Origin of the sequence: Arthrobacter sp. 2MCAF14 (assembly GCF_052115645.1) — a bacterium.
Lineage (GTDB): Bacteria > Actinomycetota > Actinomycetes > Actinomycetales > Micrococcaceae > Arthrobacter.
In genome coordinates this window covers 57151-114821 of sequence record NZ_JBFRHB010000003.1, presented here as the reverse complement: position 1 = coordinate 114821, position 57671 = coordinate 57151, and the positions used below count along the sequence as shown (strand labels likewise).

Below are 57671 nucleotides of genomic sequence, written 5' to 3'. Positions count from 1 at the left end.
AGATGCTCGAGACGCATCAGGCGGTCTCACCCCTCGCCAAAGTCACGCCGGTGGTCACTTCCGCGGACGTCGCCGCGATGATCGCCACGGTGCAGCAGGTTTACGTTTCGCAGTCCGTCAAGGAATATACGGTTGCCCTGGGCCGGGCCACCCGGGACAGCGCCCGCCTGCGCCTCGGAGCCAGCCCGCGATCCCTCCTGCAACTGCTGCGGGCGGCCAAAGCGACCGCTGCCCTCGACGGAAGGGATTTCGTCCTTCCCGACGACGTCATTTCCGTCGCCGAGTCCGTGCTGGCACACCGCATCATCCTTGACCGCAAGGCCGCGAGTTCCGGTGATACACCACAGAGCATCATCCGGGCCATCCTGGCCTCCCTCCCGGTAAGCCAAGACGCTGGCGCGGAACGCCGCGGCAGCTAGGGAGAGCGAAGGAGGGGGCAGGCATGGCGCTGATCGATCTACTTCCGAAGCATCTGTTCACTACCCGTGGCTGGGGCTTGCTGGCCAGTGGTGTGGGTTTCTTGCTGCTTGCCCAGATCATGGGCAGGCGGGATCTGTTGGCCCTTGGGATCCTGCTGCTGGTGCTGCCGCTGGTATCGCTTGCCGGCGTCCGCATCCTCAAGCCGCGTTTCCAGGTGTTCCGCGAATTCCATCCCTCCTCCGTGGAGACTTCCTCCACGGCCACGGTGCGCTTGGCAGTTGCGCGGACCGGCGCAGCGGCCGGGCCGGTGATCATGGAAGAGCAGTTGCCGCCGCGCTTCGGCGAACCTCCGGCCTTTCGCTTTCCCGCCCGTGCCGCTTCCGGCGGCACCAGCCGCTATGAGTACCACTTGCGCTCCGGCAAGCGCGGCCAGTTCAGGATCGGTCCGGTCACGGCCGAGTTCTGCGATCCCTTCGGATTGTCGCTGCACCGGCACGAGATCGATGACGGCGACATCCTCACCGTGACGCCCGCCGCCGTCGAACTACCCGCCACTGGCCTGGCCGGCGCACGCGGAAACGACGGCGTGACGGCCACGCGGATCCGCGCAAATCCCAGCGACGACGATGTGATGACCCGCGAATACCGGCATGGCGACCCCATGCGGCGCGTCCATTGGGCCGCGACGGCGCGGCACGGCGAACTCATGGTGCGGCAGGAGGAATCCGTCACCACGCCCGAGGCGACCATCATCCTGGACCAGCGCTATTCCGCTTTCGTGTCGGGCTCGGCCGCGGTCTTCGGCCCCGCGCACGAAGACGCTTTTGAACTGGTGAGCAGTGAGAACTTCGAATGGGTCGTGACGGCAGCGATGTCGATCAGCGCCCACCTTGCCGATCGCAGCTATTCGCTGCGTTTCCTCGATGCCGCCGGACACCCCGCATTTCGCACATCCCGCTCCGCGCCGTATCCCGAAACCGAGGAATTCAGCGGTGTGGGAGGCCTGCAATCCATTGCCGAAAGCCTCGCCGCCATCCAGCTCAGCGGCCCACGGCATGTCCACGGCGAGCGCAGGCGCAAAGAAGCCGCCGTCGTCGAGGGTGCCGAGGCGCCCTTCGACGACCATCTCATGGACAAACTGGCCGCACACCGCCTGCGTGGCCCCGTCCTCGCGTTGCTCGGCAACATGCCGCTCTCCGAGGCCCGCGCGTTGGCGCCGGCCGCCGGCTACGGGGCCAACGCTTTTGCCCTGGTGGTCACCGACCACCCGCACCATGTCCAACCCGTCATCGAAGCCCTGAAGCTGGGTGGCTGGCGTGCCGTCGCCGTGAGTTCGAGAACGGACCTTACTGCTGCATGGGCGGGTTTCGATCAAGGAGAGATCCTCGCGGCCGCTGCCGCAGCGATGGACGTCCGGCGTGGCGCGGCGGTGCCACGATGACCACTACCTCCAGGAACGGCCCTCCGGGACGGTCCGCGGGCCCGGAGCCGGCAGGGACAAGTGACCCTGCCTCCAGCGGTCAGGGAAGTGCCCATGGTCCGGGAAGGGCGCCCCGCGCCCGGCGGAAGCCAGGGCCCGGGACCTACCCTTGGGCAATGTCGGCGGCCATCGCCGTCGCAGTGCTCGGAGCCTCGCTCTCGCTCAACGGGGTTTTCAGGGGTTGGGCCTGGCTGGTTCCCGCCATCACCACGGTGTTTGTCGTCGGATTGACCTTGGCGATCCTGCGCGCCGTGAGGGTCCACCCTGTGCTCACCACTTTGGGCGGCCTGCTCGCCTTGGTGTTTATCCTCGACTTCACGTTCTTCCGGCCCGAAAGCATCGCGGGCTTCATTCCCTCCGGCGCGACCCTTGACACGCTGGGTCAGTTCCTCAAACGGGCAGGCGAAACCGTGGTCTCGGAGACGGCACCCGTCTCACCGAACGCAGGAATCGTGTTCGTCGCCTGCGCGGCCCTGGGCTTGGTTGCTGTCCTCGTCGACGCCCTGGCGGTCCCGCTCGGCATGCCTGCGACGAGCGGCTTGGGCCTGCTGGTTGTCCTCGTGTTCCCGGCGACCATCAAGCCGCAAGGCGGCGGGCTGCCCGGATTCCTCGCTGCCGCCGTCGGCTTCATCCTGATCCTGGGTTGCAGCCAGTGGTTCGCGCCGGACTCCCGGTTGCAGACGGACAACGCCCATGGCACGGGGCAGCTCAAACGATCCATGGTGATCGGTGGCGTGGCCCTGGCGCTGGGGCTCCTGTTGCCGTTGGCGGTTCCGGGCTTCGAGCGCGGGACGTTTCCGGTCGGTTCGCGGTTGAATCCCTGGGGCGTCTCCAACGGCCTGAACCCCATGATCACGCTCGGCAACAGCCTGCGGAATCCCACCGGCGACGGCAGCATTACCTATGCCACGAGTTCCACGGCCCCGGTCTACTTGCGCTCCGTCACCATCGACAAGTTCGACGGCGATACGTGGGCACCGGACGACCGCGAAGCCTCACGGCGCATTGGGCCGGGCCGGATGGGGCCGGACTACCCGCTCCCGTCCGAGCTGGTGCGCCAAGTGACGGTGGTCGACACCGGGCAGTTCACCAGTCCGTACCTGCCGGTCCCCTATGCCCCGACAGCCGTCAACGGTCTGAGCGGACGCTGGTCGTGGGATCCGGCGACGCTCAGCATCCGCGGCGAGGACGGAACCACGAGGAACCAGCAGTACACGGTGTATTCGGCGCTGCCGGCCCTGACCTCCGCAACGTTGAGCCAGGACAACGCCAAGCCCACGTCCATCTCGCAGGATTTCATCCAGTTGCCAAGCAATGTTCCGGACATTGTGAAGAACACCGCCAAGACAGTGACTGCCGGCGCCAACGGCAACTATGCCAAGGCGATGGCGATCCAGGACTATCTGCGCTCGTCCCAGTTCAGCTACTCCCTGCAGGCTCCGGTGCAGGGCGGATATGACGGCAACGGCATGTCGGTGCTGGCCGATTTCCTGCAGCAGAAGAGCGGCTATTGCGTGCACTTTGCCTCTGCGATGGCAGTCATGGCGCGGCTGGAGGGAATCCCGAGCCGCATCGCCGTCGGCTACGCGCCGGGCCATGCCACAGGGGCGACAGTTGCCGTGGCGGGACAGGAACCGCTGCCGGAGTACCAGGTGGATGCCCGTGACGCCCACGCCTGGCCCGAGCTCTATTTCGAGGGCGTCGGTTGGGTCGCATTCGAACCAACCCCTTCCCGCGGCGTCGTTCCGCCCTACGCGAGCGAGGCTGCCGCAGCGGGCGGCCCGAGCACGAACCTGCATGACGAAAACCTGACCCCGGGTTCCTCGACTCCCGCGCCGAGCACCGCTGCTGTACCGCCCGTTGCGGGTCCGGGAGTCGGATCAGGCACGGCCAGCGGCTCCGCAACCATTCTGTACGTCACCGCGGCCGCGCTTCTTCTGGCGGTATTGGCAGCCTCCCCGCGGCTGGTCCGCTCCGGCATCCGGGCTCGGCGCCTGAGGCCGGCACGGGCCAAGCATCCCGGTTCGGGAGGCACAGCCGGCCAGGCCGAGCCCCGGGATGGCCCGGTCCTGGCATGGGCTGAGCTCCAGGACCTCGCCACGGATTACGGCGTACCGCCCGTGCCCAGCGAAACGCCGCGGCATTTCGCGGCCCGATTGAGCAGCTCGGTTGCGCTCGGAGGGCCGGCGGCGGCAGCGTCGCCGTCGGGAGCCGCCGACGACGCCGGCCAGCACGCGCTTGCATCGCTCACCGGAGACTTCGAACGTCAGCGTTATGGTCCCCCTGCAGGCATCCCGGCGAATACTACGGCGGAGGAAGCGAACCCGGCCGGGGACCGGATCACGGCTGTCCGGGCCGCGTTCCGGCGCAACGCCTCCTGGTTCGCTGTCTTCCGCGCGGACTGGTTCCCGCCGTCCTTGATGTCCCGTTGGTTCCAGCTCCTATGGTCACCTTTCCGCTGGCTGGGTGGCATTTCCGCGGCCGTAGCCCGCCGCTCGGCAGCATCCGTGCAGAGACTGTTCGGCTCCATCCGCTGGCGGCGCTGACCCAACTGAGTCGCAGTAGATGTCGTTATGGGCCCCGAAAACGACAACAACTGCCAGCTACTTGGGCTTGGAACGGCAAAGGCAGGGCACCGGAACCCGAAGGTTCAGTGCCCTGCCTTCATTCAACGGCAGTTCCCCGTTGCGAGAGGTCTGCCGAAGGCTTTGCTAGTCGGCGTAAGGATCCGCGATGCCGACGTACTGCGTGGTGAGGTATTCCTCGATGCCTTCGAAACCGCCTTCACGGCCCAGGCCGGACTGCTTCACGCCACCGAAAGGTGCTGCGGCGTTCGAGATGACGCCCGCGTTGAGGCCGAGCATGCCGGTCTCGATCCTTTCGCTGACGCGCAGTCCGCGGTTCAGGTCCTTGGTGTAGACGTACGCAACCAGGCCGTATTCGGTGTTGTTGGCCAGCTTGATGGCTTCGTCTTCGCTCTTGAACGTGATGATCGGGGCCACCGGTCCGAAGATTTCTTCCTTCAGGATGCGGGCGTCCGCGGACACGTTCTTGAGCACGGTGGGCTGGTAGAAGTACCCCGGGCCATCCACCGGCGCACCACCGGTAACGGCGACCGCGCCGTTGGCAACGGACTCGGACACGAGGGCATGCACGCCGTTGCGGGCCTTGCCATCGATCAGCGGGCCGACCGTGGAATCCGGCTCGGTGCCGCGGGCCGTGTGGAGTGCGGCGATCTTCGCAGCGAACTTATCGGCAAAGGAATCAGCGATCGAGTCGTGCACAATGAAGCGGTTCGCTGCCGTGCAAGCCTCACCCATGTTGCGCATCTTGGCCGCGACGGCGCCTTCAACGGCCTTGTCCAGGTCCGCGTCCTCAAAGACCACAAACGGTGCGTTGCCGCCGAGTTCCATGGAACTGCGCAGGACCTTGTCCGCGGCTTCACGCATGAGGGACTGCCCCACGGCGGTGGAACCCGTGAAGGAGATCTTGCGCAGCCGGTCGTCCTTGATGAGGGGTCCGGTGACTGCGCCCGCCGTGGACGTCTGGATGACGTTGAGCACGCCCGCGGGGAGGCCGGCTTCCTGCATGACCTGGGCGAAGAGGAGGCTGGTCAACGGGGTCAGGTTGGCGGGCTTGAGCACCATGGTGCAGCCGGCGGCAACCGCGGGGGCGATCTTGCGGGTAGCCATGGCCAGCGGGAAGTTCCACGGGGTGATCAGCAGGCACGGGCCAACCGGCTTCTTCTGGACCAGGATGCGGTTCTTGCCGTCCGGAGCTGCGGAATAGCGGCCGCTGACGCGGACGGCTTCCTCGGAGAACCAGCGCAGGAACTCGGCTCCATAGGCTACTTCGCCGCGGGCTTCGGCCAAGGGCTTGCCCATTTCCAGGGTCATGAGCAGCGCGAAGTCTTCGGCACGCGCAGTGACCAGCTCGAACGCGCGGCGCAGGATTTCGCCACGCTCACGGGGAGCGGTACGGGCCCAGGACGCCTGTGCGGCGGCAGCGGCGTCCAGTGCGGCGGCGCCGTCTTCTGCTCCGGCGTCGGAGATGCTCACGAGCACCTTGCCCGTGGCGGGGTCCTCGACGTCGAACGTCTTGCCGGACGCCGCAGGCAGCCACTGGCCGTTGATGAGCAGCCCCGTGGGAACGGAGGCGAGAAGTTCGCTTTCGCGATCGGCGGTAACAGTCACAGTGACTCCTTCGTCAGTCGGTGCACGTTGTAGAGATGCACCAACACTTGATTTTTGTGGAATTACTGTCACGGTACTGCCCGCCGCGAAGCAGTGTCTACGCCTTCGCGCACTGCCGCGGGAGCAAGTGTTTGTGCAGTTGCACAGCCTCAGCTTGGGCGGAAGCTACCGCGCCGCGAGCACGGCACCCATGCGCCGCGAGCACAGCCTTAACGCGCCGCGAGCACTGCAGAGTACAGCTCGCGCTTGCTGATACGGGCCTCCTCGGCCACCGCGGCTACCGCTTCCTTGAGCCTGATGCCCTTGGCAATAAGGTCATTGACCGCGGCAACATGGTCTTCGGGCTTGCCCGGCGCCTGTTCTGGGGCGCCGGCCACGACGACGGCAATTTCGCCGCGGACTTCGTTGTTTTCAGCCCACTCGAGCAGTTCGCGGACGGTTCCCCGGATGACTTCCTCGTAGGTCTTCGTCAACTCGCGGCACACGGCGATGCGGCGGTCCGAACCGAACCGCTCGTGAAGGGCACGGAGCATTGGCTCGAGCCGGTGCGGTGCCTCGAAAAACACCATGGTCCGGCGTTCGTTGCCGAGGTCCGCAAGCCGGGAGCTGCGTTCGCCGGCTTTGCGGGGAAGGAATCCCTCGAAACAGAACCGGTCCGTGGGCAGCCCCGATAGCGCGAGGGCCGTCAAGACGGCGGACGGACCGGGGAAAGCTGTGACGAAGAGCCCTGCTGCCACGGCTCCCTCCACGAGGCGGAAGCCGGGGTCGGACACTGCGGGCATTCCGGCGTCGCTCACCATGATGATGGTCTTGCCCGCCCGTACGTGATCCAGCAGTTCCTCGGTCTTGGCAGCCTCGTTGTGCTCGTGGTAGCTGATGACCCGGCCGGACACGGTGATGCCGAGTGACTGGACCAAACGATGCAGGCGCCGGGTGTCCTCTGCGGCGACGATGTCTGCCGTCTGCAACAACTCGATAAGCCGGCTGGAGGCATCGCCCACGTTGCCGATGGGAGTGGCGGCCAGCACTATCCGGCCCACGCCGTCGGGCAGGGCGGGCAGCGCCTCCGTCTCGAGGGACTCCGCCTCGAGGGACTCCGCCGAGTCGGGAACGGTGGTTTCATCGCGGGAGCTCAGCTGTTCAGTCACCCAACAAGCCTAATGCCCCGGCTGCCGCTTTCAGGGAGCTACCGGCGGCAAAAGGTAGCATGGGCTGAGTGACCGATACCTCCGTGCGCCCCGCCCCGCAAACCTGGTTGATACGGCCCCGGGAGGCTTTCACAGCCGAGGCCCTGCGGACGCGGCTCATTGGCAGCATCCAAAGCTGGCGGGATTATCCGCCGTCCTTGAGGCTGTGGTTCTGGCTGATCCCCACTATCACTGCCGTGATCGGCGGGATCCTACGTTTTGTCCGCCTCGACGCACCGCACAGCCTCGTCTTCGACGAGACCTACTACGTCAAGGATGCCTACTCGCTCCTGGTCAGCGGATACGAGCGGAGCTGGCCGGACAAGGCCAACGATGCCTTCAATGCAGGCAACCCCAACGTCCTCCTCAACTCCCCCGAGTACGTGGTGCATCCCCCCGTAGGGAAGTGGATGATCGCGTTCGGGATGTGGCTCTTTGGCTCGGACAATTCCTTCGGCTGGAGGTTTTCCGCGGCCCTGACGGGCACCCTCTCCATCGCCCTGATCGCCCTGATCGCCCTGAAGCTGTTCCGTTCCCACATCCTGGGCGCGGCTGCTGGGCTGTTGCTCGCCGTCGACGGCCACCACTTGGTCATGTCGCGGACGTCGCTGCTGGACATCTTCCTGATGTTTTGGCTGCTCGCAGCCTTTGGCGCCCTGCTGATGGATCGCGACGACGGACGGCGACGGCTGGCGGCACGGCTTGCCGCGCTGGCAGGCGCCTCCAAGGACGGCCGGCCGACGGCGTTGCACCTCGCCTCGGGGCCGTGGCTCGGATTCCGCTGGTGGCGGCTGGCGGCCGGTGTGTGCCTCGGCTTGGCGGTCGGAACCAAGTGGTCGGCGCTGTTCTTCGTCGTCGCTTTCGGCCTGTTGACCGTGTTCTGGGACATGAGCGCGCGGCGTATTGCGGGCATCCGGAGTTGGCCCAGCGCCGGAATCATCAAGGACGGCATTCCGGCGTTCTTCACCATGATCCCGGTGGCCGGAGCCGTGTACCTGTCTACGTGGACCGGCTGGTTCCTTTCCAAGGACGCCTACTACCGGCACTGGGCGGACACGAATCCCTCCGACACGTGGGGATGGATTCCCGGGCCGCTGCGCTCCCTGGCGTACTACCACATGGAGGCTTACAACTTCCATCAGGGCCTCAGCTCACCGCACCCGTATTCGGCGAGTCCGTGGACCTGGCTCGTCATGGGGCGGCCCACGTCGTTCTACTATGAGTCCCCCAAGCAGGGAACCCCTGGCTGCGATCTGCCCAACTGTACTTCGGCGATCCTGTCCGTCGGCAACCCGGTGATCTGGTGGGGTGCCACGATTGCGCTCTTCGTGGTGCTGTTCTGGTGGGCGGGTCGGCGCGACTGGAGGGCGGGGGCCATCCTGGCCGGCGTCGCCGCCGGTTATTTGCCGTGGTTCATGTATCCCGAGCGCACCATGTTCTACTTCTACGCGCTTTCCTTCGAGCCCTTCCTCGTGTTGGCTCTCGTCTATGGATTGGGACTGGTGCTAGGCAGGAGCGGGGCTCCTCCGTGGCGTCGCCGCTCCGGCCTGTACGTGGTCGGCCTTGTGGTGGTCCTTGCAGTGCTGTTGTCGGCGTTCTTCTATCCGGTGTGGACGGCAGAAGTGATCAGCTACCAGGACTGGCGCATGCGTATGTGGATGCCGTCCTGGATCTAAGGGGCCCGCCGGGACGGTCGGGACACCCACATGGTCAGGACGGCACGCGCACAAAGAAGCGGCCCGCCCGGGATATTCCGGGCGGGCCGCTTCTTCGTTCTTGCGGCGGTGCTACTTCTCCGGCGTGCCTGCCTCCGCGCGGATCTCCGGGTCGGTATCCACACTGTCGTCCGCAGCGGCTTCGTTCTTGGCAGAGAGTCCGCGACGACGGCGGGTAGGCCAAGTGAAGATGAGGGTCAGCAGGGCCGTGATGAAGACCAAGGCGCCGATCGCAATTCCGGAGTCCATCCAGTACTGTCCCGGGAACAAGCGGATCAACGTGTCGTCGAGTGCAAAGGTCCAGGTGCCGTTGGCGAAGAAGATGTGGTGGAAGTCCGTGAAGAACTGCTGCCAGCCCAGTGCCGCAAGCGTGCCCAGTCCCAGGATGAGGACCAAGGTGACGATCGAACCGGCAAAGAGTCCGCGGCGGATGCCGCCCGTGCTTCGTTTGCGCAGATAGATCATCGCGATGATGCCAATGATGATCATGAGGGCGCCGGCGCCGAATGCGGAGAGCATCACGGTCTTGACATCGGCCATGTGGGAAACTTCGCCCTCCTTGAACAGCTTCTCGCCGTTATGGTTGACAAGCTCGCCCAAGTAGCGCGGCCCGGACCAGTTACTGAGATAGTCCAGGGCATAGGAACCATACGTCATCCGGTCATCGGCATTGAAGCCATAGCCGTCTCCGGGGAAGCCCGGCCGGTAATACTCCACCCACAGGAACAACGGGCTCGCGACAGCGCGGATTGCCAGCACCAGGAGGACCACCGGGTAGAAGGCGGCGAGCAGGACCTGGAAAATGCGGGGCGCCAGAGGCTTGGTTTTGGCGGCCTGCTCCCGCTCGTGGTTGCGGCGTTCCACCTCGGCTTCCGGCGGGCGGACCTGAAGGGCCGACGTCGGCAGAGGCTCTGCGAAGAGGGCCGGTTCCGGCCCGGCCTCCGCAGCCTCAGCGGCTTTGCGGTCTGCCCGGCTCTCCGGCCGTTGTGCTGCGACGGGCCGCTCAGCGAGAGGCCGTGCAGCTTCGCCTGCAACTGCGCCTGACGCGGACCCAGCTCCCTGTTTGCCTTCTTCTGGCACGCGCTTCGCCGAAGAGTCCCGGGCTCCGTCAGCGGCCCCTGCCGGGCGTACATCAGCGGCCGCGGACTTGGGGGCGGGCTTCATCCATTCGAAGGCCGGCTCGTCGCCGTCGTCGTGGATATCCGCGTCCGGGTCTTTGGGGATCGGGCTCTTCTCGGTCACTTGGATTCACTTCCGTAGGATTCACATGCCGGAGCAGGAACGGTCCGCTGGCAATCTTCTCTGCGTTCGAGCCTACCGTCAGCCCTCGCGGAGAGACGATGAGCCACCCCGGCGAACGTCGGATTGCGGCCGGACCCGGGTGCCGTCAGGCGGCTATCTCCCGGTAACCGGCGTCGTTTGCGTCAAGGTCGCCAGTGCCGCCGGCACGGAATGCCCGCCCGCCCAGCACCAAGGCATAGACCCAGTATGCCGCGAGAACGAGCGAACCGATCAGGATCTTGGCCCACACGGGAAGCGGGCTCGGCGTCACAAACGCCTCGACGAGTCCGGAAACGAACAGGACAAGCACCAGGCCGAGGGCCACCGTGATCAGGGAACGCCCTTCTTCCGCGACTGCCTGCATTCTGCGCCGCGGGCCCGGGGAAACCATGGCCCAGAAAATGCGGAGGCCGCCCGCGGAGGCAATGAAGACGGCCGTCAACTCCATGAGGCCGTGCGGGAGGATGTAGCTGAAAAATACGTCCATCTTGCCGGTGGCGGCAAACACGCCCGCTGCGACTCCCAGGCCCTGTGCATTCGCGAACAGCGTGTAGGGCACCCAGAAACCGGTGATGCCCAAGGCCACGGCTTGCGCCCCTATCCAGGCATTGTTGGTCCAGACGGCGCCGGCAAAGGACGCAGCGGGGTTCTCGGAGTAGTAGCCGACGAAGTCATGGTCGACGTATTGCTTCACGGCAGTGCTGCTTCCGAGGGCCCTCAAGGCGTCCGCAGACGTTCCGATCCAGAGGGCGTAGGCGCCGGCCACAAGGCAGAAGAAAACCCCGCACCAGACCGTGAGCCAGCGCAAGCGGTAGAACGCGGCGGGCAGGGACACCACGAAAAAGCGGGCGAGGTCTTCCATGAAATTCGACCGCGCCCCGGTGAAGCGGGTACGGGCCTGGGCGAGGGCCGCCGACAAAGAGGCGGAGAGTGCGCTCTCCGGGGCCACGGACCTGATGAGGGACAGGTGTGATGACACCACTTGATACAAACGCAGAAGCTCGTCGGCTTCACCACCGTCAAGGCGCCGTTTGTGCGCGAGCTCGTGCAAGCGGGACCATTTTGTCCCGTTCACGACGGAGAAGGCATCCATGTCCACGGCTCTACCCTAATCCCAACCCTCCCCAAACAGTCCCACATCCAAGCAAACCCCTCCTCCGCATCCATGGCCGCGGTTAGACTCGACCCAGCGGGAGCCGTCCGGTCCTGCAGACGTCGTGGCAATGCTTGGGGGCGGGCTTGAGTTCGATCATTACCGGCGAGGCCGTGGTCCTTGAACTGCGGCCGGCATCGTTCGGGGCGAGGGCACTTGGGCTCATGCTCGACGTCGTGGCTCACGTTGTATTGCTGTTGGGCCTGTTGTTCCTGCTCGGTATGGCGGCACCCCATGTGGACGTGGCCGCGGGCCGCGCGATGGCCTTGTCCAGCGTGGTGCTGTGCCTCGTGGTGGTCCCCGTGGCGGTGGAAACGCTGAGCCGCGGCCGCTCGCTGGGCAGGCTGGCTACCGGGCTCCGGATTGTGCGCGACGACGGCGGATCCATCCGTTTCCGGCACGCGGTGATCCGCGGGTTGATCGGCTTCCTGGAGATCTACGCGACGTTCGGCGGATTGGCCATTGCCGTGGCACTGTTCAACGACAAGTCGAAGAGGCTCGGAGACGTTGTGGCCGGAACCTATTCGCTCAGGCAGCGCGTTCCCGCTGAACCCAAAATCCTCCCCTATGCCCCTCCGTACCTGCAGGCGTGGGTGGGACTCGCGGATATCGGCAGGGTTCCGGACGGGATGGCGCGGCGGGCATCACAGTTCGTCCAGCAGGCCTGGCGGATGGCGCCGGACTCGCGCGCCCGCATGGCCGCGGCCCTCGCGAGCGAATTGGCGGCTTACGTCGCCCCATCGCCGCCGCCCGGAACGACGCCGGAAGACTACCTGCACGCGGTTTTGGGCGAGCGGCGAAACCGGGACCTGGAACGGCTGCGCCGCGCAGAACAACGCAGCGCCGTTGTCGGCGATCGACTCAACAGGCTTCCGTTCACGCGCTAGCCAAGCGCGCGGCACGCAGGGTGAGCAACGCCGTCGGGCATAACTGCGGCTAGTCCCGGCAGCGCTCAGCGCTTCGCGTAGCCGGCCCAGGCGATGTTCCAGTCGCCGAAGCCTTCTAGCGGTTCCACGACGGGGGCGCCGGTGTTCAGCACCTGCACCACGTCCCCCGTCCGCATGTTGTTGAAGAACCACGCGGCGTCGGCCGGGAGCAAGCCAACACAGCCATGCGAGACGTTGTACGCGCCGACGGCTCCGTAAGCCGATGGAAGCGCCTGGTGAACGTAGACCCCTGAGTTCGTGAGCCGGTTGGCGTACTCGACGACGAGCGGTGCGTAGTAGCCTTTGTCACCCGGTTTGAGGCCGATGCTGCCCGCGTTGAACTTGGAGTGGCGCTCCCGCTCCATGATCACGGCGTAGCCGGTGGGCGAGAGCCAATCCGGGCTGCCGAGGGTCACGGGAGCGGTCTTGACGAGCGCGCCGTCGAAATACACGTTCATGGTCTTGGTAGCGTCGTCCACCACCGCTATCCGCTGCGGGCCGGTCGTGAACGTGGCCTTGACGTCTGAGTTGCCGATCATTCCGTTGCCGAAATCCCGGCCGAACAGAGGCATGTCCACTGTGACGCTCGTGTTGGCTGCCCAGAAGGTCTCCGGGCGGATACGAACTTTCCGGTCCGAGTACCAGCGCCAGGCCACCTTCTGGGCCGAGGAAACACTGATCTTCACGGCGTGTTCCATGGCGGCTTTGTCCGCCACGGGCTCGCTGAAGTTGATTTCGATGGGCTGGCCCGAACCCATGCTGGCACCGTCGTTGGGAAACACCATGGCGTTGGCCTCGTTGGGCGTGGAAACCGTGGTGAAGGATTGGGTCTTCCGGGTTTCCCGGCCCGCGCCGTCAACAACGGTGAAGCCAAAACGGTACTCAGTGTTGAACCCCAAAGGATCCAGCGTGGACCAGGCGCTGCCGTCGGCACTGATGGCTCCCTTGACGGCCTTGCCGCCCGTGGCCGGGACAAGTTCAATGTCCTTCAGCGTGCCGTGCACGGCCTTCACGGATGGCCCGACGGCGGGATTCACTTCGCGGGCACCGTCAAGGGGCGTAATTCCCAGTTCCACTGCCTTGACGATGGCGGACCCCAGTCCGACATCCGTGCGTTGCGGCGATCCCGCTTCTGATTCGACCGCCGTTTGCAGCCAATTCGGGGCGGTCGCAACGCCGATTCCTCCGGCCGCAACAGCGGCACACATCCCCATGATTCCGAGAATCTTCCCGGCTTTGCGCTTCCTTTGCGACGCCACAGCAACTCCACATCCCCCGGCAGAAAGCCAGCCCCCAAGACTGACCCGCCAAGTCTACCGGTGGTACTGATGCGTCCCGGACAGTGCCGAAAGACGCGCCCTGCCAGCTGGCGTGTTGCTCAATTGGCGTATTGGGCCCAGGGGATGTTCCAGTCGCCAAAGCCGTCGTCGAAATTGGCGTAGTCACCCTGGGTATTGACCACCTGGACGACGTCTCCGGTTGTCATGTTGTCGAACACCCATTTCGCACCGTCGGGTCCTAGTCCGATGCAGCCGTGGGAGAGGTTCGTGACACCGATGTACGGCAGGGCAGAGTCGGTGGCCTGGTGGATGAATTCGCCGCTGGGTGTCAGCCGCGTGGCGTAGTTGACGTCAAGCTGTCCGTAGTAGGCCGGATCCCCCGGCTTGAGGCCGATGGTCGAGGCGTCCATGTGCTCTACCCGGTACTTTTCCATGAGCACCAAGTAGCCGCGCGCGGAAGGGAACCTGGTGTCGCCCATGGTGTCCGGCCACTCGCCCACTTGCTGATCGTTGACACTTACCGTGAACGTGTGGGCAACCGCGTCGGCCACCGCCACCTTCTTATCGCCGATCTTGAAGGTGTTCGTCTTGTTGAAGTTGCCGATCTGTCCGTTGCCGAAGTCCACTCCGAACAGCTTGAGGTCCACGGTGACGGTGCTGTTCGCCGCCCAGAAGTTCTCCGGACGGTAACGCACCATGGTGTCGCTGAACCAGTGGAAGGCCCCGACCTGGCCCGACGTGGAGGTCACCTTGATGGCCTTCTCGACGGCGGCTTTGTTGACCACGGGTTCACTGAACGTGAGCTGCAGCGGCTGCGCCACGCCTACCTTCGCCCCGTCCAGGGGGTACATGGCGGCGTCGGCCTCGTTCTGCGTGGAAACCGTCGTGAAGGATCCAGTCTTCGACGTTAGGCGTCCGGCCGCATCCGCAACGGTGTAATTGAAGGTGTAGGAGGAGTTGAACTCGAGGGGCGTGGATGCGGTCCAGCTCAGTCCATCCGGGGTCAACGCACCGTCAACGGTCTTCCCTTGGGCACTCGTCAGGGAGACCCTGTCCAGGGTTCCGTCCTTGACGCTGATCGTGACGGGCGCAGCCGGGTTCACCTGTTTGGCCCCGCTCGCAGGCAAGGCAACAACCGTGGCAGGCTTCACGACGGGCAGCACTGCTGCCGCCTCGCTGCGTTCACCTGATGATCCCTCGGACTCGATTGCTGCGCTGGCCGCATGCGGGGCCACTGCGGCGAACGTGCCGCTGAACGCGGCAATGAGGCAGACAACCACGATCCAGGCGACCTTGCGGAACCGGCTTCGCTTCGTCGGCGTCGTGTCCAAGTGCCCAGCGTCCAAATGCCCAGTGTCCAAGTGTCGGGCACTGCCGCTGTCCTGCTCAACGTCGAAGAGCCGCGCAGCGTCCACATGCTCGAAAGTGTCCGCTTGCTCGCCGTCGGGATTAAGACCCATTCCTGTTTTCTCCAAAACTCACGCCCCCAAAAGACTCACGCCCCACAGCCGCATCCTAAAGGGTGCGGCTTGATATTGGCTGGGAGCCCGCCTCGGCGCGCCCCAGCCGGTGTACTCAGTACCGGTAGTGTTCCGGCTTGTACGGCCCGGCAACGTCAAGGTCCAGGTATTCCGCCTGTTCCTTGCTGAGCTCGGTTAGTTCCACGCCCAAAGCATCCAGGTGCAGGCGGGCGACCTTCTCATCGAGGATCTTGGGCAGCACGTAGACCTGGTTCGAGTATTCGCGCCTGGCCCCTGGGCCAGAACCAGTCTGGTCCTTCTTGGTCCACAGCTCGATCTGGGCGATCGTCTGGTTCGCGAAGGAGTTGCTCATGACGAACGAGGGGTGGCCGGTCGCGTTGCCCAGGTTCAGGAGGCGGCCCTCGGACAGCACGATGATCGATCGCTCTTCGCGGCCGTCGGCCGCGGGGAACACCCACTCGTGCACCTGCGGCTTGATTTCCACCTTCTGGACGCCGGGGACCTTTGCCAGTCCGGCCATGTCGATCTCGTTGTCGAAGTGGCCGATGTTGCCCACGATCGCCTTGTTCTTCATGCGGAGCATGTCGGAGGCCATGATGACGTCCTTGTTGCCGGTGGTCGTGATGAAGATGTCGCCCTGCTCCAAGACCGAATCCAGCTTGGCCACCTGATAGCCGTCCATGGCTGCCTGGAGTGCGCAGATGGGGTCGATCTCCGTCACGATCACGCGCGAACCCTGGCCGCGGAGCGCCTCAGCGGCGCCCTTGCCGACGTCGCCATAACCGCAGACGACGGCGACCTTGCCGCCCATGAGGACATCGGTGGCGCGGTTGAGGCCGTCCGGCAGGGAGTGGCGGATGCCGTACTTGTTGTCGAATTTGCTCTTGGTCACCGAGTCGTTGACGTTGATGGCCGGGAACAGGAGCTTGCCCTGTTCGGCGAGCTGGTAGAGACGGTGCACGCCCGTGGTGGTTTCCTCGCTCACGCCACGGATGCCGGCCGCGATGCGGGTCCACTTCTTCGGGTCGGCGGCAAGGCTCTTCCTCAACACGTCCAGGACGAGTGCATACTCTTCGGGATCGCTTTCCGTGGCGGTCGGCACGGCGCCTGCGGCTTCGAATTCGACGCCCTGGTGGACCAGCAGCGTGGCGTCGCCGCCGTCGTCGAGGATCATGTTGGGGCCCAACTCAGGGTTGGCGTCCGCGCCCGGCCAGCTAAGGATCTGCTCCGCCGTCCACCAGTATTCGTCGAGGGTCTCCCCCTTCCAGGCGAACACGGGAACACCCTGGGGATCCTCGACGGTTCCCTTGCCGACCACGACGGCGGCGGCGGCCTCGTCCTGCGTGGAGAAGATGTTGCACGAGGCCCAGCGGACCTCGGCGCCGAGGGCTGTCAGCGTCTCGATGAGCACCGCGGTCTGCACCGTCATATGCAGGGATCCCGCAATGCGTGCGCCCTTGAGCGGCTGGCTCGGACCGAACTCGGCGCGCAACGACATGAGGCCAGGCATTTCGTGCTCGGCCAGGCGAATCTGGTGGCGCCCGGCTTCAGCCAGGGAGATGTCTGCAACCTTGTAGTCGAAAGTCATGGAAGTCCTTTGGAAGTACCGGATGGTCGAGTCAGGGGGGCTCAGGCGTTGCGGGGGCCGTCGTGTTGGCCTGCGTCGTGCTGGTCTGAGGCCGCGGCGTTGGCGGTTGCCAGCAGTTCCGGGGGCAGCAGCAAGGGGATTCCGTCCTGGATGGCATAGCGGAGCTTCTCACCCGAGGCGGCAGCGGCCGTCGTGACAAGTTCCTCGCCGTCCTGCTCCAGCGGGGACCCGGTGACAGGGCACCGCAGGATGGACAACAATTCAGGACTGACCTTTGGCATGGTTGAAGCTCCCTGGATGGCATCTCGCGGACGCCGCTGTGGACAGATATGGCAGCTTCCAGAGTACAACCCGGCGGCGCAGCGCACGGTGTCACAAAGCTTGTCATGCGGGGAGCGGCGACACATAAGGCGACACACAGGGCAGTACACAAGGGCAACGGACGCGCAGTGACTGTCGTCGAGGGGTCAGGAAGGATCGCGCAGGATGCGCAGGTGGCGCCTGGATCCCTCTGCAGGGGCCGGTCCGTCAAAGGGTGTGCGGACTGCGCGTTGTTCCGGCGCGGCCGGGGCCGACGCGGCTTCACGCACGGCGTTCGCCAGGGCAAGGAGATCGTCCGGCCCGGGCTGAGGCGGTGAGGACGGCATGGCGAGCCTCATGACTTCCCAGCCCCGCGGCACAGTCAGCGATTCGGCATGCTGCGCGCACAGATCGTAGGAATGCGGCTCGGCATATGTGGCCAGCGGACCCAGCACCGCCGTGGACTCGGCGTAAACGTACGTCAAAGTAGCCACCGCGGATTGGCGGCAGGCTGATCTGGAACACTGACGGATTGCACCCACAACATCCCAGAATAGCCGCACTTCCCCGCGGCGCGGTGCATTGCCCCTTTGCGCGCATTATGTCGCGTTGGTGGAATCACGGGTCTAAAGTCGATATATGCAGTCACAGCACCACGTTCCGGGCTTCACAGTCCATTTGTCCGACACCGGGGACAGCCAGGAAACGACAGCGGCGGCCACGTCCGCACGCGGCTTCAGGGAGCGCCGCAGGAACCGCCACGGGCGGGGGTTGCGCGGGGAAATCATCCTTCCCAACCTTCCCGGCTACCGGACGCGTGCCGAGAAGTTCGACGACCTTGTGCTCGATTCCGCGGAGCGGCTGCAGGATATGTGGGGCAAACGGCTCGACGGCGTGGCGTTCGCCGTCGACGAGATCCCGCCGAACCTTGAGCAACTGGTGGCCGAGGGAACCGCGGCGCCGCTGGGCTCATACACCCCGGCAGGCCACGGCGCAGGACCCGTCATCACCATCTATCGGCGCGTCGTCGAGCACACCACCGGCGGCCGCGAGGACCTTCAGGACCTGGTGCACGACGTGGTCGTCGAGTACACCGCCGAGATGCTCGGAGTGCCTCCGGAGACCCTGGACCCCGTTTACCGCCGTCGTTATCAGTAACCGAGCGTGACCTGTACTTTTTCGTGGCCCGCAGCGCCATCCTGGATGGTCAGGACCGATACGCCTGGTTGATCGCCCTGGCCGAGGACGAGCGCGCCGTAGGCGGCGTCCCCTGACGCCGACACGATGTAGCCCGAGACCGCGGCGCCGTCGGACTTATCCGGAACGCCGATGACCGATGTGGTCCCCCCTGCGATGTCGACCGTTTGGGTCTTGTGTACCTTGCCGTCAGAGGTGACCGGCGTGTAGCTGACCGTGGCCCGGCCCGCCGGCACGCCGAAGCTGAGGAAGCGGGTTCCGCCTTGGGGCACCGCCATCACATGCTGGCTACCCAAGCGGACTGCTGCCGGGGACCATGCGAAATCAACGGGGTCCTCGGCCTTGAGCCCCCGCGTTACGCGGGAGGACGCTGCGAAGGAAACATCCGATGTAGCGCTGACGGTATACATGCCGGCCGGGACACCCGTGAGGGGCACTTCGGTAACCGAACCTGCTTTGGCGGTCACCGCTCCCCCACCGGGCAAGGCGCGCTGGCCGTTCGGCCCGAACAAACGCACGTCCACCACGGCGTCCACCGGACCGGGAACGGTGATCTGCAAGGCCGGAACGACGTCGGCAAAACCGGGCTTGTCCGCGAGCGACTTCACGGCTGCCGGGTCCTGGACGTCCACTCCGGTCATGACCTGGGCATCGGCGGCGCCGGCACCGGGAGTAATGAGCTCGACACCACCGGCGGTGAGGCCGCGTAGGACGCTCTGCTGGATGGTTGCCGCGACAGGGCCGCCGCTGCTGCGCAGATGCACCGAGAGCTGACCCTCGTTCGGGGCCAGTCCGGCCAAGTTGATGGATCGGGTGGCTCCAGGCGAAACCAGCAAGCCACGGCTGTCCGGGGCTTGGATCTGCCCATGGGCACCGAACAGCTCGAGATTCACGGTAGCGGGTGTGCCCGAGGCATTGCTGATGTTCAAAACCGCAATTCTCCCCAGTGCGGTGTTTGCTCCCAGGAGCCATGCATCGTTGACCGGCTGCTGGCAGGGTGCCGCCGCCAGTCCGCGGAGGTCGCCGTCGCCCGCGGTGTAGCTCATCAAGCCCGCCACCGCGGCCTTCTGGCCACTGATGGGATCGGCGCCCACCACTGTGACGTCAGCCGCGGGCCTCTGGGCCACGACGCCGGCGTTCAGGACGGGAGGCCCCGACGCCGGGGCTTGGGCGGCAGCCGGAGGCTTGGCGATGTCGGCGATCGCGGATCCCCCGAGCGAGGCGAGGTTGCTCCCCGGAACGGATCCGGCGGCGTCGCTGAGCACCACGGCATCGAGGAAGCTCTTTGCCGAACGCGAAACGGGGCTGAACTGGCTGTCGGTGCCCGCGGCAGTTCCTTCTGCAAGACGGGGAGGTGCCGGACACACTGCGGTTGTCCTGCCCGCCGGGACATCCGCAAGGGACATGTCCAGCGTTTTGCTTCCTGACGGGGACGGCAGGATGGATGCTGCCGACACCATTCCGGCCCCTGCAGCGAGGAGCAACGTCGCGGAAAGCGCTCCCAACACAACGGCCTTGTTTTTGTTCCCGGCTTTGCGCTGGCCGCGCTTCCCAGACCCCGCTCTGAGCTCGGGTGCCGGGCCTTGGTTGTCAGACACTGCTGTACTCCTTACGGAGGGAGTTTTGTTCCTTCAGGAGGCCGGCTTTCGGCCTGCGGGCAGGCATGGGGATGGCCAGCAGGACGGTCAAGCCAATCACTACGGCCTGCATAATGCTGAGCCAAGGCTCCCAGACTGTGGTGTAGCGGATCTCGATCTGGCCGCCTGTAGACGGCAAGGTGAAAGCTTGGGCCCATCCGGACGTCGTCGGGCTCAGTGGGCGGCCATCCAACCAAGCGCTCCAACCGGCGTCTGCCCGCTCAGCGAGCACTACCAGGCGTCCGTCCCCGCCCGCCGGGATGTCGCCGGTGGCAGAGGTTCCGAGGGAGGGCAAGAGTGCAACTACGGCACCCTTGGCATCCACCACCCTGACGCGGTGTGCCGTCTCGGCGTCGGCTGCGGCGGCTTGGTTGAGCGGCGTGACCCTCCAGAGCCAGCCGGAATCGGTTTTTCCCACAGCCACCAGGCCGGGGACGGAATCGATCCTGTTGGCCGTCAGCTGGGCGGCGGTGTCGGCTGACTTGAGAACCACGAATCCGGCACCGAGCTGCTCAAGGCCTGGCCGGGGATCTACGCCTGTTCCCGCGACAATCGTCGCTACGGCGTTCCGGATGGACGCTGTAGCGTCGTCGTCGGCCGCGAGGCGTTCCTGTCCGGGTGAACCCACGATGGAACGGCCCGCGGCGACTGTGGAGAGCGAGTCCAATGTCGTCCCGGCGCCGCGCATGAGGGATGACGTGTAGCCACCGTTCTCACCGGCGGTGATGACCAGGGTACGGGTCTGTTCCGGCCCTTGGCCGTGGTCGACGGCGGTGGCCGGCAAGGTGCCTTGCCCTGAGGGCTGGACCAGGCGCGGCGTGCCAAGCGCACCGCTGGCAGAAGGGGAAGTGTCTGCGCTGGCCAGGACATTCTGGGTTGCCCACAGGCCCATGCTGGCCAGGGGGCCGGCCATGAGGAGAATCGTTGCTACAGCGGAAACAGTCCGCACTGCCGCGCGCTGGACCGTGCGGCCGTCTTCCGCCCTGGCTTTGAGCCGGAGGAGGTTATCGGCGCCGATCAGCGCCGCTCCCAGGAACGCGAACCCGGCAGCGGAAACTGCCGGCCCCGTGAAAGGTGCCACGAGCAGGTTGCCGTCGACACCCGTTGCCACATGTCCGGCGAGCCACGCCCAGGCAAGGAGCAAAAGGGCCCCTGCCCAGAGGAAACGCGCGACGCGGGACCGCCTTCCGGGCACAAAGAGCGCGGCAATGGACAAGAGCAGGACCGGGGCACCGAGCAGCAGGGCAAACGCCAGCGCCCACGGAATACCCGACGGGCCGAATAGTGCCAAGCCGGCCAATCCGCCGTTGACGTCGAATTTCAAGGGTTGGCCGAGCAATTGCTGCCACAAAGGTGCGGCTTCGAACCCCAGCGGGAGGCCTGGATCGGCCAGCAGGGTGCGGGGCCGTTCAAGGACCGAGAGGACGTACGGCGCAAAGAGGGCGGCGCTCGGAAGGAGTGACCACCAAATGGTCCGGCCGCGCCGCCCCAAGGCGATGCCGCAAAAAACAATGAGTACTGCAAAGGGGGGCAGCAGGGACGGCGCAGAAGCCGTCACGACAGCGAGCATCAGGCCCGCCGCGGCAGCAGCCGTCCACGACGGAGTGCCGTTGACGCCCGGCTTCCCCGTCACCGGCTTGGCTGCGGCGTAGCCGGATGGCTGGATCCGATCGTGATTCAGTTGTCGGTCCAACGCAGTGTCCCGCCCGAGCGCCGATCCAGTGGCCCGGAAGAGGGCCAGCACCAGCAGCGGCATCGCCACGTGGGCCAGGAGGGCGCCGACTCTTCCTTGGTTCAAGGCGACTTGAAGGGCCGGCGCTCCGGCCCAGATCAGCGCGGCAATGAAACGGTAGCGGCGCAGCGTGGTCATCGCGCCCGCGGCAAACCAGGCGCCCAGTCCGGACAGCGGCATGGCCAGCAACAACAGCCACACGATGGCTGTGCCGGAGGCGCCTCCTCCGAGCAATGACGCGAGCCACAGGATGTAGGCGAAGGGATCCCCGTGTCCGGGCAAGCCTGCACCCAGGCCGATCCACCACGTGGACGCGGACCGCCAGATGTCGTCTGCGGCGGACAACGGCAAGAGGCCTCCGCCCGTCACCCCGCCTGCCCCCAGGAGCCCTAACAGCCCCACGATGGAAGCAGCCAGCGCAACAAACCCGGCGGCCACCGCGCCCGTGCCGATCCAACCCCGCTCATTGGTCGCTAGGGCCACGAAATCGTCGCCGGCGTCGCCGCTCGGTTCCGGAGCCAGCGAATCCGTCTCCTGGAATTCGTCTGCGCCAATCGCCTCGACGAGGGACCGGCGGTGGGCCCAAACCTCGCGCCGCGGAGTCTGCAGACCCTTGACCATTGACCGTGGCACGCGTCGCGTCCGGGCCGCGTTCAGCCTGGAGCGCCAAATCGCCCCGGGACGGCCGAGCGCCGCAACGGTGGCGGCGAGCTGGGAGATGCCGTGACCGGGCTCTTTGACCAGGATGCTCAAGATGAGCCTGACCATGCTCCCGAGCAATGCGCCGAACGCGTGCAGCGGAACCTTCCACGGCGAAGCATGGGTGAGCCTCAAATGGACTTGGCTCTTGCGTGCGGCCGCAGGTGTCGCCAGGCTGTGGGGACGGTGCTCCACATGGAACATGCGCGCCGCCGGAACCACCACAACCCTGTTGCCCGCAAGCCAGTTGCGCCAGCAGAAATCGACGTCGTCTCCCACGCCCGGAAGCGCGGGGTCGAAGCCGCCCAGCTGCTCCCAGGCATCGCGGCGGATCAGCATGCCTGCGGAATTCACCGCGAAAGTGTCCGTGCGTCCGTCGTACTGACCCTGGTCGAGTTCGTCGGCTTCAATGAGCGTTAGCCGTTCGGCCCAGCGGCTCGTGGACAGGCCGGCGTCGATGAGCCTGCGTTCCGCATTCCAGGCCAACTGCTTGCAACCGGCGACAGTGACCGAGGGGGCGCGCTCGACTGCCTGGAGCAGCTCGGCGAGTGCATCCGGAGCGGGAGCGGCGTCGTCGTGCAACAACCAGATCCACTCCACGGCTCCTGGCTCCTGCGAAGGTGGCGCCGAGCAGGCCAGGCCGGCCATGACGGCCGCGCCGAAACCTACTTTGTGTTCGCCCGTGCTGGTGACATTGGCTTTGCCGAGGGCCCGCTGCAGCAATGCGGCGGACTTGTCGCGGGAGCCCGTATCAATGCCAATGGCGGCATCTGCCGGACGCGTCTGGTCCAGCAGAGCCGCCAGGGTTCTGGGGAGATAGTTACCGCCGTCATGCGAGACGACGACGGCGGTAACGTGTACTGCCTTGAGAATCAGACCGCTCGCTTCCTCAGCCTGCGGCGTTCACGCTCGGAGAGCCCGCCCCAGATACCAAAACGTTCATCGTTGGCGAGTGCGTATTCAAGGCACTGCGAACGGACATTGCACGCACCGCACACCTTTTTGGCATCCCGGGTGGAGCCGCCCTTCTCGGGGAAGAACGCCTCCGGGTCCGTCTGGGCGCACAAGGCGTCCGTCTGCCAGCCAAGTTCGCCTTCGTCGTCGAAGTCCCCCTGGCGCGGAAGCCCGATCCATACCGGCTGTGCCGGGTTGTCGAGCGGACGGCGCAGCTCCATGGGAGGATCGTCGAGATCGTCCTCCGGATCTGCCGGCGCGCCTCCCACAAGAGCCTCGTGGGCAGCAAGAAAGGCCGTTGCCTCGTCTTCCAGCGACTCCCGAGTGGTCTCTATATAGCGGTCCGCCGCCTGCGGATCTGCCGGGTCAACATACCAATCCCCCGGAACTTCGCGCGACCGGTACTTCACCGACGCATATTCCGCGACGACTGCATCTTCCTGGATACGCAACGCTTGCCCCATGGCGTCCCTCCTGATGTGTGCAGCTGCTGCCGTGCTCATTCGGTACTCGGTTATGTACCCGATACTCCCGCAGCGGCGTTCGATATCTAATTACACGCGTGTAACTACCGCGCCGTCAAGCCACGCCGGGATAATAATCAACTTTCCGTACTAACTGCGGTCACGCCACGCCCGCGATTTTTTCGCCCCATCCGCGGGCGGCCGCGGAAGAACGGAAGCATTGACTCACTTAAGATGTATTTTCATTGAATTTCAGGGAAATTGATTGCCCCCTGTAATGCCGCGCCGTCGCCGCCGCCCAGCCCCAAGTGGTGCGATTCACATGCTCCAGCGGCGGGCCGCGCGCCTCGTGGCAAGATGTAGCCATGAGCACCCCAGCGATGAACCTGATGGCAGCCCTGCGTTCCGGACACGCCACATCCCCCCGGCTGACCTGGTACGGGCCGGACGCCGAACGGGTGGAGCTATCAGGCCGGGTCCTGGACAATTGGGTGGCCAAGACCAGCAACCTGCTTCAGGACGAGTTCGACGCCGAACCGGGCATGAGCCTTCGCCTGGACCTGCCGGCCCATTGGAAGTCCCTCGTGTGGGCGCTGGCCGGGTGGCAGCTGGGGATGGAGCTGGTGCTCGACGGCGGCAGCGCCGACCTGCTTGTCACGGACACCCCCGACGTCGGTGCCGGAGCCGGCTTTGACGCCGTCGTCGCTGTGCCGCTCGCGGCACTCGCGATGCGCTGGCCCGGAGAGCTGCCGGTTGGCGTCGTGGACTACGCGGCTGAAGTCCGCTCCCACGGCGACGTCTTCATGGCGCACGCCGAACCGGACGCGGCAATGCCGGCCCTGCGCCGCCCTGAAACCGGACACTCGCACGGCGAATTGCTGGACGGCTTCGCCAAGGAACATGACGCCGGCGTGCGCCTGCTGGTCCGCGCGGCCGACGGTTTGGAGTCGGCCCTCGCGGACGCACTGGGCGCGTGGAACAAAGATGGTTCAGTAGTCCTCGTGCACCCGGACGTTGACGTCACCCAGCACCTGCTGGACAACGAGCGCGTCAGCGGCGCTTGACCGCGTCTTCGCCTTCATCGGAGTCAGCCGCGGTGCTAGCGGCATGCATGGCCTTGGCCTTGGCCTTGTGGTGGGCTTCGATGATCTCGTGGTCATGCGAGAAGGCCGGCTCTTCGTCGAGTTCCTTGTTGAACACCAGGAAGCGGTAAGCGAAGAAGCGCACTACGGTGGCGACGAGGATGCCGACGATTCCGGCAGCGAACAGGACGTTCTTGTCCTGGATGTTCATGCCGTATTTGGCGATGGCGGTCAGGCCTGTGGAGATTCCGATGCCGATGCCGTTGATGATGATGAACATGACGAACTCGCGCACCACGTTCGCCTGGCGGCGGTGGCGGAATGTCCAGAAACGGTTGGCGATCCAGGAGAACACGGTGGCCACAGTGGCGCCGACGAAACGGGCCTTGGCCTCACTGTCCGTCATCGGGCCGTGCATGAGATAGTAGGTCAAGCCGTTATCTATGACGAACGCAACACCGCCTACAGCGCCGAACTTCGCTACTTCGCGCCAAAAGAGCGAGGCGAGCCCGCGGATGCGATCTGCAAGTGTGTTGATCATGACCCTCCATGGCCGTTGTTCTAGGGGGCCGATGGGCCGAAGGCTCCATTTTAGCTCCGATTCCTTGGAGCTTGCCGAATTATTCCGCGCCGGCGGCCTCGAGCCGGGTTCCCAGGACCCGGCGGCGAGCAGAATCTGGGAACCAGCTGCTGGTTCGGTAGGCTGAACCTTGTGACTTTTCCTGTAATTGGCGTGGTGGGCGGCGGACAGCTCGCACGAATGATGGCCCCGGCCGCAACTGCTCTCGGCTTTGAACTCCGGGTCCTTGCCGAAGGTGAGGACGTTTCCGCGGTCCAGGCCGTGGCAACGGCTCCCATTGGCGACTACAAGGACCTCGCCGCCCTTCTTCAGTTCTCGGAGGGCTTGGACGTCATGACGTTCGACCACGAGCACGTCCCCACCGAGCACCTGAGGGCGCTGATCGAGGCCGGAGTCAACGTCCAGCCGGGCCCCGATGCCTTGGTGCATGCGCAGGACAAACTCGTGATGCGCGCCGCGATCGACCGCTTGGGACTCCCCAATCCGGCGTGGGCTGCGGTCCGCGGCGTCGAAGACCTTATCGCTTTCGGCGAGCAGACCGGTTGGCCGATTGTCTTGAAGACCCCCCGCGGGGGCTATGACGGCAAGGGCGTGCGCATCGTCCATTCCGCCGAGGACGCACGCACCACCACGAACTGGTTCGAAGCCATGAGCCCGCTATTGGCCGAAGAGAAGGTTGACTTCAGCCGCGAGCTTTCCGCGCTCGTCGCAAGGACCCCCGACGGCGAATCCCGCGCCTGGCCGGTAGTCCACACCGTCCAGGTGGACGGAGTCTGCGACGAAGTGATTGCGCCGGCCCAGGACATTCCCGTGGAAGTCGCTGCGGCAGCCGAAGAGGCAGCGCTGCGAATCGCCAATGAACTCGGAGTCACGGGCGTCATGGCTGCGGAGCTCTTCGAAACGCCCGGCGTCGGAGTCGGGTTCCTCGTCAACGAACTCGCCATGCGGCCGCACAACACCGGCCACTGGACGCAGGACGGCTCCGTCACGAGCCAGTTCGAACAGCATTTGCGCGCAGTCCTCAACCTCCCGCTGGGTGCCACCGATGCCCTGGGTGCGGTGGTGGTCATGAAGAATTTCCTGGGCGGCGACAACCAGGATCTCTACAGCGCCTACCCCAAGGCCCTCGCCTACGAACCTGCTGCAAAGGTCCACTGCTACGGCAAGTCCGTGCGGGCCGGCCGCAAGATCGGGCACGTGAATCTCGTCGGCAACTCGACAGCGGACGTCGACTCCATCCGACGCCGGGCCACCGTAGTGGCCGACATCATCCGCGACGGCCGCATGCCGGCCGAGACCACCTCAGAGGAGACCGCATGAGCGCAGAAAACATGGATGCCGGAAACGCGGGCGCAGCGAACGCCGCTCCGATCGTAGGCCTCGTCATGGGCTCCGACTCCGACTGGCCTGTCATGGAAGCCGCGGCGGATGCCCTGGCAGAATTCGGCATCCCCTTCGAAGCCGACGTCGTCTCCGCCCACCGCATGCCCACGGAAATGATCCGTTACGGCCAGAACGCCCATGAGCGCGGCATCCGCGTCATCATCGCCGGAGCAGGCGGCGCCGCCCACTTGCCGGGCATGCTCGCCTCTGTCACCCCGCTGCCCGTCATCGGCGTCCCGGTCCCGCTGAAGACCTTGGATGGCATGGATTCCTTGCTGTCCATCGTGCAGATGCCCGCCGGCGTTCCCGTGGCCACGGTTTCCATCGGCGGCGCGCGCAACGCCGGCCTCCTGGCAGTGCGCATGCTGGCGTCCGGAACCGACGAGCTGGCCGTCCGGCTTCGCGGCGAGCTGCTCGAATTCGCCCGGGAGCTGAACAACACTGCTACCGAAAAAGGGGCCAGGCTCCGCGACAAGGTCGCCGAAGTCTTCTCCACCGCGAACGTCTCCGCCCGCAGCAGCCGCTAAGAGCCTGGGCAGCCGCTAGAAGGTCATCCCCGGCAATCCCGAATGAACCCTCCGCAATGACAAGGATCCCCTGCCGTGTACCAGCTTGAGAATGTTCTCCGCCCCTATGCATGGGGATCGACGACGGCGATCGCCACTCTGCTGGGAAGGCCCGCCTCGGGTGGTCCGGAGGCAGAGTTGTGGATCGGAGCGCACCCGGACTCGCCGTCCGTGGCCACCCGCCCGGATGGGTCTTCCGTCGCCTTGGACGCCCTGATCAACGTGGATCCCGTGCATTTTCTGGGTGAAACGAGCGTGGCTGAATTCGGTCCCCGCTTGCCGTTCCTCACCAAGCTCCTTGCAGCCGACAAGCCCCTGTCCTTGCAGGTCCACCCTCGCCTGCAGCAGGCCAGGGACGGCTTCGCGAAGGAAAATGCCGCGGGTATGGCAGCGGACGCACCGGAGCGCAACTATCGTGATGACAACCACAAGCCGGAGATGATCTTCGCGCTGACCCCGTTTCACGCCCTCTGCGGCTTCCGTCCTGCGGCCGATTCGCAGCGTGTCTTCGAGCACCTCGCGACCCTCCTGGACCTTGCCGCCGTCGACGTTCCTGATGTCATCACCGGAGTGATCGCGGACCTTTCAGGGTCCGATGAGCCCTCGGCACTCAAAGCTGCGTTCACCCGGCTGATTACCGGCGGCGATGCCGTCTCCGCCGCGACGGATCAGGTGGTTTCCATCCTGAAATCGGGCGCGCCGATGGGTCAGCACGCTGCGGAACTCTCCACCGTGGTGGACATCAACAGTGAGTTCCCGGGCGATCCCGGTGTTCTGATTTCCTTGCTCTTGAATCTTGTCTTCCTGTCCCCGGGCGAATCGGTGTACCTGCCGGGCGGAAACGTCCACGCCTACCTGAAAGGCCTCGGCGTGGAGGTGATGGCGGCTTCGGACAACGTGCTCCGTGGCGGGCTCACCCCTAAGCACGTCGATGTCCCCGAGCTCCTGAAGACTATCGAATTCGCTTCCCTCGGCGTACCGCGAATCGAACCCAGGACCTCCGGATTCGGCCAGGATCTCTATGTGCCGCCCTTCAAGGAATTCCAACTCCAGCGCATCGAGTTGGCTCCCGGAGCGGAACCCGTGCCGATGGCCCAGGCCGGTCCCGCCGTCGTCGTCGTGGTTTCGGGTTCCGTGGTGCTCGACTCCCCCAAGAGCGAGCTCGCCGTGGAGCGCGGCGGGAGCGCATTCATCCCGGCATCCGAAGAGCCCGTCATGGTGCACCCGATTGCCGGCGCAACGGGAACCAGCGTCGCCTTTGCCGTCACAACAGGCCTGGGGAACTAGAGCGTGGAGTACTTCCTGCAGACGCCCGCATGGGCGTCCTTCCAGCGATCCCTCGGCCGTACCGTGCACGAGGAGTCCGGCCCGGGCTGGAGTTTCCTCGCTATGGAGGAAAAGAACCCCGCGGGCAAGGTCATTTACACGCCTTACGGACCCGTGGCCGATTCGTTGGAGGCCTTCGACGAAGCTGTAGCCGCACTTGTGGCGATCGCGCGCCGGAGCCGGGCGGTGTTTGTCCGGATGGAACCGGTCACCGCCGGGTTCGAAGCCGCCGAAGCCGGTGCGATCCTGCGGGGACGCGGCCTGCAGCCGGCGCCGTCAAACCAGCAGCCGGAATTGAGCTGGATTGTGGATCTGGGCGCCGATTTCAAGGACGTCCTCGCGGGCATGAAACCCACCAACCGGAACCTGTACCGCAACATCCACAAGAAGGGTGTCACCTTCCGGTCCTCGCAGGATCCTGAAGAGATCTCAGTGCTTCTGGACTTCCTGCACATGACTGCCGCACGCAACGGCTTCAAGCCCCAGAGCGACGACTACCTCGGCTCGGTGGCCCGCTCCCTCATGCCCGCCGGTGCCGCCACCCTGTTCATCGCCGAACTCGAGGGCGAACCCATTGCCGCCGCCCTGGCGTACGACTCCGTCGACACGCGCACCTACGCCCACGCGGCGCTCGATGACACGCACCGCAAGCTCAGCGCGGGCATTCCATTGCTCGTGACGCTGATGGCGGACGCAAAGGACAAAGGGCTCAAGCACGTCGACCTGTGGGGCGTGGCCCCGGAGGACGAGCCTGACCACAAGTGGGCCGGATTCACCGCCTTCAAGAAGTCCTTCGGCGGCCGCGAAATAGCCTACCCAGGCACGTGGGACCTTCCCGTCAACAAGCTCCGCTACGGCGCCTACCAAGTGGCCCGGAAGCTGCGCGAAAAGCTCGGCTGACGCGCGAACTGGCAGCAGATGACCTCAAAAACCGATTTTGCGGGCATCTGCTGCCAACTCGCGGCCTCCCCGCAGCGCCCGGCGGACTTTTTCCACCACTTCCGGCCGGGGCCCGAGCAAATCCTCATGGTGGACCCGGACTTCGCGCCAACCCAGCCGTTCCGTCAACGCCTGGCGCCTGATGTCCCGCTGGTACTGCTCAGCTTCCCCATGGTGCCGCCCGTCGTATTGGAGGGCGACCCGCTCCTTGAGGTAAGCGGCATCGGGCCACACAGCGGGAGCGCCCCACTCGTTGAGGATGACGTGGTTCAGCGCGGGTTCATGCAACCCTGCATGCAGCAATATGAGGCGCATTTGCGTTTCCTGCGGCGAATCCGCGCCGACTCGAACCAGATCCAGGGCCAGCCGGGCCTTGCGGACGCCTCGCATACCGGGATGGGCTGAGACCATCGCCTTCAATTCCTCAATGGTCGCCAAGGCCTCGCGCGGCCTGGGATGGTTTTCCCCGTGCTCGACGACGATCGAGTCGCCTGCCGCCACAATGTCGTCGATACTCATCATTTGGGCCAAGTCGAGCCACGTCCGGGCAGGCGAGGTGAGCCGGACGCCGTCGAGCACTATCACTTCACCGGGTTTGAACGTGAATTGGTGCCCAACAACATTCCGCCTCCGCGGTTTCCACCTCTCGCCCGGGCGAGCCAGGTGGATCCGCCAGTCCTCTTCAAGCGCTTTGGGCAAACTGATGCCGAGGATCCGCGCGGCGGAGCCATGGCTCAGGCAACACTTGGGGTCGAGCTCTATATAGCCCCGCAAGTGTTCCGCGGCCGTTCCCGTGCTGTGCAACGGCAGGCGCAGTCCCCGCGATAACGTGACAATGCCGTCGCGCCGCAATTGCTTCTGGCTCAATCCGAGGGTCGCAGCGGCCGACGCCGGAAAGGAACCGTTTGGGAGCTGCGGCGGCATGGGAGTCCGGGACATGCTCAATTCTTGCCCGGTTTCGAGCCCTAAATTGAGTTATCCACAGGAAGGATTCCGCGACTTAACGCGAACTGGCAGCAAATGCCTCCAAATCTGGATTCAGAGGGCATTTGCTGCCAGTTCGCGCGGGACGGTCGGTCCTACTTGCGGGCGTAGCCTTCCCACTTGCTGGCCTGGTGCTCGCCGTCGACGAAGCGGATGGTGCCGGACTTGGAGCGCATCACGATGGACTGGGTCAGGACCTTGTCCTTCGAGTAGCGCACGCCCCTGAGGAGGTCGCCGTCGGTGATGCCGGTGGCTGCGAAGTAGCAGTTGTCGCTCGTGACGAGGTCGTTCGTGGAGAGGACGCGCTCGAGGTCGTGTCCGGCGTCGATGGCCTTCTGCTTCTCGTCGTCGCTCGTGGGCCACAAGCGGCCTTGGATGACACCGCCGAGGGACTTGATGGCACATGCTGCAACGATGCCTTCCGGGGTGCCGCCGATGCCCATCAGGGCGTCGACACCGGTGCCGGAACGTGCGGCCGCAATGGCGCCAGCTACATCGCCGTCCATGATGAACTTGGTGCGCGCACCGGCTTCGCGGATTTCCTCCACCAGCGGGCGGTGGCGGTCGCGGTCCAGGATCATGACGTTGAGCTGGTTGACCTTGACGCCCTTGGCCTTGGCGATCAAGTGCAGGTTCTGCTTCACCGGCAGGCGCAGGTCCACCATGTCGGCGGCTTCGGGGCCCGTGACGAGCTTCTCCATGTAGAACACGGCGGAGGGATCGAACATGGTGCCGCGTTCGGCCACTGCCAGGACGGCGAGGGCGTTGTTGATGCCCAAGGCAGTCAGCCGGGTTCCATCGATCGGGTCGACGGCGACGTCGCACTCGGGTCCGGTGCCGTCACCGACGTGCTCGCCGTTGAAGAGCATCGGAGCTTCGTCCTTTTCACCCTCGCCAATGACAACGACGCCGTTGAAATGGACGGTGTGGAGGAAGGAGCGCATGGCGTCAACGGCGGCGCCGTCTGCCTTGTTCTTGTCGCCGAATCCAACCCAGTGGCCGCCTGCAATCGCGGCGGCTTCGGTAACCCGGACAAGTTCGAGGGCCAGGTTGCGGTCCGGCTCATCGGTCCCGACGGCGAGCGCCGGCGAAATCGTGGAATACTTCTGGGACATTGGCGCTGGAGACACGTGAACCTCTTCTTCGATGACGCGATTCGTGGGACCAGGAATGGCTGCGCTTGGCGGCCTGAATGATTCCTCTACAAGAGATCATAGTCGCGGCGGGGCCTCACGGTCATGGGATGACCAACTCCCGGAACGCCCCTTGCGCGGACCGGCCGATGTGTATTAGCCGCTTGGATAGGAGACTATTGAATCGTGAGTGAAACGCAAGACAAAGCAATTGCCGCCGCCCCCTCCGCCAGCGGAGGCACGGGCGCAGCCGGCACCGACGACGCCGGTCAGCCTGCGGTGAAGCCCGTTATCCCGGCGAAAGCAGCCAAAAGGGCGAATGCGTCGGTGATTGGTATGCTCATCGCGTTGCTCCTCTGCGTGCTGGCGTTCCTGCCGATTGTGCTCATGAATCCGGCGCCAAAGAGCAACGGTTACAAGCCCAACGTCGATGTGGCCGCAACCGCAGCCAACGCGAAAGATGTGGCGGGTTTCACACCTGTGGCGCCGGATACCGGCGACACATTTAGTCCGAACTACGCCCGCTGGGTATCCGGGACCGGCGATGGCGTACCCACATGGGAGGTCGGATACGTCACTCCCAAGCAGGCGTTCATCGGAATTGTCCAGACCCGCAAGGCCAATCCAACCTGGATTTTCCAGCAGGCCGGCAGCGCTCCGGTTACAGGCACGCGCAGCGCCGGCGGCCACGACTGGGAACTCCGTGACACGGCCAAGGGCAACCGCAGCATGGTCCTGAACTACCGCGGCACCACGATCATCCTGAGCGGCAGCGCAGGACTGGACGAGTTCTCCACATTGGCCGCCGCCGTGGTGAAAGCAATGGACGCAGCTCCCGTCGCTTCCGCGGACGCGAGCACGAAGCCGGGCGACACAGTTTCGCAGCCTGCCACCGCAAAGCCGTAAAGTAGCGCCGTGGCTACCTATCTGACTCCTGCCCTTGCCTGGCGCCGTCTGCGCGAAGGAAACGAACGCTTTGTCGCCGGGGAATCGTTGCACCCCAACCAGGACGCTTCCCGCCGGCATTCCCTGGTCGAGGACCAGCATCCCTTTGCCGTGATCTTCGGGTGTTCGGATTCCCGCCTGGCCGCTGAGATCATCTTTGACCTCGGCCTCGGCGATGCTTTCGTGGTCCGCACGGCCGGGCAGGTGATTGACGACGCCGTCCTCGGCTCGCTTGAATACAGCATCTCCGAACTGCATGTCCCACTCATCGTGATCCTTGGCCACGACAGCTGCGGCGCAGTGACCGCGACCAAGAGCGCAGTGGAGACCGGTGAAATGCCCGCAGGTTTCATCCGTTCACTCGTAGAGCGGATCACGCCGTCCGTCCTCACCGCACTGCGCAACGAGCAGACGGACGTCAACGAGATGGTGGTGGAGCACGTCAAGCAGACAGCTCGCCGCTTGGCCGACAGTTCCCGTGTGATTTCCGCCGCGATCGACGACGGCCGGGCCGCCGTCGTCGGGCTTTCCTACAAACTGGACGAAGGCCGCGCGGCGCTGGTTTCCGGGATCGGCAAGCTCTAGGCCGGATGCCGGGCCGCCCCCGAAGGGACGGCAAACAACGGCCGTAGCTTTGCCCCGCCGGTTTTCGGTCAAGCGGCTGCTCGCCATAAGCTAGCCCCATGACTTCCACTCAAGAATCCAACACGGCCGAGTTCCGTATTGAACATGACACGATGGGCGAAGTTCGCGTTCCTGTGAACGCCCTGTACCGCGCCCAGACGCAGCGCGCCGTGGAGAACTTCCCGATCTCCGGCAAGACGCTTGAGCGCGCACACATCGAGGCCCTGGCCCGCGTCAAAAAGGCCGCGGCCCTGGCGAACGCAGAATTGGGAGTGCTCGACGGCGAGCTCGCCGAGGCGATTGCCAACGCTGCCGATGAGGTTGCCGCCGGAAAGTACGACGGCGATTTCCCCATCGACGTCTTCCAGACCGGTTCGGGTACATCGTCCAACATGAACACCAACGAGGTCATCGCTGAACTGGCGACTCGTGCCCTCTCGGCCGCCGGGAGCGATAAGGTTGTCCACCCGAACGACCACGTCAACGCTTCGCAGTCCTCCAACGATGTCTTCCCGACGTCGGTCCACGTCGCCGCGACGTCGGCCCTGATCAACGACCTGATCCCGGCCCTCGAGTACCTGGCTGCTTCCCTGGACCGCAAGGCCGTGGAGTTCAAGGACGTCGTCAAGTCCGGACGCACCCACCTCATGGACGCCACTCCGGTGACCTTGGGCCAGGAGTTCGGCGGCTACGCCGCGCAGGTCCGCTACGGCGTTGAGCGCATCAACGCCGCCCTCCCCCGCGTCGCCGAGGTCCCCCTGGGCGGAACCGCGGTCGGCACCGGCATCAACACCCCGGAAGGCTTCCCGGAGCGCGTCATCGAGCTCCTCGCAGCCGACACCGGCCTGCCGCTGACCGAGGCGCGCGACCACTTCGAAGCGCAGGCCAACCGCGACGGCCTCATCGAGGGCTCCAGCCAGCTGCGCAACATCGCCATCTCCTTCATGAAGATCAACAACGACCTGCGCTGGATGGGCTCCGGCCCCAACACGGGGCTTGGCGAAATCTCCATCCCGGACCTCCAGCCGGGCTCGTCGATCATGCCGGGCAAGGTCAACCCGGTCATCTGCGAAGCATCGATCATGGTCTGCGCCCAGGTCATCGGCAACGACACCGCCATCGCCTGGTCCGGCACGAACGGTGCCTTCGAGCTCAATGTCGGCATCCCCGTGATGGCTGCCAACTTGCTCGAATCCATCCGGCTCCTGGCCAACACGAGCCGCGTCATGGCCGACAAGATGATCGACGGCATCACGGCCAACGTGGAGCGCGCCCGCTTCCTGGCCGAGGCTTCCCCGTCCATCGTGACCCCGCTGAACAAATTCATCGGCTACGAAGCAGCGGCAAAGATCGCCAAGAAGGCCGTTGCGGAGGGTTTGACCATCCGCGAAGCCGTGATCTCCCTTGGTTACCTCGAGCGCGGCGAACTGACCGAAGAGCAGCTCGACAAGGCCCTCGACGTCACCACCATGACCCGCCCGGCCCACAAGGCCTAGTCTCCCTCCAGCCCCGCTGGCCAGCCCGACGGCGGCCGGCGCCTTCCCCACGGAAGGTGCCGGCCGCCGTCGTCGTTTCCGCCCACAGGAGCTTTCTTGCACTTTTGGACAAGAAGTGCAAAACTTTACTTTGTGGAAAATAGTGCAATTAATGACGGCGGACTCCGGGAGCGCAAGCGTGCTCAGACCCGCGCGGCGATCTCCGCCGTCGCACGGTCCCTGACCGCCCAACGCGGACTCAACGGTTTCACCGTCGAAGAAGCCTGCGAACAGGCCGGGATCTCTCGGCGGACGTTCTTCAACTACTTCCACACCAAGGAAGACGCGGTGATCGGCTCGTTCTCCGACGAGCTTCCCGAAGAGGCGCTGGAGGCCTTCCACCGCAACCCGGCCCGTGCAATCGGCACGATCTCCGACTCGCTGTTGTCCGCTCTGCGCCGCTTCACCCTGGCCGTCCTCGAGCGGTCCACCGTCAGCCCATCGGAGATCCGCCAGCTCATCGCGGCAGTCACGGCCGAGCCCCAGCTCCTGGGCCGGTTGACCCGCGAAGGCGAAGTCCGCGAGCGCCAGTTCGCCGAGCTCATCGCCGCCCGGGAAGGCCTTACCGCAGACCACCCCGAGATCATCATGGCCGCCGCGGTCTTCGGCGCCGTCACCAAGAAGACGAGTAAACAGTTCTTTTCCGAAGAGAACACCGAGCCCTACCGCGAATTGCTGGACCAGAACCTCAAGGCAGCACGCGCGCTCTTCGCCCAACCGCTGGACACCAACCCCGTCGAACCCCAGAAGGACCAACCGTGAGTACCACTCTCAAGACCAAAGCAGCCGCACCGCTGCTCTTGACCCAGAGAAGGATCTGGATCATTTTCTCGGCGCTCATCGCCGGAATGCTGCTCTCCAGCCTGGACCAGACCATCGTGTCCACGGCCATGCCCACTATTGTCGGCAAGCTCGGCGGCGTGGAGAACCAGGCCTGGATCACCACGGCCTATTTGCTCGCCACAACCATCGTCATGCCGATCTATGGCAAGTTCGGTGACATCCTGGGCCGGAGGAACCTGTTCCTGATTGCCATCGGTTTGTTCACCGTAGCTTCCATCGGTTGTGCCTTCGCCACCGACTTCTGGGGCTTCGTGATCTTCCGCGCCATCCAGGGCCTGGGCGGCGGCGGACTGATGATCCTGTCGCAAGCCATCATCGCGGACATCGTGCCTGCCAAGGAACGCGGCAAGTACATGGGCCCCCTTGGTGCCATCTTCGGCCTCTCCGCCGTGGCCGGTCCGCTTCTGGGCGGCTTCTTCGTCGATCACCTGACCTGGGAATGGGCCTTCTACATCAACATCCCCGTCGGCATTGCGGCGTTCACCATCGCTTGGTTCACGCTCACCCTGCCGAACAAGAAGGCCGAAAAGCGCATCGACATCCTTGGAGTCCTGCTGCTGTCCGCTGCCACGGCCTGCCTAATCTTCTTCACCGACTTCGGCGGCAAGAAGGACCAAGGATGGGACTCCCCCCTCACCTGGGCCTTCGGCGCCGGCATGGTGCTCGCTGCCTTCCTCTTCGTCCTCGTGGAGCGCAAGGCAGAAGACCCCATCATTCCGCTGAGCCTGTTCAAGAACCGGATCTTCATCAACGCAACCGCCATCGGCTTCACCCTCGGCCTGGGCATGTTCGCCGCCATCGCCTTCGTGCCGACGTTCCTGCAGATGTCCTCTGGTACCTCAGCCGCCGTCTCCGGCCTGCTCATGCTGCCGATGATGGTTGGACTCATGGGTACGTCCATCTACTCCGGTATCCGCATCTCCAAGACCGGCAAGTACAAGATGTTCCCGATCCTCGGCGCGAGCCTCACAATCGTTGCGATGTTGTGGCTCACCACCCTCACGGCGGCGACTCCGATCTGGGTCATCTGCATCCAGCTCTTCATCTTCGGCGCAGGCCTGGGCTTGATCATGCAGGTCATCGTCCTGGTGATCCAGAACGCGGTTCCGGCCGAGCAGATCGGCACGGCAACGAGCACCAACAACTACTTCCGTGAGGTCGGGGCTTCGTTGGGCGTGGCCGTTTTCGGCTCGATCTTCACCACGCGGCTGGCCGAGTCCCTCACCAAGGCATTCACAGGCGCCGGGGCTTCTGCTGCACAGGCTGCACAGTCCACCAGCAAGCTTGATCCTCAGACGCTGGCCCAACTGCCGGTTCAGGTCAAGGACGCCATCGTCAACGCCTACGCCGATTCACTGGCACCCGTGTTCTGGTACCTGATCCCGTTCATCGCCATCGCCCTCCTGCTCGCGATCACCCTCAAGCAGATCCCGCTCTCCGACACCGCCGGAATGGTGGCCCGGGGCGAGGCAGTCGGGGGCGAGGAGGCGGAACGCCTTGAAGCCGAACGCCTCGGAGGAACCTCCGAGGGGGCCGTCGGGGCGGACGCAGAGGGGGCCGTCGGGGCGTCCGTCGACCCAGCCGCTGAGCCGGAGTCCGCCCCGGTGGGCGACAATGACGGTGAGCTCGCCCGGCGCTGACGTCAGGACATGCCCGGCCTTGGCTCGGACCAGTGGACATATGGGGAACATGCCCACTGCCCGGATGCAAAGCCGGGCATGTCCGCTGGTCCGGGCGTTTGGCTTAGGCTGGAACCCATGAGTTCAGAGCCCGAAGAATCCGCGAACATCAGCCCGGCCGTTCGATGGGGATTAGGGGCGGTCCTTTTCGGGCTTCTGGCCGTCTCCATAGCCTCCGCCAAGGGTGAATGGTGGACCCTCGTCGGCGCAATTGCTTGCGGTGCCGCGGCGTGCCTCTTCGCTGCCCGCGCGATCCTCGCGGCCCGTCAATCGCGCTGATACGCGACGGCGGAGCCCGGCTCCAACGCCAGTCGGATGGTTTCGCGGTGGCCGGCGCTGATCTCAGGCAACTCGTCGAGGGCAAACCAGCCGACGGCGATTGACTCGTCGTCGTTGACGCGGGCCTCCCCCGAGACATAACGGCATTTGAAGGCAATATCCAGGAAGTCGCACACGTCTCCGTTGGGGTACATGACCGGGCCGATCACGCCCACCGCCAGGATGCGCTCGGTTTCGGCCACAACTGCGGTCTCCTCGAAGATCTCGCGGAGCAAACCGGGGGCCGGGTGCTCCCCCGGTTCCAGCATTCCGGTGATCAAGGTCCACCGGCCGTTGTCGGCCCGTTGGCACAGCAGGACCCGGTTCTCGTCATCCAGGACTACGCCCCTAACCCCGGGCAGCCACAGCGGGTCGTTGCCGATCTTCTCGCGGATTTCCCGGATGAATTCCGGGATCGCCACGGCCTAGCCCGCTTCCGTTGAAACAGCCATCATCAACAAGAGCACTGCCTCCCCTTCCGGATCGGATCCGCTAGTAGGGCGAGTATCCCACCGGCGATGCCCGAATGACAGCGGACAAGGCTGCTCAAAACGGTCGCCTCTCGCTCCGCCTTGTTCACTGCTCCTCACGCCGGCAGGGCAAACATCGCCGCGGCGGCACCGGCCAGCATGAACGGCCCGAATGGTATTGATGATTTCAGGGTTCCTCGCCGGGCGGCCAGGACTCCAAGGCTCCACAGCCCGCCGAAGAGGAACGCCGCAAACGTTCCGGCGAAAACATGCGTCCACCCCAGGTAGCCAAGGTATAGGCCGAGCACACCGGCCAATTTGACGTCGCCGAAGCCCATCCCGGGCGGGTACACCAATCGCAGGATGAAGTAGAACAACCAAAGCACTGCTCCCCCGGCCACGACTCCCAAGGCGGGCACCCCCAGGAAGGAGGCACCGCCGTCGCGCGCGGACCCTGCCGCTCCGGCGCTAAGGTTCGCTGCCGCTCCGCTGGACAGGGTGACAGCTGCCGCTGCGCCGAGCAGCAATACACCGGCGATGGCATAGGACGGGAACACGATCCGGTTGGGCAGCAGGTGGTGTCGGACGTCGATGACCGTGAGGCGGGCAGCCATGACCGCAAAGTACACGCAAGCTGCGAGCAGCAGCCAGAAGGCCGGGACACTGGTCCCCCACAATTCGCCGAGTCTTCGGATCACCCTCGGATGTTATCGGTTTTCTCAAAGCTGCGCCGGTCACGCACCCTTAGACTGTGGATATGGGGCGTTACAGTGCAGAAATCCAAGGCAATTCCGACGCCGACATGTCCTCCACCTTCCGAAACCTCTGCCGTTCCTCCCCGTGGAAATGGACCAGCCTGAGGTTCGAATACCTGGACCGGCCGGGCAACCCGGATGCCACAGTGCGTGCATGGCTGCGCCGCCCGGGAGCGCTTCGGCTCGAAACCGTCGATGGCGCGTTGCTGCATAGCACTACGGGCATCAACGACTCCCGCGACGGGCTTTACCTTGGTTCCAAGCGCAAGTCGTGGCTGTTGCCGGCCCACTTGGTCACCCCCGTTTACGACTCCGCGGGCTTGGTCCGCCGGCGTCCCGAAGCGGCCTACGGCGAACCGTCGTTCGGGAACGGTCGGCTCGCGGCAGCCCTCGATCCTGTCGAGCTCGCCGGGAACGCTCCCGTGCCGATGGAGTTTCCCGAGTCCAACCGGGTGTCGTTCGGCCCCATCCGGGAAGTGGATCACGAAGGGCGCCCAGCTCTCGAAACCATCGCGACGCCGGGATCCAGCTACGTGGCGTCTGATGCGGCGACGCCGCTCTGCTTCCCCGGACGCACGCTCTTGCGCGTGGACTCGGGAACGGGCGTGTGCGTTTCCAGCCAATCGCTCGACGGCAATACCGCAGGTCAGGGGCATTGGATGCGGATTCTAGGCGTGGATGAATACATGCTGGACGATCTGTTCCTCGCCGAATCGATGAATCTCACCGACGTCCGGAAGCACATTAGCTGGGACATCGGCCCCCGTTCGTAAGGGCAGGCCCCCAGGAACCCCCGCTCACATATACGCCCCTTCCGCCCAACCCCCGCTCACCTATACGCCCCTTTCGCCGAACGCCCGCTCACATATACGCCCCTTTCGCCGAACGCCCGCTCACATATACGCCCCTTCCGCCCAACCGGCGCTCACTATTCCGGTGGCCCGGGTCGACAGATGACGGGCTTTCGCGGCGTGTCCGCTAGGCTTCCCCGATGAACGAGCTAAGCGCCATCTGGCCCACCTTCGGCCTTACCCTGATCACACCCCGCTTGGTCTTGCGCCCCATCCAGGACGCTGACATCCCCGCAGCGGTCGGGGCAGCCCTCAGCGGCATTCACGAGCCAGGGAGGTCCCCCTTCAGCAATCCCTGGACTGAACTGCCCGAAGATGAGTTGGGTGCCAACATGGCCCGGTGGTACTGGCGCTGCCGCGCAGGAATGACTCCGGAATCATGGATGCTCCTCCTCGGCATCTGGCACAACGACGATTTCATTGGCTGCCAGGATCTGGAGGCGAAGAACTTCGCATCGTTGAAGACTGTGTCCACCGGCTCCTGGCTCAAGAAAGGCGCGCAAGGCCAAGGCCTCGGCAAGGAGATGCGCGCGGCAGCCCTCAGCTACGCCTTCGACTACCTGAACGCCGAAGTAGCGACCTCCGAAGCTGCCATTTGGAACAAGCAATCCTTGGGCGTTTCCGCCAGCCTCGGCTATGAACCCAACGGCATTTACCGCGACCAATGGGGCACCGACGTCGGGGAAGTCCAACGCGTTCGACTCACTCCGGAATCGTTCATCAGACCGGACTGGAAGCTAAAGGTAGAGGGCCACGAGACTACAGCCAACTTCTTAGGTATGTGAGCGAGCGTCAGCAGAAAACCCGACAAACGTGAGCGAGCGTCAGTGACGGAGGCACAAGGATCGGCGGAGGGCCGTGGCCCGGCGAACCCGGCCACGGCCCTCCGCACAATGGGGCCTTAGATTTCCGCCCCTTCAAGCAGTTCCGTCACGAGGGCCGCGATCGGCGAGCGTTCGGAGCGGGTCAGGGTGATGTGGCCGAACAGCGGGTGCCCCTTGAGGGTCTCGACGACGGCGGCAACGCCGTCGTGCCGGCCGACGCGGAGATTGTCGCGCTGGGCGACGTCGTGGGTCAGGACGATCTTGGAGTTCTGGCCGATGCGGCTCATGACCGTGAGGAGCACGTTCTTTTCGAGCGACTGGGCCTCGTCTACGATGACGAACGCATCGTGGAGCGAACGTCCGCGGATGTGGGTCAGCGGCATGACTTCGAGCATGCCCCGGTCCATGACTTCTTCGACGACTTCCTGGCTGACGAGTGCACCGAGGGTGTCGAAGACCGCCTGCGCCCAGGGGTTCATCTTCTCTGCCTCGGAACCTGGCAGGTACCCGAGTTCCTGTCCGCCCACCGCGTACAGCGGCCGGAAGACAATCACCTTGCGGTGTTCCCGGCGCTCCAAGACGGCCTCGAGTCCGGCACACAAGGCCAGGGCCGACTTTCCAGTGCCCGCCCGGCCGCCGATCGAAACGATTCCGACGCTGGGATCCATGAGCAGGTCGATCGCAAGCCGTTGCTCAGCTGAGCGGCCGTGCAGTCCGAAGACATCACGGTCGCCCTTGACCAGCCGCACTTGCTTGTCCGCGCCCACGCGGCCCAGGGCGGAGCCCCGGTTGGAGAGCAGCACCAGGCCCGTATTGACGGGAAGCTCGGCCGCTGCCGGGATGAAAACCGGTTCGTGCCCGTACAGGGTGGTGATTTCATCCTCGCTGGCTTCGATCTCTGCCATGCCGGTCCAGCCGGAGTCCTTGACGAGTTCATTGCGGTATTCGTCCGCGAACAGCCCCATCGCGGAGGCTTTGACGCGCATGGGGAGGTCTTTGGAGACGACCGTGACGTTGTGGCCTTCGTTGGCGAGGTTCTTGGCGACTGCCAGGATGCGGCTGTCGTTGTCCGCGCCGCGGAATCCTGCCGGCAGCACTTCGGTTGACACATGGTTCATCTCGACACGCAGCGTGCCGCCGTCGGATCCGATCGGGATGGGTTGATTCAAGCCACCGTGCTCGATGCGCAAGTCATCCAGGAGCCTGAGGGCCTTGCGGGCGAAGTAACCCAATTCGGGATCGTGGCGTTTGCCCTCCAATTCGGTGATCACCACGATCGGGACAATGACTTCGTGCTCCGCGAAGCGCAACAGGGCGTGCGGATCGGAAAGCAATACGGAAGTGTCAATCACATAGCTTCGGCCTGTCGGGGTTCCGGACTTTGCAGTCCGCCCATCGTTGGCCCGCTTGGTGCGAGAGGTAGCTGAACTTTCCCCGTCGGAAACGACTACGGGCAGTTGCTCAGAAATAGCCACATCGACTCCAGCCCCGGGCGAACCCGGCTTATTCGTGAGGCGGCTCGGCCGGAAGGCCGGGCGCGGCCCCCCACGTAACTGGTGCGATGATTCGCTCCATCTACTGGCCTCCCCGATCAGCAGGCGGTTTGCCTACTGATGGGATTAACGTATTCCCGTGCGATTACATTTCCGGTTAGCCCAAACGGCGATTCGTGTAGACAAAATGTGAACTTCCCGTAAACGGGTGCGCACCGGGAAGTTCACCGTCTCAGGAACCGAAGCGACGCTGGCGGCCGGCATAGTCCCGCAGTGCCCGCAGGAAATCAACCTTGCGGAACGCGGGCCAGAGGGCCTCGCAAAAATAGAACTCGCTGTAGGCGCTTTGCCACATGAGGAAACCTGACAAACGCTGTTCACCTGACGTGCGGATTACCAGATCGGGGTCCGGCTGGCCGCGCGTGTAGAGGAAACGCGAGATATCGTCCACTGAAAGCTCATCGGCCAGCTCGGTGATGTCGCGGCCGTGCGCGACGGCGTCGTGCAGCAGTTCCCGCACGGCGTCAACGATCTCGCGCCGTCCGCCGTACCCGACGGCCACATTCACATGGAGCCGCTCGCGGATCGGTGTGCGGGCCGTGAGCTTGTTGAGCCGCTCGGCGAGATAGTCCGGAAGGAGCTCCGGCGCACCCATGGCGTGGACCGAGATATCGGCGTCGTCATCCAAGCGATCAAGGGTGTTGGCGATGATTCCCATAAGCAGTTCGAGTTCTTCGCCGGAACGGTTCATGTTGTCCGTCGATAGCATGTAGAGCGTGACGACTTTGACTCCGAGTTCCTGGCACCAGCCGAGGAATTCGTGGATCTTGTCCGCGCCCGCTTGATGGCCTTCGCTGGTGGGAGCGTTGAATTGCCGCGCCCAGCGGCGGTTGCCATCAACCATGACGCCGATGTGCCGGGGAATCTTCTCTTGTTCGAGCGAACGGAGCAGTTTGCGCTCGTAGAAGCCGTAGAGGAAGCCGGGCCACTCCATCCGGACACTCACCTGACTTCCTTTGAACAGCATGTGAAAAGCGAAACAAACGACGACGGCGGCCAGCCTGGTTGGCAGCCAACCCTTCGGCCAAACAACGATCGGCACCTCCGGACTTCTGCCGTAGGCGCACCACCAAGGCTACCTTCCCAAGGCGGGCAGTCGGCACACCTGAGCAGCGGAAAACGATCGCAAAACGTGCTACTCGGCAGTAACTTATCCGCCCGCGGGTTACGCTTTAACGATGTCGGAGCTGCTCACAACCAAACCAAGGTGGCGCGGCTGGATACATGCTGTGGCCACGCCTTTCGCCGTCGCGGCAGGGATCGTCCTAGTGACGATGGCGCCTACGACGGATCGCAAAATCGCCTCCGCCATCTACGCTATGACGGGTGTACTGCTCTTCGGCGTGTCCGCGGTCTACCACCGCGGCAATTGGGAGCCGAAGACCAGGATGGTCCTCAAACGCCTGGACCACACCAACATCATGCTCGTGATCGCGGGCAGCTACACACCCCTGGCGTGGTCCCTCCTGGAGCGCCCCAAGGCCGTGCTCCTGTTGTGGGTGATCTGGTCCGGAGCACTACTGGGAGTGCTGTTCCGGGTTCTCTGGACCGGCGCTCCACGTTGGCTCTACGTGCCCATCTACGTCGCACTGGGCTGCGGCGCGTTGTTCTACCTGCCGGAGTTCTTCGCCGCGAACGTTCCGGCCGCGATCCTGATCTGTGTGGGCGGGGCCCTCTACATCGCTGGCGCCGTTTTCTACGGGATCAAGAGGCCCAACTTCAGTCCGTTGAACTTCGGCTTCCATGAACTCTTCCACGCCCTCACGGTGCTGGCCTTCGCCGCACATTTCGCCGCAATCATGATTGCCGTGCTGAGCTAGCCTGCGGCCTCCGTCATCGCGTCAAGGCGCTGCACGAGTTCCTCAACGGAGCCAAGCGGCAGGTCACACACCATCCCCCGGCACAAATACACCTGTGGCGAGCCGTCCGCAGCTGCCGTGCGCGACTCAAGCAATGGCACCTCCGGTTCCTTGGCGCGGAACCCGGGCGGCGCGCCGTCGCCGTCGGCTTTTTCGCCAGCCATACCGAGCTGGACCGCGACCACCAGCCCGGGGCTCGGCGAAGCCAACAGAGCGCGATGGAGTTCCAGCTGCTTCCCGCCTGGAGGGCCGGATACGGCGGCCTCTATGGGACCGGCCAAGGCCGCCTGGGCGGTCGCAAGCAGCCATCCCGCCACCCTGGGCGCCCGCCCGGCTATCGGCGGCAGGAGCGAGAGGATGCTGCTTGCCATGGCTCGGTGCTCGTGCGAACCGGAATACGCCGCATAGCTCAGCAACACTCCGGCAAAGGCCGCCGCCCCGCTCGGGGCCGCATTGTCGAAGGGGTCCAGGCCCGCGTGCTGGCCCTGCGCGTTGAATACCTGGGCCGACTCCCCCACAGAGTCCGACAATCTGCCGTCCACCACGAAGCGCGCGCAGGCTCCGCTGATCAGCTCCTCCGCGAACACGTACCAGCTCCGCTGGCCAGTCACGGCGTAGAGAGCCAGGAAGCCTTCGGCACAAAACGCGTAGTCTTCCAGCAGGCCGCTGATCCCTCTCGCAACGCCGTCGTGCGAGACCCTGATCAGCACCCCCGCCCCGGGCTTTGAGGTGCCGGCGTTTGAGGCACTGAGTGTTTCGGGGCCGGCCGCCGGACGCCAATGCACGCGCATGAGGTACTCGGCCACGCTTTCCGCCGCGGTCACCAGTTCCGGCCTGTCCAGGACCGCTCCGGCTTCGGCAAGCGCCGCGATGGCCAGGCCGTTCCAGCCCGCCACGACCTTGTCGTCCCGGGCCGGCTGGGGGCGGGCCGAGCGTGCGGCGCGCAGGGCGGGCCTGACGCGGTTCCACAACAGCGATTCCGCCCCGGACAGCCGGCGCCCGGGATGGAGCGGAGATCCAAGCTCCGAGACCGTCCCGGACGGCCCCACGTTCATGAGCCGGGCCACGGCCGCGCCGTCCCCCGGGCCAAGCACGGCTTCGAGGCTTGCAGGAGTCCACAGGGAGGACGCGCCTTCATGATGAACTCCGTCCACCACGGTATCGGCGTCGAGCGAGGATGCGAGTCCGCCCGGGGTCGCGGGATCGCCCACGCCGAGCGAATCCAGCATCCAGTCCGCCACCCGCAACGCCACACTTGCTGCCTCGCCGGCAGGCAGGACCCAGTCGCCGCTCAGCCGTACCCAGTGGACGTAAGCGCGGAGAAGCTGGGCGTTGTCGTAAAGCATCTTCTCGAAATGCGGCACGGACCAATCCGCGGTCACGGAATACCGGGCGAAGCCGCCGTCGAGCTGGTCGCACAGTGCGGAACCGGCCATGGCGGCGAGAGTGCGGCCCGCCATGTCGCGGGCGGCGTCCGAGGTATCCGACGGCACGGCGGCGTGCCGTATCAGGAACTCAAGAATGGCCGACGGCGGGAACTTGGGAGCGCCGCCGAAGCCACCGTCGTCGGGGTCCTCCGAGCGGGCGAGGTGACGCACAGCTTCGGATAGCAGGCTTCTGTCCAGGCTTTCTGACGGCCGGTCGAGGAACACCGCCGCGGCCAGCTGGGCGTCGGCCATGCCGGCGGCGAGCCGTCGCGCGTTCTGCTCGACGGCGTCACGGCGTTCCAGCCACGCCTCTTGGACCGCTTCAAGCACTTGGCGGAAGGACGGCCTTCCCGGCTGTGGGGTCGGCGGGAAATAGGTGCCTGCATGGAAGGCCAAGCCGTCGGGAGTCAGGAAGACGGACATCGGCCAGCCGCCCTCGCCGCTGATTGCCTGGGTGGCTGCCATGTAGATCGAGTCCACGTCGGGGCGTTCTTCGCGGTCTACCTTGATGGCCACGAAATGGGCGTTCAGATAGTCGGCTATGTCCTCGTCTTCGAACGACTCGTGAGCCATGACGTGGCACCAATGGCACGCGGCATAGCCGATAGAGAGAAAAACGGGTACATCGCGGGCCGCCGCAAAGGCGAAGGCCTCATCGCCGAACGGCCGCCAGTGCACCGGATTGTCCGCATGCTGGCGGAGATAGGCGGACGGCTCCGAACCAAGGGCGTTTGACGCCCCCGGCCATTCCCGGGTGGTGCCCGGGTCAGCGGGCTCCGGAGCCGGCATCGCCGTCGGATTCTTTAACGCCCGGCTTGCCCGGGACGACGCCGCCGGTCCCGGCGCCATCGGTCCCGGTGCCGTCGATTGCAGTGCCGTCAATCTCAGTGCCCTCAGCCTCAGCGCCGTCGGTCTCGCCGACGAGGGCTTCCTCAACCTGGGCGCGGTACCGTACCCGCCGGATCCTGCGCACCATGTCAACGATCAGGAAGGTCGTGAGCACCACGATGAAGGCAGTCAGGACGAAACCCCAGGTGCCCGGGGTCACCTGGTCTTCCGACAAGCCGGGGCGCAGCGACGGGGTCGGGGTAGGCGACGGGGTCGTGGCCAGGGCGATGAGAAAGTGGTGCACGGTTCAAACCTTCTATGGGAGTTTCCAGCCGGTGGCGACTTCTACGCTTGATAGAAATCGCCGGCGATCCTATCTTAGCCCTGCGAACAGGTCCTTTTCCGGCAGTTCAGCCGGGATACGGGAGTCGACCAGCGTGTAGTCCTCCCACGGCCAGGCCCTGCGCTGCATCTCCGGGGATACCGCGAAGAAGAATCCAAGGGGATCAATCTGGGTCCGATGCGCCCTGAGTGCGTCGTCACGGGCCTCGAAGTAGTCACCGCAATCCACTTGCGTAGTGGTCTGGTGCATCGGCCTCGGCGGAGTATGGCCTTCCGCGTCGGCTTCGAGCCAGGAAGCCAGGCGTTCGGCATAAGGCGATTGCAGGCCCGCCTCTTCGAGCGCGAAATGCAAGGCGCGGAAACGGTCGGGGCTGAAGGCGCGATCGTAGTACAGCTTGCTGGGCGCCCAGCTTTCGCCTGTCCCGGAGTAGCGCTCCGGGTCGCCGGCAGCGTGGAAAGCTTCGACGGCGACCTTGTGGGCCATGATGTGGTCCGGATGCGGGTAGCCGCCGTTTTCGTCGTAGCTCACTATGACGTGCGGCTTGAAGTCGCGGACCAAGCGGACCAGCGGTGCCGCCGCCCGCTCAAGGGGCTGAAGCGCAAAGCAGCCGCTAGGCAGGGGTGGCAACGGATCGCCGTCGGGCAGTCCGGAATCCACAAAACCCAACCACCGCTGCTTGATTCCCAGGACCGCGGCAGCTTGTTTCATTTCCAAGCGGCGCGCGCCTGCCATGTCCCGCTTCGGGTGTGGAGCCGACTCCATGGCCGGGTTCTGGATGTCCCCGCGGGAACCGTCAGTGCACGTAGCCACCATGACCTCCACGCCGGAAGCCGCATACATCGCCATGGTTGCCGCGCCCTTGCTTGACTCGTCGTCCGGGTGTGCGTGGACGGTGAGCAGCCGGAGCTGCGTGTCGGGGCTGGTGGATGTGCTCATCCGGTACGGTTCCTCTTTCCAGGTAATGCTGTTCTGGGCTTGCTGACGACTGTGAACTGATCAGGAGTTTCTAACGCGTGCCGCTCCGCTGTGTGCGGGAAGGCGCCGGAAGCCCACTAAACTAGGTGGGTGACTTCGGAAGACCCATCGGGCACGGCGCTGCCGGCAACTACCAGCCTAGCCAATCGCTACGGCAGCCAAAAGCGCGCCTTCGGAGGGAAAACCAAACGGAACATCGTCATCGCCGTCCTTCTCGTGGCCATCGGGCTCTTGTTCTGGGTCACCACGTCTTCCTCGCAGTCGTCTGTGTCTTTCAAGGACATCGGTTACAGCGCCACCGACGCCACCCAGCTGTCGGTCGATTTCCAGGTCACCAAGAACCCTGATGCCACCGCGAAATGCGCGGTCAAGGCCCTGGACTCCAAGTTCGCGGTGGTCGGCTGGAAAGTCGTCGAGATCGGCCCGAACGCCCCCAAAGCAGGGGCCGACGGCGGCCAGACAACCGCCCAAAGGACCATCCTGCGCACCGAGTCCGAGGCCGTGTCCGCAGTCGTGGACAACTGCTGGATTGTAGACGGCAGCAAATAGCAAAGGTGTGACCCGCGACTCAGTGAGCTTGGGTTTGTCCACACCATTGACTACACTGGATCAATACCTTAACCCCGCTGAGTTGGTTGCTGAGTTCCACGAGTGGCCTGCACCGGCGGGGTCTTTGCTTGTCAGATCCATAAGGAGAAGTCCGTGTCGACCACCAACAGCGCGCCTGCAGCTTGGCTTACCCAGGACGCATTTGACCGCCTGAAGGCAGAGCTGGACCACCTTTCCGGCCCTGGCCGTGCGGAGATCGTACAGAAGATCGAAGCCGCCCGTCAGGAGGGCGACCTCAAGGAAAACGGTGGATACCACGCCGCCAAGGAAGAGCAGGGCAAGATCGAGGCCCGCATCCGCCAGCTGACCGCGCTCCTGCGCGATGCCCAGGTGGGCGAAGCTCCGGCCGATGACGGAATCGTCGAGCAGGGCATGGTGGTCGTCGCCCGCATTGCCGGTGACGAAGAGACCTTCCTGCTCGGATCCCGTGAAATCGCCGGCGATTCCGATCTCAACGTCTTCAGTGAGAAGTCCCCGCTCGGCGTGGCGATCATGGGCCACAAGGAAGGCGACAAAATCAGCTACGTCGCCCCCAACGGCAAGGAAATTCCGGTGGAGATCGTTTCCGCCAAGCCGTTCGCCGGCTGATAGTTCCGCGAAACAACGACGGCGGCCCACCCCTTCGCGGGGCGGGCCGCCGTCGTCGTTTCCCCCCCAAGTAGCTCGCAGTTGTTGTCGTTTTGAGGCCTCTTAACGACAACAACTGCGAGTCAGTTGGGCAGGGCCACGGCGCGGGGACGCGGGCGCAGCAGCACTGCGGCCGCCACTCCCCCGACGGCCCCGCCAAGATGCGCTTGCCAGGAAACGAAACCCATCACGGTGGGCAGCACGCCGAACAAGATGCTGCCATACGCCAGGAAAAGCACCACGGACAGCAGGATTTGCCACCAGCTGCGGTTGAAGAACCCGCGCACCAACAGGAAAGCAAACAGTCCGAAGACCAGGCCCGAAGCGCCCACTGTCACGCCTCCCCCGCCGATGAGCCACACCGCAAGGCCTGAGCCTAGCCAGCTAAACGCCAGAGCCGTCAGGAACACCCGGAGACCGGACAGGAACACCAGGAATCCGAAGATGACCAACGGCAGCGCATTGGACAGAAGGTGGCCGAAATTGGCATGGAGCAAGGGGAACGTCAGGATGTCGAAAACCCCGTCCGCGCTCCGCGGCCGCAGCCCGAAGATGGCGTTGAGGCTGTGCGACATCAAGGTGTTGACCAGTTCGATCACAGCCAACAGCACAACGAAGCCACCCATGAACAGCAATCCGCCCCTGGCACGGATGGCCAGTGAATCCTTGGCCGGTACCCGCCCGTCCCTGTTGTCGTAAAGCGCCATGGCCAGCAGCCCGTCAGTGCACCACGATCGGGTGGAAGCCCTCGGCGCGAAGGGCTGCGAGGACCTGCTCACTGTGCTCGTGGCCTTTGGTTTCCAGGTTGACGGTGATGGAGACGTCGCCCATGCTGATCGCGCCGCCCACGCGGGTGTGATCCAGGCCGGTCACATTGGCATCGTTTTCGGCGATGATGCGGGCGATGGTGGCCAAGGAACCGGGCCGGTCGTCCAGCATCATGCGCACGGTCATGTAGCGTCCGGCTGCTGAGAGGCCGCGCTGGATCACCTTGAGCATCAGCATGGGGTCGATGTTTCCGCCCGACAGGATGACGGCGGTGGTCCCCGGGTTTTCGATCTTGCCGTCCATGAGGGCGGCGACGCCGACAGCACCGGCCGGCTCGACCACCATCTTGGCGCGCTCCAGCAGGAAGATGAGCGCCCGGGCCAAGGAGTCTTCGCTCACAGTCACGACGTCGTCCACGAGTTCGCGGATGATGCTGAACGGCAGCTGGCCGGGGCGACCGACGGCGATGCCGTCCGCCATGGTGGAAACCTTCTTGAGCGGCACCAAGGCATCAGCGGCGAGCGACGGCGGGTAGGCGGCCGCGTTCTCGGCCTGCACGCCGATGATCCGGATCTCGCGTCCCAGCTCCCTGGCCCTCGCTTTGACGGCCACTGCGACGCCGGCGAGCAGGCCGCCGCCGCCAACTCCCATGAGGATGGTGTCGACGTTGGGGACCTGATCCAGGATTTCGAGCCCGACGGTGCCCTGGCCCGCCACGACGTCGACGTTGTCGAAGGGGTGGACAAAGACGGCGCCTGTTTCGTCCGCGTAGCGCTGGGCTTCGGCCAGGGCCTCATCGACGTTGTGTCCATGCAGGACAACTTCGGCGCCGTGGCTGCGGGTCGCAGCAAGCTTCGGAAGCGCTACACCGAGGGGCATGTAGATGCGCGCCTTGATTCCCAGGCTTTTCGCCGCCACCGCAACGCCTTGTGCATGGTTGCCTGCCGAAGCCGCGACCACGCCGCGCTTCTTTTCCTCGGGAGACAGGCGCGCCATGCGCACGTACGCACCACGGACCTTGAAGGATCCTGCCCGCTGGAGGTTCTCGCATTTGAAGAAGACCTCTCCGCCTACCATCGCTCCGAGAGCCCGCGAGGACTCGATGGGGGTCTTGGTAATAATGCCCTCGAGCAGCTCCCGCGCCTTAAGGACATCGTCCAGGGTGACGGGCAGGGTATCGAGGGTATTCACGGGTTAGTCTCCTTTGTTGGTGTGCTCTGCGGCATCCTTGGGGAATGTCCGTTCCGCAGCCGCGTGCTGACCTGCGGCGCCTTCGCCGCTATTGGACCGTGCGCCCGCGTCGGCGCCGGGACGGTGGATTTCCTTGATGGTGGGTTCCTCATCGGAGTCCGGTGGTGCAATCCCTGCGCCGGCGTACGCCGTCATCAGTCCTTCATCATGTTCCCACGTCCGCGCGGCAATATAGCGAACCGCCGTATTTGCTACGGCGAGGAGCGGAACGGCGAAGAGCGCTCCCGGAATTCCGGCCAGGTAGGAACCGGCTGCCACGGACAAGATCACGGCGACAGGGTGCAACGATACTGCCTTGCCCATGATGAGCGGCTGGAGGATATGGCTTTCGAGCTGTTGCACGAACAGCACGATGGCCAACATGACGAGCGCGTTGACGGGACCATTGGCCACCAAAGCCAGGAGCACGGCGATGGCTCCCGTCACGAGGGCACCGACCACCGGGATAAATGAACCGATGAACACCAGGACCCCCAGCGGCAGTGCGAGGGGAACCTGGATAATCGCTGCGCCGACGCCGATCCCCACAGCGTCCACGAACGCCACAAACATTTGGATGCGCACGTAGCTGACCATGGACGACCAACCGCGCCGGCCGGCGCCGTCGGCGGCGGCGCGCGCAGTCCTGGGCAGGAGCCCGACAATGAACCGCCAGATCCTCGATCCCTCCAGAAGGAAGAAAATCAGGATGAAGAGGGCCAGGACCATGCCCGCCGCAAAATGCCCGGCCGTGCTGCCGAACGACAGGGCACCGCTGAGGATGCTGCTGCTGTTGTTCTGCAGGGCCGAGGCGGCGCTCTGGATGTAGGTGTCGATCTGGTCCGCGGTCAGATGCAGCGGCCCTTCGGCCAGCCACGCCTGGATTTGCTGGATGCCCGTAAGCGCTTCCTGCCAAAGCTCGCCGAATCCCACTGCGAGCTGCCGGCCGACCAACGCCAGTGCTCCCGCAATGACCCCGAGGAACCCCAACACCGTGATGGCAACGGCAGCCCCATGCGGCATCTTGAGCTTCCTAAGCCACCGCGTGACCGGGTAGAGCAAGCCGGCAAGAAGGGAGGCGACCATGAGCGGGATGATCAGGAAGCTGACCTTCCCCAACAGCCAAATAAGGGCTCCAACTACCACCAAGATGAGGCCCACCCGCCAGGCCCAGGCGGCAGCGATCCGCACTCCATACGGGATGTCCTGCGCAATGTGATGCTCTGACACCGGCCTGGGCACGGCCGAAACGGGGTCACTTGATGGCGTGGCGTCCTGTGCTGGCGTCATTCCCCCATAATTCCGCAGGGAGTGCCGGATGGGAAACCCATCTACAGCATGCCCACAATTCCCCACCTCATGGTGAAGGTCTCGCCTGGTTCAAGCCACCGGAGCCCCTCCCCCGAGTTGAAGGCGTTGGCGGGACCGGTCATGGGCTCGATCGCAACTGCTTTCGAGCGGCCAGGAAAGGTATCCGTGACGAAGACATGGACGTAGGCGCAGTTTTCGTCCTGCTCCAAGGAGACACTCCGGCCATCCGGCGCCGACAGCGTTTGGCGGGCGATGCCGCCGTCGAACTCCAGATCCGTGAATGCCACATCGACATCCAGGCCGCCCACGCTCCGGCCGCCGCCAAAATCAAAATCGCCCTCGACAGGCACCGAACTACGCGGGATCAGCCGCTCGTCGGCCACGAGCCGTGTGCCGGCGTGGACAGTCAGGACCATCTCTTCCGGCGGAACGTCCCCAACGCGCAAATACGGGTGTGCCCCGAGTACGAAGGGCGCGGGTGCCGCCGAATCATTGATGAAACTCTGGGAGACCCGCAGTGCGAGCCCGGCGTCGATCTCGTAGCGGACCTGGTGCCGGGCAAGGAAGGGGTAGCCATGCTGCGGGAAGATCACGGCTTCGAGGGTCACGGAGAATTCGTCCTCCGCCACGAGGGCGTAGGAGGAGTTGCGCAGGAGCCCGTGGCTCGCGTTGTTGCGGGACACCTCCGTGATGTCCAGTTGCTGCTTCTTTCCGTCGAGGTACCAGATCCCGTCTTCGATCCGGTTGGCCCACGGAGCCAGGGTAATTCCGGTAGCACCGGGCGGTAGTTGCCCGTCCCCGTAGCTCTCGGTGAGCTGGACGCCGTCGCGGCTGAACAACCGCAAGCCCGCGGCGAGCTCAGTCACGACGGCGAGCGCGTCACCGCGGCGGATCTCGAATTGGCGTCCGCTGGCAAAGCGGCGGGATACGGTCTCTTCGCCCGGCGCGGAAATCGGTGTTGTGGGAGGCATGGCACCACCGTACTGCATGCCGCGCCTTGCTTGACCCCACTCTTAATGTTCTTTTTTGTTAGATATTTTGCCTTTTTGAGCACTCTGTGGCACCATGAATCCATGACTCGCCTTACCAGCACACGCCTCGCCGATGGCCGGGAGCTGATCTATTTCGACGACGCCGGCTCGCCGGAGCGCGATCCCGGCTCGCTGACGGATCACCGTGAGCTGCCGCCGCGAGCTGATCCGGGCGAGCTGCGCTACGACGCGCTGAGCGGCGAATGGGTCGCCGTCGCGGCACACCGCCAAAGCCGCACCCATCTTCCGCCCGCGGACCAATGTCCGATCTGCCCCACCACTCCCGCGAACCCTTCGGAAATTCCCGCGCCGGACTACGACGTCGTGGTTTTCGAGAACCGCTTCCCCTCACTGGGCCCGGCGGTCGGCACGATTCCAGGCACCCCTGCATGGGGAACGGCAGGCCCCGCCTACGGCCGCTGCGAAGTTGTCTCGTTCACCCCCAGCCACACCGGATCCTTTGCCGAGCTTGGCGAAACCAGGGCGCGCACTGTCATTGAGGCCTGGGCGCACAGGACCGAAGCGCTCAGCGCGCTCCCTGGAATCCAGCAGGTGTTTCCGTTCGAAAACCGGGGCGCGGACATCGGGGTAACGCTCCACCACCCACACGGACAGATCTATGCCTACCCCTACGTCACGCCGCGGGCGGCAAGCCTTGGCGCCGCTGCCAGCCGGCACTTCGACAACTCCAAGGGCCGGGAATCGCTGACGTCCTCGATCCTCAAGGCCGAACGGCGGGACGGGAGCCGCATGCTGCTCGAAGGCGAGCACTTCAGCGCTTACGTGCCGTTCGCCGCCCGCTGGCCGCTGGAGGTGCACCTCGTCCCCCATCGGCAAGTTCCAGACCTCGCCGCCTTGAGCGGCGAAGAACGCGACGAATTGGCCCACGTCTACCTTGAGTTGCTCAAGCGCATGGATGCCCTGTATCCGACTCCCACGCCGTACATTTCCGCATGGCACCAGGCACCCCTCAATGCTGCCTTGAGACCGTCCGGCCACCTGCACCTGCAACTCACCTCCCCACGCCGTGCCGCCGACAAGCTCAAGTACCTTGCCGGTTCCGAGGCCGCCATGGGAGCCTTCGTCAACGACACCACGCCCGAGTCCGTGGCAGAACGGCTGCGCGCCGTCGCCAGCGATTCGCAGCGCGCTATTCCGGAAGGGGCCCCAGCATGACCTCCACTCCCGACGCCCCGGCCTTGGGTGCCCTGTCCGGGCTTTTCGAGTCGACTTTCGGTTCAGCCCCCGACGGCGTGTGGCAAGCACCGGGACGAGTGAACCTGATCGGCGAACACACCGATTACAACGAGGGCTTCGTGTTGCCTTTCGCCATCGACAAGACGGCGAAGGTTGCAGTCCGGATCCGCCGTGATTCACGTGTCCGGCTGCTGTCCACTTTCGGCGGGCAGGGCCTGGTCGAAGCCGACGTCGACATGTTGGTCCCGGAAGCAGCCAAGGGCTGGACGAAGTATCCGCTCGGCGTGGCCTGGGCCTTGCAACAGCGCGGCATCCTTGTCCCGGGCTTCGACCTCCTCATGGATTCGGATGTCCCCCTTGGCGCGGGGCTGTCCTCGTCGCACGCCATCGAATGCGCCGTCATCTCGGCCCTCAACGAGCTGACCGGCGCGGGACTGGGCGCCGAAGACATGGTCCTCGCAACGCAGAGGGCCGAAAACGACTTCGTGGGCGCCCCCACCGGAATCATGGACCAGTCGGCGTCGCTTCGCGGGTCAAAGGGCCATGCGGTCTTCCTGGACTGCCGCGACCAGAGCGTCCAACTGGTCCCCTTCGACGCCCAGGAAGCCGGGCTCGTGCTGCTGGTCATCGATACCAAGGTCTCCCATTCGCATGCGGACGGCGGCTATGCCTCCCGTCGGGCTTCCTGCGAATTGGGCGCCCAGGTACTGGGGGTCCCGGCGCTCCGCGACGTTGGCATCGGCGATCTGGAGGAAGCCAGCGGCCTTCTGGACAGCACCACCTTCCGGCGGGTGCGGCACATCGTCACGGAGAACGACCGCGTGTTGCAGACCGTGGAACGACTCACCACGGACGGACCCGCCCATATCGGCAGGCTCCTGGATGCGAGCCATGCGTCCATGCGCGATGACTTCGAGATCTCGTGCCCGGAACTGGATCTGGCGGTGGAAACCTCCCGTGCCCACGGCGCGATCGGTGCCCGGATGACAGGAGGCGGTTTCGGCGGCTCAGCTATCGCCCTCACCCCGGTGGGCCATGAGCAGGAGGTGCGTGACGCCGTCGTACGCGCGTTCGCGGCCGCAGGTTTCACGACGCCGGACATCTTCACCGTGACTCCGGCCGCCGGGGCCACACGCCTCGCCTGACGTCGGTGCATCCGCCGCCTTTCGGCGAGCGGGCCCCGGCGTAAGCTGGGGGCATGACTGAGGCTGTCATCGTTTCCACCGCCAGAAGCCCGATTGGACGGGCCTTCAAAGGGTCCCTTAAGGACGAACGTCCTGACGACCTCGCGGCGGCGATGGTGACTGCTGCGTTGGCGAAGATTCCGGCTTTTGATCCAGGAGCACTGGACGGCCGCGGCCTCGATGACCTCTACCTTGGCTGCGCCGAGCCGAGCGGCGAGGCGGGTTCGAACATGGCCCGGGTGGTGACCGTCTTGGCCGGCCTGGACACGGTCCCCGCGGCCACGATCAACCGCTTCTGCGCCTCGAGCCTGCAGACCCTGCGGATGGCCTTCCATGCGATCAGTTCCGGGGAAGGCCATGCCTTCGTCTCAGCAGGGGTCGAATCGGTGTCCCGTTACCAGAACTGGCTCGGTGCCGGGGAAACGGACACCAGCCTTCATAACCCCCTGTTTGAGGCGGCGCGTGCCCGCACGGCGGCCCGGGCTGCGTCCAACACGCCGTGGACTGATCCCCGCATGGGTGGACGGATGCCGGACGTCTACATCGCGATGGGGCAGACCGCCGAGAACGTGGCCACGAGCCACGGAATCAGCCGGGCGGAACAGGACCTGTGGGCGGTCCAGAGCCAGAACCGCGCCGAGGCGGCGATTACCTCCGGCTTCTATGCCCGGGAGATCACGCCGTACACCCGCAAGGACGGCACCGTGGTCGAGCGCGACGATTCACCCCGCGCCGGCGTCACGCTTGAAGCCGTCAGCTCCTTGGAGCCGGTCTTCCGCAAGGAAGGGACCGTGACTGCGGGGAATGCATGCCCGCTCAACGATGGCGCCGCCGCCGTGGTGGTCATGAGCGATGTCAGGGCCCGGGAGCTTGGCCTCGAGCCGCTGGCCCGCATTGTCTCGACCGGAGTCAGTGCCCTTTCCCCGGAGCTCATGGGGATGGGACCCGTGGAGTCCTCGCGACGGGCCTTGGCCTTGGCGGGGCTGAGCATGGCAGACATTGACCTCGTGGAGCTCAACGAAGCCTTCGCTGTCCAGGTGGTGGCGAGCGCCCGCGAACTGGGCATCGATCCGGAGAAGCTCAACGTCCATGGCGGCGCCATCGCCCTTGGCCATCCCTTTGGCATGACAGGCGCCCGCATGACCACCACCTTGCTCAATGGCCTCCGCGAACGGGATGGCACCTTGGGACTGGCGACGCTGTGCGTCGGTGGCGGGCAAGGCATGGCGGTGGTCTTCGAGCGGCTGTCGTAAGCCGCTCGAAGACCTCCCCGCGCTAGTTAGTCGTCGCCGCGCAGGATCGCCAGCAGGCGGATGATCTCCACGTAAAGCCACACAAGCGTGACGGTCAGGCCGAAAGCAGCTGTCCAGGAGTATTTCTCCGGAGCACCCTGCCGGACACCCTGCTCGATGCTCGTGAAGTCCATGACCAGGGAGAACGCGGCCAGGCCGATCGCCAGGATACCGATGAAAACGCCCAGCGGGATGCCGAAGATGTGCACGCTGCTGCTCAGGCCGAACGGCGACTGGACGGCGCCGGTCCACACCAGGACCATGTTGATGACTGCGAAGACGAGGTAGCCGAGCATGGCGATCATGAAGAAGCGCACTGCCTTGGGGGTGGCACGCACCTTGCCGCTCTTGAAGAGAGCCAACGTCACGCCGAACACCGCGAGGGTACCGATGACTGCCTGCAGGCCAACGCCCGGGAACATACCATCCAGGAGGCGGGTCAGGCCTCCGAGGAACAAACCCTCAAGGCCGGCGTACGTCAGGATCAGTGCCGGGGACGGCTGCTTCTTGAAGGAGTTGACCATGCCTAGGGCGAAGCCGCCCAACGCGCCGACAATCATGAGGAGACTTGCCGTGCCGGGAGCCACGAACAACGTGACGGCTGCGCCAAGCAACAGCACCGCAAGGCAGGCCGCCGTCTTGACGATGACGTCGTCGAAAGTCATACGGCCGGTCTCGGCCGGACCGGCTGCGGGCTGGTTGTACATCTGCTGCAGCTGATCGCTGGTCATCTGCGGCTGTGCCGCCCAGGCGGGCTGGCCGTACTGGGGCTGGCCGTACTGGTTCTGGCCGTACTGGTTCTGTCCGTGGGAGTAGCTGGGAACAGGCGGAGCCTGTGTGGCTCCACGGAAATTCTTTCCGTTGAAGATCGGGTTGCCGCCGAGTGCCATGGTGGGTGTCCTTCTTGCCGTGG

General features: G+C 65.0%; 52 protein-coding genes (1 of these 52 running past the window's edge). 25 read left to right on the top strand and 27 right to left on the bottom strand.

What is annotated here, in order from left to right; all coding sequences use genetic code 11:
• The 3 genes from AB4074_RS04155 to AB4074_RS04145 all read left to right on the top strand — a co-directional run.
• Window positions 1-419, top strand: the 3' portion of a protein-coding gene (locus tag AB4074_RS04155) for an AAA family ATPase (protein WP_441412232.1). Its footprint begins 658 nt before the window's first position; only the last 419 of its 1077 coding nucleotides appear in the window; its start codon lies beyond the left edge, outside the window; it ends in the stop codon at window positions 417-419.
• Window positions 420-442: 23 nt separating this feature from the next.
• Window positions 443-1861, top strand: a complete 1419-nt coding sequence (locus tag AB4074_RS04150; RefSeq protein WP_441412231.1) for a DUF58 domain-containing protein — start codon at window positions 443-445, stop codon at window positions 1859-1861.
• A gap of 155 nt (window positions 1862-2016) precedes the next feature.
• Window positions 2017-4446, top strand: coding sequence for a transglutaminase TgpA family protein (locus AB4074_RS04145; protein WP_441412230.1), 2430 nt, complete (start codon window positions 2017-2019; stop codon window positions 4444-4446).
• Window positions 4447-4611: 165 nt separating this feature from the next.
• Here AB4074_RS04145 and AB4074_RS04140 read toward each other — a convergent pair whose 3' ends face one another.
• Both AB4074_RS04140 and rsmI read right to left on the bottom strand, forming a co-directional pair.
• Window positions 4612-6093, bottom strand: a complete 1482-nt coding sequence (locus AB4074_RS04140; RefSeq protein ID WP_441412229.1) for an NAD-dependent succinate-semialdehyde dehydrogenase — start codon at window positions 6091-6093, stop codon at window positions 4612-4614.
• Window positions 6094-6302: 209 nt separating this feature from the next.
• Window positions 6303-7154, bottom strand: a complete 852-nt coding sequence (gene rsmI / locus AB4074_RS04135) for a 16S rRNA (cytidine(1402)-2'-O)-methyltransferase (RefSeq protein WP_441412286.1) — start codon at window positions 7152-7154, stop codon at window positions 6303-6305.
• Between the two features lie 155 nt (window positions 7155-7309).
• Here rsmI and AB4074_RS04130 point away from each other — a divergent pair, with 155 nt between their 5' ends.
• Complete coding sequence (locus AB4074_RS04130; RefSeq protein ID WP_441412228.1) at window positions 7310-8956, top strand: dolichyl-phosphate-mannose--protein mannosyltransferase; 1647 nt, start codon at window positions 7310-7312, stop codon at window positions 8954-8956.
• 111 nt (window positions 8957-9067) lie between these two features.
• On the opposite strand, the gene AB4074_RS04125 is transcribed toward AB4074_RS04130, so the two are convergent.
• Together AB4074_RS04125 and AB4074_RS04120 are read right to left on the bottom strand one after the other, a co-directional pair.
• Complete coding sequence (locus AB4074_RS04125; protein ID WP_441412227.1) at window positions 9068-10237, bottom strand: TIGR01906 family membrane protein; 1170 nt, start codon at window positions 10235-10237, stop codon at window positions 9068-9070.
• A gap of 145 nt (window positions 10238-10382) precedes the next feature.
• On the bottom strand, window positions 10383-11375 hold the full coding sequence (locus AB4074_RS04120; protein ID WP_441412226.1) for a stage II sporulation protein M: 993 nt from the start codon (window positions 11373-11375) through the stop codon (window positions 10383-10385).
• Between the two features lie 140 nt (window positions 11376-11515).
• On the opposite strand from AB4074_RS04120, the gene AB4074_RS04115 reads away from it, so the two are divergent.
• A complete protein-coding gene (locus AB4074_RS04115) occupies window positions 11516-12316 on the top strand; it encodes an RDD family protein (protein ID WP_441412225.1) in 801 nt (266 codons plus the stop codon).
• Between the two features lie 65 nt (window positions 12317-12381).
• Here the strand turns inward: AB4074_RS04115 and AB4074_RS04110 are convergent, their stop codons facing one another.
• From AB4074_RS04110 to AB4074_RS04090, 5 genes are all read right to left on the bottom strand, one after another.
• The gene (locus AB4074_RS04110; protein WP_441412224.1) at window positions 12382-13614 is read right to left on the bottom strand and encodes an Ig-like domain-containing protein; all 1233 of its coding nucleotides are present in this window, start codon (window positions 13612-13614) and stop codon (window positions 12382-12384) included.
• Between the two features lie 119 nt (window positions 13615-13733).
• Window positions 13734-15095 carry a L,D-transpeptidase gene (locus AB4074_RS04105; protein ID WP_441412223.1) on the bottom strand — a complete coding sequence of 454 codons (1362 nt, stop codon included), beginning with the start codon at window positions 15093-15095 and terminating at the stop codon, window positions 13734-13736.
• A 115-nt stretch (window positions 15096-15210) separates the two neighbouring features.
• Window positions 15211-16704 (bottom strand): adenosylhomocysteinase, encoded by a 1494-nt coding sequence (gene ahcY, locus AB4074_RS04100; protein ID WP_441412222.1) that lies wholly within the window; start codon window positions 16702-16704, stop codon window positions 15211-15213.
• A gap of 41 nt (window positions 16705-16745) precedes the next feature.
• The gene (locus tag AB4074_RS04095; protein ID WP_441412221.1) at window positions 16746-16985 is read right to left on the bottom strand and encodes a Trm112 family protein; all 240 of its coding nucleotides are present in this window, start codon (window positions 16983-16985) and stop codon (window positions 16746-16748) included.
• A gap of 186 nt (window positions 16986-17171) precedes the next feature.
• A complete protein-coding gene (locus AB4074_RS04090; RefSeq protein WP_441412220.1) occupies window positions 17172-17546 on the bottom strand; it encodes a DUF3499 domain-containing protein in 375 nt (124 codons plus the stop codon).
• A gap of 97 nt (window positions 17547-17643) precedes the next feature.
• Here AB4074_RS04090 and AB4074_RS04085 point away from each other — a divergent pair, with 97 nt between their 5' ends.
• Complete coding sequence (locus AB4074_RS04085) at window positions 17644-18162, top strand: metallopeptidase family protein (protein WP_441412219.1); 519 nt, start codon at window positions 17644-17646, stop codon at window positions 18160-18162.
• Here AB4074_RS04085 and AB4074_RS04080 read toward each other — a convergent pair.
• From AB4074_RS04080 to AB4074_RS04070, 3 genes are read right to left on the bottom strand one after another with little or no spacing between them, the layout of a single operon-like run.
• Window positions 18156-19799, bottom strand: coding sequence for a DUF5719 family protein (locus tag AB4074_RS04080; protein ID WP_441412218.1), 1644 nt, complete (start codon window positions 19797-19799; stop codon window positions 18156-18158). The two genes, AB4074_RS04085 and AB4074_RS04080, sit on opposite strands and share 7 nt — an antisense overlap.
• A complete protein-coding gene (locus AB4074_RS04075; protein ID WP_441412285.1) occupies window positions 19792-23142 on the bottom strand; it encodes a glycosyltransferase in 3351 nt (1116 codons plus the stop codon). Before AB4074_RS04075 ends, AB4074_RS04080 begins: the two co-directional genes overlap by 8 nt.
• A complete protein-coding gene (locus AB4074_RS04070; protein ID WP_236818426.1) occupies window positions 23142-23687 on the bottom strand; it encodes a WhiB family transcriptional regulator in 546 nt (181 codons plus the stop codon). Before AB4074_RS04070 ends, AB4074_RS04075 begins: the two co-directional genes overlap by 1 nt.
• A 365-nt stretch (window positions 23688-24052) precedes the next feature.
• Here AB4074_RS04070 and AB4074_RS04065 point away from each other — a divergent pair, with 365 nt between their 5' ends.
• Window positions 24053-24751 (top strand): TIGR03089 family protein, encoded by a 699-nt coding sequence (locus AB4074_RS04065; protein WP_441412217.1) that lies wholly within the window; start codon window positions 24053-24055, stop codon window positions 24749-24751.
• Here the strand turns inward: AB4074_RS04065 and AB4074_RS04060 are convergent.
• Window positions 24738-25310 (bottom strand): GtrA family protein, encoded by a 573-nt coding sequence (locus AB4074_RS04060; protein ID WP_236816288.1) that lies wholly within the window; start codon window positions 25308-25310, stop codon window positions 24738-24740. The two genes, AB4074_RS04065 and AB4074_RS04060, sit on opposite strands and share 14 nt — an antisense overlap.
• A gap of 171 nt (window positions 25311-25481) precedes the next feature.
• On the opposite strand from AB4074_RS04060, the gene AB4074_RS04055 reads away from it, so the two are divergent.
• The 4 genes from AB4074_RS04055 to AB4074_RS04040 all read left to right on the top strand — a co-directional run bounded on the left by AB4074_RS04055 (window position 25482) and on the right by AB4074_RS04040 (window position 29524).
• A complete protein-coding gene (locus AB4074_RS04055) occupies window positions 25482-26669 on the top strand; it encodes a 5-(carboxyamino)imidazole ribonucleotide synthase (protein ID WP_441412216.1) in 1188 nt (395 codons plus the stop codon).
• Window positions 26666-27259, top strand: a complete 594-nt coding sequence (gene purE / locus AB4074_RS04050; protein WP_441412215.1) for a 5-(carboxyamino)imidazole ribonucleotide mutase — start codon at window positions 26666-26668, stop codon at window positions 27257-27259. Before AB4074_RS04055 ends, purE begins: the two co-directional genes overlap by 4 nt.
• A gap of 75 nt (window positions 27260-27334) precedes the next feature.
• The gene (gene manA / locus AB4074_RS04045) at window positions 27335-28585 is read left to right on the top strand and encodes a mannose-6-phosphate isomerase, class I (protein ID WP_441412214.1); all 1251 of its coding nucleotides are present in this window, start codon (window positions 27335-27337) and stop codon (window positions 28583-28585) included.
• Window positions 28586-28588: 3 nt separating this feature from the next.
• Window positions 28589-29524: a lipid II:glycine glycyltransferase FemX gene (locus tag AB4074_RS04040; protein ID WP_441412213.1), complete on the top strand. Its 936-nt coding sequence runs from the start codon at window positions 28589-28591 to the stop codon at window positions 29522-29524.
• A 24-nt stretch (window positions 29525-29548) separates the two neighbouring features.
• Here the strand turns inward: AB4074_RS04040 and AB4074_RS04035 are convergent, their stop codons facing one another.
• Entirely contained in the window at window positions 29549-30502 is a 954-nt protein-coding gene (locus AB4074_RS04035) for an endonuclease domain-containing protein (protein ID WP_441412212.1), read from the bottom strand.
• A 140-nt stretch (window positions 30503-30642) separates the two neighbouring features.
• Entirely contained in the window at window positions 30643-31662 is a 1020-nt protein-coding gene (gene glpX / locus AB4074_RS04030; protein ID WP_437773977.1) for a class II fructose-bisphosphatase, read from the bottom strand.
• Window positions 31663-31866: 204 nt separating this feature from the next.
• On the opposite strand from glpX, the gene AB4074_RS04025 reads away from it, so the two are divergent.
• The 6 genes from AB4074_RS04025 (at window position 31867) to AB4074_RS04000 (ending at window position 37585) form a co-directional block, all read left to right on the top strand.
• Window positions 31867-32586, top strand: a complete 720-nt coding sequence (locus AB4074_RS04025; protein ID WP_441412211.1) for a DUF4245 domain-containing protein — start codon at window positions 31867-31869, stop codon at window positions 32584-32586.
• A 9-nt stretch (window positions 32587-32595) separates the two neighbouring features.
• Window positions 32596-33210, top strand: a complete 615-nt coding sequence (locus tag AB4074_RS04020) for a carbonic anhydrase (RefSeq protein ID WP_441412210.1) — start codon at window positions 32596-32598, stop codon at window positions 33208-33210.
• Between the two features lie 98 nt (window positions 33211-33308).
• A complete protein-coding gene (locus tag AB4074_RS04015) occupies window positions 33309-34745 on the top strand; it encodes a class II fumarate hydratase (protein ID WP_441412209.1) in 1437 nt (478 codons plus the stop codon).
• Window positions 34746-34877: 132 nt separating this feature from the next.
• Complete coding sequence (locus AB4074_RS04010; protein ID WP_441412208.1) at window positions 34878-35546, top strand: TetR/AcrR family transcriptional regulator; 669 nt, start codon at window positions 34878-34880, stop codon at window positions 35544-35546.
• Complete coding sequence (locus AB4074_RS04005; RefSeq protein ID WP_441412207.1) at window positions 35543-37267, top strand: MDR family MFS transporter; 1725 nt, start codon at window positions 35543-35545, stop codon at window positions 37265-37267. The genes AB4074_RS04010 and AB4074_RS04005 overlap by 4 nt, the downstream gene beginning before the upstream one ends.
• Before the next feature lie 117 nt (window positions 37268-37384).
• Entirely contained in the window at window positions 37385-37585 is a 201-nt protein-coding gene (locus tag AB4074_RS04000; RefSeq protein WP_441412206.1) for a hypothetical protein, read from the top strand.
• On the opposite strand, the gene AB4074_RS03995 is transcribed toward AB4074_RS04000, so the two are convergent.
• Together AB4074_RS03995 and AB4074_RS03990 are read right to left on the bottom strand one after the other, a co-directional pair.
• Window positions 37573-38046: an NUDIX hydrolase gene (locus AB4074_RS03995; protein ID WP_441412205.1), complete on the bottom strand. Its 474-nt coding sequence runs from the start codon at window positions 38044-38046 to the stop codon at window positions 37573-37575. The genes AB4074_RS04000 and AB4074_RS03995 overlap by 13 nt on opposite strands.
• A gap of 164 nt (window positions 38047-38210) precedes the next feature.
• Complete coding sequence (locus AB4074_RS03990) at window positions 38211-38792, bottom strand: prepilin peptidase (protein WP_441412204.1); 582 nt, start codon at window positions 38790-38792, stop codon at window positions 38211-38213.
• A 59-nt stretch (window positions 38793-38851) separates the two neighbouring features.
• Here AB4074_RS03990 and AB4074_RS03985 point away from each other — a divergent pair, with 59 nt between their 5' ends.
• Complete coding sequence (locus AB4074_RS03985; protein WP_441412203.1) at window positions 38852-39622, top strand: hypothetical protein; 771 nt, start codon at window positions 38852-38854, stop codon at window positions 39620-39622.
• Window positions 39623-39840: 218 nt separating this feature from the next.
• A complete protein-coding gene (locus AB4074_RS03980) occupies window positions 39841-40485 on the top strand; it encodes a GNAT family N-acetyltransferase (protein WP_441412202.1) in 645 nt (214 codons plus the stop codon).
• Between the two features lie 116 nt (window positions 40486-40601).
• Here the strand turns inward: AB4074_RS03980 and AB4074_RS03975 are convergent, their stop codons facing one another.
• Window positions 40602-41999 carry a PhoH family protein gene (locus AB4074_RS03975; protein ID WP_236816243.1) on the bottom strand — a complete coding sequence of 466 codons (1398 nt, stop codon included), beginning with the start codon at window positions 41997-41999 and terminating at the stop codon, window positions 40602-40604.
• 250 nt (window positions 42000-42249) lie between these two features.
• A complete protein-coding gene (locus tag AB4074_RS03970) occupies window positions 42250-43011 on the bottom strand; it encodes an isoprenyl transferase (protein WP_437773976.1) in 762 nt (253 codons plus the stop codon).
• Between the two features lie 244 nt (window positions 43012-43255).
• Here AB4074_RS03970 and trhA point away from each other — a divergent pair, with 244 nt between their 5' ends.
• Window positions 43256-43897 carry a PAQR family membrane homeostasis protein TrhA gene (gene trhA, locus AB4074_RS03965; protein ID WP_441412201.1) on the top strand — a complete coding sequence of 214 codons (642 nt, stop codon included), beginning with the start codon at window positions 43256-43258 and terminating at the stop codon, window positions 43895-43897.
• On the opposite strand, the gene AB4074_RS03960 is transcribed toward trhA, so the two are convergent.
• The 3 genes from AB4074_RS03960 to mca all read right to left on the bottom strand — a co-directional run bounded on the left by AB4074_RS03960 (window position 43894) and on the right by mca (window position 47470).
• Complete coding sequence (locus AB4074_RS03960) at window positions 43894-46152, bottom strand: thioredoxin domain-containing protein (protein ID WP_441412200.1); 2259 nt, start codon at window positions 46150-46152, stop codon at window positions 43894-43896. The two genes, trhA and AB4074_RS03960, sit on opposite strands and share 4 nt — an antisense overlap.
• The gene (locus AB4074_RS03955; protein WP_441412199.1) at window positions 46130-46495 is read right to left on the bottom strand and encodes a hypothetical protein; all 366 of its coding nucleotides are present in this window, start codon (window positions 46493-46495) and stop codon (window positions 46130-46132) included. Before AB4074_RS03955 ends, AB4074_RS03960 begins: the two co-directional genes overlap by 23 nt.
• Before the next feature lie 69 nt (window positions 46496-46564).
• Window positions 46565-47470, bottom strand: a complete 906-nt coding sequence (mca, locus tag AB4074_RS03950; RefSeq protein WP_441412198.1) for a mycothiol conjugate amidase Mca — start codon at window positions 47468-47470, stop codon at window positions 46565-46567.
• A gap of 129 nt (window positions 47471-47599) precedes the next feature.
• On the opposite strand from mca, the gene AB4074_RS03945 reads away from it, so the two are divergent.
• Together AB4074_RS03945 and greA are read left to right on the top strand one after the other, a co-directional pair.
• Complete coding sequence (locus AB4074_RS03945) at window positions 47600-48058, top strand: DUF4307 domain-containing protein (protein WP_441412197.1); 459 nt, start codon at window positions 47600-47602, stop codon at window positions 48056-48058.
• Between the two features lie 153 nt (window positions 48059-48211).
• Complete coding sequence (greA, locus tag AB4074_RS03940; protein ID WP_437772887.1) at window positions 48212-48706, top strand: transcription elongation factor GreA; 495 nt, start codon at window positions 48212-48214, stop codon at window positions 48704-48706.
• A gap of 122 nt (window positions 48707-48828) precedes the next feature.
• On the opposite strand, the gene AB4074_RS03935 is transcribed toward greA, so the two are convergent.
• From AB4074_RS03935 to AB4074_RS03920, 4 genes are read right to left on the bottom strand one after another with little or no spacing between them, the layout of a single operon-like run.
• Window positions 48829-49452, bottom strand: coding sequence for a rhomboid family intramembrane serine protease (locus tag AB4074_RS03935; protein WP_441412196.1), 624 nt, complete (start codon window positions 49450-49452; stop codon window positions 48829-48831).
• Window positions 49453-49465: 13 nt separating this feature from the next.
• Entirely contained in the window at window positions 49466-50704 is a 1239-nt protein-coding gene (gene ilvA / locus AB4074_RS03930; RefSeq protein WP_234751316.1) for a threonine ammonia-lyase, read from the bottom strand.
• Between the two features lie 3 nt (window positions 50705-50707).
• Entirely contained in the window at window positions 50708-52033 is a 1326-nt protein-coding gene (locus AB4074_RS03925) for an AI-2E family transporter (protein WP_441412195.1), read from the bottom strand.
• 41 nt (window positions 52034-52074) lie between these two features.
• On the bottom strand, window positions 52075-53025 hold the full coding sequence (locus AB4074_RS03920) for an aldose 1-epimerase family protein (RefSeq protein ID WP_441412194.1): 951 nt from the start codon (window positions 53023-53025) through the stop codon (window positions 52075-52077).
• A gap of 102 nt (window positions 53026-53127) precedes the next feature.
• Between AB4074_RS03920 and galT the strand changes: the two genes are divergently transcribed.
• The 3 genes from galT to AB4074_RS03905 are packed head-to-tail and all read left to right on the top strand — an operon-like array spanning window position 53128 to window position 56719.
• The gene (gene galT / locus AB4074_RS03915) at window positions 53128-54261 is read left to right on the top strand and encodes a galactose-1-phosphate uridylyltransferase (protein WP_441412193.1); all 1134 of its coding nucleotides are present in this window, start codon (window positions 53128-53130) and stop codon (window positions 54259-54261) included.
• On the top strand, window positions 54258-55427 hold the full coding sequence (gene galK, locus AB4074_RS03910) for a galactokinase (RefSeq protein ID WP_441412192.1): 1170 nt from the start codon (window positions 54258-54260) through the stop codon (window positions 55425-55427). Before galT ends, galK begins: the two co-directional genes overlap by 4 nt.
• 53 nt (window positions 55428-55480) lie before the next feature.
• Window positions 55481-56719, top strand: a complete 1239-nt coding sequence (locus AB4074_RS03905) for an acetyl-CoA C-acetyltransferase (protein WP_441412191.1) — start codon at window positions 55481-55483, stop codon at window positions 56717-56719.
• A 26-nt stretch (window positions 56720-56745) separates the two neighbouring features.
• Here the strand turns inward: AB4074_RS03905 and AB4074_RS03900 are convergent, their stop codons facing one another.
• Window positions 56746-57648 (bottom strand): Bax inhibitor-1/YccA family membrane protein, encoded by a 903-nt coding sequence (locus AB4074_RS03900; RefSeq protein WP_441412190.1) that lies wholly within the window; start codon window positions 57646-57648, stop codon window positions 56746-56748.
• Window positions 57649-57671 lie beyond the last annotated feature (23 nt).

What these genes read in the sequence shown, in the direction of transcription:
- AB4074_RS03970 (WP_437773976.1), bottom strand. Translation starts at nt 43,011, where the DNA reads ATGGAGTGGCCCGGCTTCCTCTACGGCTTCTACGAGCGCAAACTGCTC.
- glpX (WP_437773977.1), bottom strand. Translation starts at nt 31,662, where the DNA reads ATGTCCCAGAAGTATTCCACGATTTCGCCGGCGCTCGCCGTCGGGACC.
- AB4074_RS04015 (WP_441412209.1), top strand. Translation starts at nt 33,309, where the DNA reads ATGACTTCCACTCAAGAATCCAACACGGCCGAGTTCCGTATTGAACAT.
- mca (WP_441412198.1), bottom strand. Translation starts at nt 47,470, where the DNA reads ATGAGCACATCCACCAGCCCCGACACGCAGCTCCGGCTGCTCACCGTC.
- ahcY (WP_441412222.1), bottom strand. Translation starts at nt 16,704, where the DNA reads ATGACTTTCGACTACAAGGTTGCAGACATCTCCCTGGCTGAAGCCGGG.
- AB4074_RS03960 (WP_441412200.1), bottom strand. Translation starts at nt 46,152, where the DNA reads ATGCCGGCTCCGGAGCCCGCTGACCCGGGCACCACCCGGGAATGGCCG.
- AB4074_RS04095 (WP_441412221.1), bottom strand. Translation starts at nt 16,985, where the DNA reads ATGCCAAAGGTCAGTCCTGAATTGTTGTCCATCCTGCGGTGCCCTGTC.
- AB4074_RS03985 (WP_441412203.1), top strand. Translation starts at nt 38,852, where the DNA reads ATGGGGCGTTACAGTGCAGAAATCCAAGGCAATTCCGACGCCGACATG.
- AB4074_RS04085 (WP_441412219.1), top strand. Translation starts at nt 17,644, where the DNA reads ATGCAGTCACAGCACCACGTTCCGGGCTTCACAGTCCATTTGTCCGAC.
- galT (WP_441412193.1), top strand. Translation starts at nt 53,128, where the DNA reads ATGACTCGCCTTACCAGCACACGCCTCGCCGATGGCCGGGAGCTGATC.
- AB4074_RS03905 (WP_441412191.1), top strand. Translation starts at nt 55,481, where the DNA reads ATGACTGAGGCTGTCATCGTTTCCACCGCCAGAAGCCCGATTGGACGG.
- AB4074_RS03900 (WP_441412190.1), bottom strand. Translation starts at nt 57,648, where the DNA reads ATGGCACTCGGCGGCAACCCGATCTTCAACGGAAAGAATTTCCGTGGA.
- AB4074_RS03980 (WP_441412202.1), top strand. Translation starts at nt 39,841, where the DNA reads ATGAACGAGCTAAGCGCCATCTGGCCCACCTTCGGCCTTACCCTGATC.
- AB4074_RS04145 (WP_441412230.1), top strand. Translation starts at nt 2,017, where the DNA reads ATGTCGGCGGCCATCGCCGTCGCAGTGCTCGGAGCCTCGCTCTCGCTC.
- AB4074_RS03935 (WP_441412196.1), bottom strand. Translation starts at nt 49,452, where the DNA reads ATGGCGCTTTACGACAACAGGGACGGGCGGGTACCGGCCAAGGATTCA.
- AB4074_RS04000 (WP_441412206.1), top strand. Translation starts at nt 37,385, where the DNA reads ATGAGTTCAGAGCCCGAAGAATCCGCGAACATCAGCCCGGCCGTTCGA.
- AB4074_RS04065 (WP_441412217.1), top strand. Translation starts at nt 24,053, where the DNA reads ATGAGCACCCCAGCGATGAACCTGATGGCAGCCCTGCGTTCCGGACAC.
- AB4074_RS04105 (WP_441412223.1), bottom strand. Translation starts at nt 15,095, where the DNA reads ATGGGTCTTAATCCCGACGGCGAGCAAGCGGACACTTTCGAGCATGTG.
- AB4074_RS04070 (WP_236818426.1), bottom strand. Translation starts at nt 23,687, where the DNA reads ATGGGGCAAGCGTTGCGTATCCAGGAAGATGCAGTCGTCGCGGAATAT.
- AB4074_RS04150 (WP_441412231.1), top strand. Translation starts at nt 443, where the DNA reads ATGGCGCTGATCGATCTACTTCCGAAGCATCTGTTCACTACCCGTGGC.
- galK (WP_441412192.1), top strand. Translation starts at nt 54,258, where the DNA reads ATGACCTCCACTCCCGACGCCCCGGCCTTGGGTGCCCTGTCCGGGCTT.
- trhA (WP_441412201.1), top strand. Translation starts at nt 43,256, where the DNA reads ATGTCGGAGCTGCTCACAACCAAACCAAGGTGGCGCGGCTGGATACAT.
- AB4074_RS03925 (WP_441412195.1), bottom strand. Translation starts at nt 52,033, where the DNA reads ATGACGCCAGCACAGGACGCCACGCCATCAAGTGACCCCGTTTCGGCC.
- AB4074_RS04060 (WP_236816288.1), bottom strand. Translation starts at nt 25,310, where the DNA reads ATGATCAACACACTTGCAGATCGCATCCGCGGGCTCGCCTCGCTCTTT.
- purE (WP_441412215.1), top strand. Translation starts at nt 26,666, where the DNA reads ATGAGCGCAGAAAACATGGATGCCGGAAACGCGGGCGCAGCGAACGCC.
- AB4074_RS03920 (WP_441412194.1), bottom strand. Translation starts at nt 53,025, where the DNA reads ATGCCTCCCACAACACCGATTTCCGCGCCGGGCGAAGAGACCGTATCC.
- AB4074_RS04035 (WP_441412212.1), bottom strand. Translation starts at nt 30,502, where the DNA reads ATGTCCCGGACTCCCATGCCGCCGCAGCTCCCAAACGGTTCCTTTCCG.